The organism is Streptomyces griseoruber, from assembly GCF_001514205.1.
GTDB lineage: Bacteria > Actinomycetota > Actinomycetes > Streptomycetales > Streptomycetaceae > Streptomyces > Streptomyces griseoruber.
Map to the genome: position 1 here is coordinate 349887 of NZ_KQ948763.1, position 56271 is coordinate 406157.

50 protein-coding genes and 3 pseudogenes (1 of these 53 cut by a window edge) are annotated in these 56271 nt (G+C 72.6%); 26 read left to right on the plus strand and 27 right to left on the minus strand.

The features are described from left to right. The 3 genes and pseudogenes from AQJ64_RS01490 to AQJ64_RS50435 form a co-directional block, all read right to left on the minus strand. On the minus strand, nucleotides 1–2648 hold a 2648-nt coding region (locus AQJ64_RS01490), incomplete at its 3' end, for a sensor histidine kinase (RefSeq protein WP_079061450.1). 73 nt (nucleotides 2649–2721) lie between these two features. Then, complete coding sequence (locus AQJ64_RS01495; RefSeq protein WP_059202337.1) at nucleotides 2722–3738, minus strand: substrate-binding domain-containing protein; 1017 nt, start codon at nucleotides 3736–3738, stop codon at nucleotides 2722–2724. 271 nt (nucleotides 3739–4009) lie between these two features. Further along, nucleotides 4010–4090 (minus strand): annotated as a pseudogene (locus AQJ64_RS50435) (SAM-dependent methyltransferase); the annotation flags it as partial. A 127-nt stretch (nucleotides 4091–4217) separates the two neighbouring features. On the opposite strand from AQJ64_RS50435, the gene AQJ64_RS01500 reads away from it, so the two are divergent. Genes AQJ64_RS01500 through tatA form a run of 3 tightly spaced genes read left to right on the plus strand, consistent with a single transcriptional unit; the run spans nucleotide 4218 to nucleotide 7387 of the window. Further along, nucleotides 4218–4595 (plus strand): ArsR/SmtB family transcription factor, encoded by a 378-nt coding sequence (locus tag AQJ64_RS01500; RefSeq protein WP_055632689.1) that lies wholly within the window; start codon nucleotides 4218–4220, stop codon nucleotides 4593–4595. Beyond that, complete coding sequence (gene mgtA, locus AQJ64_RS01505; protein WP_055632690.1) at nucleotides 4585–7137, plus strand: magnesium-translocating P-type ATPase; 2553 nt, start codon at nucleotides 4585–4587, stop codon at nucleotides 7135–7137. Before AQJ64_RS01500 ends, mgtA begins: the two co-directional genes overlap by 11 nt. Before the next feature lie 16 nt (nucleotides 7138–7153). Further along, the gene (gene tatA, locus AQJ64_RS01510) at nucleotides 7154–7387 is read left to right on the plus strand and encodes a Sec-independent protein translocase subunit TatA (protein WP_055632691.1); all 234 of its coding nucleotides are present in this window, start codon (nucleotides 7154–7156) and stop codon (nucleotides 7385–7387) included. Nucleotides 7388–7506: 119 nt separating this feature from the next. Here tatA and AQJ64_RS01515 read toward each other — a convergent pair whose 3' ends face one another. Together AQJ64_RS01515 and AQJ64_RS01520 are read right to left on the minus strand one after the other, a co-directional pair. Beyond that, nucleotides 7507–7956, minus strand: a complete 450-nt coding sequence (locus AQJ64_RS01515; RefSeq protein WP_079061408.1) for a DUF6114 domain-containing protein — start codon at nucleotides 7954–7956, stop codon at nucleotides 7507–7509. Beyond that, complete coding sequence (locus AQJ64_RS01520) at nucleotides 7953–8621, minus strand: DUF6230 family protein (RefSeq protein WP_055632693.1); 669 nt, start codon at nucleotides 8619–8621, stop codon at nucleotides 7953–7955. Before AQJ64_RS01520 ends, AQJ64_RS01515 begins: the two co-directional genes overlap by 4 nt. A 686-nt stretch (nucleotides 8622–9307) precedes the next feature. On the opposite strand from AQJ64_RS01520, the gene AQJ64_RS01525 reads away from it, so the two are divergent. Then, on the plus strand, nucleotides 9308–9943 hold the full coding sequence (locus AQJ64_RS01525; RefSeq protein WP_055632694.1) for a hypothetical protein: 636 nt from the start codon (nucleotides 9308–9310) through the stop codon (nucleotides 9941–9943). 18 nt (nucleotides 9944–9961) lie between these two features. Here the strand turns inward: AQJ64_RS01525 and AQJ64_RS01530 are convergent, their stop codons facing one another. Next, nucleotides 9962–10897: a lytic polysaccharide monooxygenase auxiliary activity family 9 protein gene (locus AQJ64_RS01530; protein ID WP_055632695.1), complete on the minus strand. Its 936-nt coding sequence runs from the start codon at nucleotides 10895–10897 to the stop codon at nucleotides 9962–9964. A 344-nt stretch (nucleotides 10898–11241) separates the two neighbouring features. On the opposite strand from AQJ64_RS01530, the gene AQJ64_RS01535 reads away from it, so the two are divergent. Further along, entirely contained in the window at nucleotides 11242–13053 is a 1812-nt protein-coding gene (locus tag AQJ64_RS01535) for a S8 family peptidase (protein ID WP_055632696.1), read from the plus strand. A gap of 164 nt (nucleotides 13054–13217) precedes the next feature. Here the strand turns inward: AQJ64_RS01535 and AQJ64_RS01540 are convergent, their stop codons facing one another. Next, on the minus strand, nucleotides 13218–13868 hold the full coding sequence (locus AQJ64_RS01540; RefSeq protein WP_055632697.1) for a ScbR family autoregulator-binding transcription factor: 651 nt from the start codon (nucleotides 13866–13868) through the stop codon (nucleotides 13218–13220). Nucleotides 13869–14083: 215 nt separating this feature from the next. Between AQJ64_RS01540 and AQJ64_RS01545 the strand changes: the two genes are divergently transcribed. The 4 genes from AQJ64_RS01545 (at nucleotide 14084) to cyc2 (ending at nucleotide 19255) form a co-directional block, all read left to right on the plus strand. Next, complete coding sequence (locus AQJ64_RS01545; protein ID WP_338059972.1) at nucleotides 14084–14950, plus strand: ScbA/BarX family gamma-butyrolactone biosynthesis protein; 867 nt, start codon at nucleotides 14084–14086, stop codon at nucleotides 14948–14950. A 70-nt stretch (nucleotides 14951–15020) separates the two neighbouring features. Then, entirely contained in the window at nucleotides 15021–15668 is a 648-nt protein-coding gene (locus AQJ64_RS01550) for a ScbR family autoregulator-binding transcription factor (RefSeq protein WP_055632699.1), read from the plus strand. 37 nt (nucleotides 15669–15705) lie between these two features. Then, nucleotides 15706–16929, plus strand: a complete 1224-nt coding sequence (locus AQJ64_RS01555; RefSeq protein ID WP_059202338.1) for a damage-control phosphatase ARMT1 family protein — start codon at nucleotides 15706–15708, stop codon at nucleotides 16927–16929. A gap of 115 nt (nucleotides 16930–17044) precedes the next feature. Beyond that, nucleotides 17045–19255: a germacradienol/geosmin synthase Cyc2 gene (gene cyc2 / locus AQJ64_RS01560; RefSeq protein ID WP_055633948.1), complete on the plus strand. Its 2211-nt coding sequence runs from the start codon at nucleotides 17045–17047 to the stop codon at nucleotides 19253–19255. Here cyc2 and AQJ64_RS01565 read toward each other — a convergent pair. Beyond that, entirely contained in the window at nucleotides 19243–19977 is a 735-nt protein-coding gene (locus tag AQJ64_RS01565) for a CTP synthase C-terminal region-related (seleno)protein (RefSeq protein ID WP_055633949.1), read from the minus strand. The two genes, cyc2 and AQJ64_RS01565, sit on opposite strands and share 13 nt — an antisense overlap. An 88-nt stretch (nucleotides 19978–20065) precedes the next feature. Between AQJ64_RS01565 and AQJ64_RS01570 the strand changes: the two genes are divergently transcribed. The 6 genes from AQJ64_RS01570 (at nucleotide 20066) to AQJ64_RS01590 (ending at nucleotide 24731) form a co-directional block, all read left to right on the plus strand. Next, complete coding sequence (locus AQJ64_RS01570) at nucleotides 20066–20932, plus strand: LysR family transcriptional regulator (protein ID WP_055633950.1); 867 nt, start codon at nucleotides 20066–20068, stop codon at nucleotides 20930–20932. A 112-nt stretch (nucleotides 20933–21044) separates the two neighbouring features. Next, the gene (locus tag AQJ64_RS01575) at nucleotides 21045–21599 is read left to right on the plus strand and encodes a PDZ domain-containing protein (RefSeq protein WP_055633951.1); all 555 of its coding nucleotides are present in this window, start codon (nucleotides 21045–21047) and stop codon (nucleotides 21597–21599) included. Then, on the plus strand, nucleotides 21596–21793 hold the full coding sequence (locus AQJ64_RS48865; RefSeq protein ID WP_157880926.1) for a hypothetical protein: 198 nt from the start codon (nucleotides 21596–21598) through the stop codon (nucleotides 21791–21793). The genes AQJ64_RS01575 and AQJ64_RS48865 overlap by 4 nt, the downstream gene beginning before the upstream one ends. 4 nt (nucleotides 21794–21797) lie before the next feature. After that, the gene (locus AQJ64_RS01580) at nucleotides 21798–22439 is read left to right on the plus strand and encodes a LysE family translocator (protein WP_055633952.1); all 642 of its coding nucleotides are present in this window, start codon (nucleotides 21798–21800) and stop codon (nucleotides 22437–22439) included. Nucleotides 22440–22609: 170 nt separating this feature from the next. Further along, a complete protein-coding gene (locus AQJ64_RS01585; protein WP_059202339.1) occupies nucleotides 22610–23737 on the plus strand; it encodes an aminopeptidase P family protein in 1128 nt (375 codons plus the stop codon). A gap of 61 nt (nucleotides 23738–23798) precedes the next feature. Beyond that, nucleotides 23799–24731: an aminoglycoside phosphotransferase family protein gene (locus AQJ64_RS01590; protein ID WP_055635163.1), complete on the plus strand. Its 933-nt coding sequence runs from the start codon at nucleotides 23799–23801 to the stop codon at nucleotides 24729–24731. A gap of 121 nt (nucleotides 24732–24852) precedes the next feature. On the opposite strand, the gene treZ is transcribed toward AQJ64_RS01590, so the two are convergent. Next, a complete protein-coding gene (gene treZ / locus AQJ64_RS01595; protein WP_055635162.1) occupies nucleotides 24853–26598 on the minus strand; it encodes a malto-oligosyltrehalose trehalohydrolase in 1746 nt (581 codons plus the stop codon). A gap of 173 nt (nucleotides 26599–26771) precedes the next feature. Between treZ and AQJ64_RS01600 the strand changes: the two genes are divergently transcribed. From AQJ64_RS01600 to AQJ64_RS01610, 3 genes are all read left to right on the plus strand, one after another. Beyond that, complete coding sequence (locus AQJ64_RS01600) at nucleotides 26772–27323, plus strand: FHA domain-containing protein (protein WP_055635161.1); 552 nt, start codon at nucleotides 26772–26774, stop codon at nucleotides 27321–27323. 183 nt (nucleotides 27324–27506) lie between these two features. Further along, nucleotides 27507–28826, plus strand: coding sequence for a M14 family zinc carboxypeptidase (locus AQJ64_RS01605; RefSeq protein ID WP_055635160.1), 1320 nt, complete (start codon nucleotides 27507–27509; stop codon nucleotides 28824–28826). Then, a complete protein-coding gene (locus AQJ64_RS01610) occupies nucleotides 28823–29281 on the plus strand; it encodes an SSI family serine proteinase inhibitor (RefSeq protein ID WP_079061410.1) in 459 nt (152 codons plus the stop codon). Before AQJ64_RS01605 ends, AQJ64_RS01610 begins: the two co-directional genes overlap by 4 nt. 53 nt (nucleotides 29282–29334) lie before the next feature. Here the strand turns inward: AQJ64_RS01610 and AQJ64_RS01615 are convergent, their stop codons facing one another. The 3 genes from AQJ64_RS01615 to glgX all read right to left on the minus strand — a co-directional run bounded on the left by AQJ64_RS01615 (nucleotide 29335) and on the right by glgX (nucleotide 35250). Beyond that, nucleotides 29335–30585 carry a M14 family zinc carboxypeptidase gene (locus AQJ64_RS01615; RefSeq protein ID WP_055635165.1) on the minus strand — a complete coding sequence of 417 codons (1251 nt, stop codon included), beginning with the start codon at nucleotides 30583–30585 and terminating at the stop codon, nucleotides 29335–29337. 148 nt (nucleotides 30586–30733) lie between these two features. Continuing rightward, nucleotides 30734–33076 carry a malto-oligosyltrehalose synthase gene (gene treY / locus AQJ64_RS01620; RefSeq protein WP_055635159.1) on the minus strand — a complete coding sequence of 781 codons (2343 nt, stop codon included), beginning with the start codon at nucleotides 33074–33076 and terminating at the stop codon, nucleotides 30734–30736. A gap of 65 nt (nucleotides 33077–33141) precedes the next feature. Then, complete coding sequence (gene glgX, locus AQJ64_RS01625; RefSeq protein ID WP_055635158.1) at nucleotides 33142–35250, minus strand: glycogen debranching protein GlgX; 2109 nt, start codon at nucleotides 35248–35250, stop codon at nucleotides 33142–33144. Nucleotides 35251–35442: 192 nt separating this feature from the next. Between glgX and AQJ64_RS01630 the strand changes: the two genes are divergently transcribed. The 4 genes from AQJ64_RS01630 (at nucleotide 35443) to AQJ64_RS01645 (ending at nucleotide 39808) form a co-directional block, all read left to right on the plus strand. Continuing rightward, nucleotides 35443–36255: a hypothetical protein gene (locus tag AQJ64_RS01630; RefSeq protein WP_055635157.1), complete on the plus strand. Its 813-nt coding sequence runs from the start codon at nucleotides 35443–35445 to the stop codon at nucleotides 36253–36255. A 58-nt stretch (nucleotides 36256–36313) separates the two neighbouring features. Continuing rightward, nucleotides 36314–37633: a copper amine oxidase gene (locus AQJ64_RS01635; RefSeq protein ID WP_055635156.1), complete on the plus strand. Its 1320-nt coding sequence runs from the start codon at nucleotides 36314–36316 to the stop codon at nucleotides 37631–37633. A gap of 102 nt (nucleotides 37634–37735) precedes the next feature. Beyond that, nucleotides 37736–38974, plus strand: a complete 1239-nt coding sequence (locus tag AQJ64_RS01640) for an SAV2148 family HEPN domain-containing protein (protein ID WP_055635155.1) — start codon at nucleotides 37736–37738, stop codon at nucleotides 38972–38974. 108 nt (nucleotides 38975–39082) lie between these two features. After that, nucleotides 39083–39808, plus strand: a complete 726-nt coding sequence (locus AQJ64_RS01645) for a 3'-5' exonuclease (RefSeq protein WP_055635154.1) — start codon at nucleotides 39083–39085, stop codon at nucleotides 39806–39808. A 13-nt stretch (nucleotides 39809–39821) separates the two neighbouring features. Here AQJ64_RS01645 and AQJ64_RS01650 read toward each other — a convergent pair whose 3' ends face one another. After that, nucleotides 39822–40685 (minus strand): phosphotransferase enzyme family protein, encoded by an 864-nt coding sequence (locus tag AQJ64_RS01650; protein WP_055635153.1) that lies wholly within the window; start codon nucleotides 40683–40685, stop codon nucleotides 39822–39824. 167 nt (nucleotides 40686–40852) lie between these two features. Here AQJ64_RS01650 and AQJ64_RS50440 point away from each other — a divergent pair. Together AQJ64_RS50440 and AQJ64_RS01660 are read left to right on the plus strand one after the other, a co-directional pair. Then, a pseudogene (locus tag AQJ64_RS50440) lies at nucleotides 40853–41135 on the plus strand (glycosyl transferase); the annotation flags it as partial. Between the two features lie 46 nt (nucleotides 41136–41181). Next, a pseudogene (locus AQJ64_RS01660) lies at nucleotides 41182–41480 on the plus strand (hypothetical protein); the annotation flags it as partial. 30 nt (nucleotides 41481–41510) lie between these two features. Here AQJ64_RS01660 and AQJ64_RS01665 read toward each other — a convergent pair. Next, entirely contained in the window at nucleotides 41511–43763 is a 2253-nt protein-coding gene (locus AQJ64_RS01665; protein ID WP_055637390.1) for an MMPL family transporter, read from the minus strand. A gap of 246 nt (nucleotides 43764–44009) precedes the next feature. Between AQJ64_RS01665 and AQJ64_RS01670 the strand changes: the two genes are divergently transcribed. Together AQJ64_RS01670 and AQJ64_RS01675 are read left to right on the plus strand one after the other, a co-directional pair. Continuing rightward, on the plus strand, nucleotides 44010–44558 hold the full coding sequence (locus AQJ64_RS01670; RefSeq protein WP_055637391.1) for a DUF1697 domain-containing protein: 549 nt from the start codon (nucleotides 44010–44012) through the stop codon (nucleotides 44556–44558). 63 nt (nucleotides 44559–44621) lie between these two features. Next, entirely contained in the window at nucleotides 44622–45632 is a 1011-nt protein-coding gene (locus AQJ64_RS01675) for a ketopantoate reductase family protein (RefSeq protein WP_055637392.1), read from the plus strand. A gap of 46 nt (nucleotides 45633–45678) precedes the next feature. Here AQJ64_RS01675 and AQJ64_RS01680 read toward each other — a convergent pair whose 3' ends face one another. The 13 genes from AQJ64_RS01680 to AQJ64_RS01735 form a co-directional block, all read right to left on the minus strand. Continuing rightward, a complete protein-coding gene (locus AQJ64_RS01680; protein WP_055637393.1) occupies nucleotides 45679–46419 on the minus strand; it encodes a sirohydrochlorin chelatase in 741 nt (246 codons plus the stop codon). Between the two features lie 8 nt (nucleotides 46420–46427). After that, on the minus strand, nucleotides 46428–47309 hold the full coding sequence (locus AQJ64_RS01685; RefSeq protein ID WP_055637394.1) for an ABC transporter permease: 882 nt from the start codon (nucleotides 47307–47309) through the stop codon (nucleotides 46428–46430). Next, nucleotides 47296–48075 (minus strand): ABC transporter ATP-binding protein, encoded by a 780-nt coding sequence (locus AQJ64_RS01690; RefSeq protein ID WP_055637395.1) that lies wholly within the window; start codon nucleotides 48073–48075, stop codon nucleotides 47296–47298. The genes AQJ64_RS01685 and AQJ64_RS01690 overlap by 14 nt, the downstream gene beginning before the upstream one ends. Nucleotides 48076–48110: 35 nt before the next feature. Further along, the gene (locus AQJ64_RS01695; protein ID WP_055637396.1) at nucleotides 48111–49238 is read right to left on the minus strand and encodes an aliphatic sulfonate ABC transporter substrate-binding protein; all 1128 of its coding nucleotides are present in this window, start codon (nucleotides 49236–49238) and stop codon (nucleotides 48111–48113) included. A 234-nt stretch (nucleotides 49239–49472) separates the two neighbouring features. Next, a complete protein-coding gene (locus AQJ64_RS01700; protein ID WP_055637397.1) occupies nucleotides 49473–50807 on the minus strand; it encodes a sulfate adenylyltransferase subunit 1 in 1335 nt (444 codons plus the stop codon). A 2-nt stretch (nucleotides 50808–50809) separates the two neighbouring features. Next, nucleotides 50810–51745, minus strand: coding sequence for a sulfate adenylyltransferase subunit CysD (gene cysD, locus AQJ64_RS01705; protein ID WP_055637398.1), 936 nt, complete (start codon nucleotides 51743–51745; stop codon nucleotides 50810–50812). After that, nucleotides 51742–52278 (minus strand): adenylyl-sulfate kinase, encoded by a 537-nt coding sequence (gene cysC, locus AQJ64_RS01710; RefSeq protein WP_055637403.1) that lies wholly within the window; start codon nucleotides 52276–52278, stop codon nucleotides 51742–51744. Before cysC ends, cysD begins: the two co-directional genes overlap by 4 nt. Before the next feature lie 45 nt (nucleotides 52279–52323). Next, nucleotides 52324–53034: a phosphoadenylyl-sulfate reductase gene (locus AQJ64_RS01715; protein WP_055637399.1), complete on the minus strand. Its 711-nt coding sequence runs from the start codon at nucleotides 53032–53034 to the stop codon at nucleotides 52324–52326. After that, entirely contained in the window at nucleotides 53031–53210 is a 180-nt protein-coding gene (locus AQJ64_RS01720; protein ID WP_055637400.1) for a hypothetical protein, read from the minus strand. Before AQJ64_RS01720 ends, AQJ64_RS01715 begins: the two co-directional genes overlap by 4 nt. After that, complete coding sequence (locus AQJ64_RS01725; protein WP_055637401.1) at nucleotides 53207–54904, minus strand: nitrite/sulfite reductase; 1698 nt, start codon at nucleotides 54902–54904, stop codon at nucleotides 53207–53209. The genes AQJ64_RS01720 and AQJ64_RS01725 overlap by 4 nt, the downstream gene beginning before the upstream one ends. A gap of 147 nt (nucleotides 54905–55051) precedes the next feature. Continuing rightward, a complete protein-coding gene (locus AQJ64_RS51965) occupies nucleotides 55052–55135 on the minus strand; it encodes a putative leader peptide (RefSeq protein ID WP_309500612.1) in 84 nt (27 codons plus the stop codon). A gap of 151 nt (nucleotides 55136–55286) precedes the next feature. Continuing rightward, nucleotides 55287–55859, minus strand: coding sequence for a GNAT family N-acetyltransferase (locus AQJ64_RS01730; RefSeq protein ID WP_055637402.1), 573 nt, complete (start codon nucleotides 55857–55859; stop codon nucleotides 55287–55289). Between the two features lie 120 nt (nucleotides 55860–55979). After that, nucleotides 55980–56271: the 3' portion of a hypothetical protein gene (locus AQJ64_RS01735; RefSeq protein WP_059202342.1), read on the minus strand. Its footprint extends 1037 nt past the window's final position; 292 of the gene's 1329 nt are visible here — the last part of the coding sequence; its start codon lies off the right edge, out of view; it ends in the stop codon at nucleotides 55980–55982.

The window sequence follows — 56271 nt, forward strand, 5'->3', positions numbered from 1 at the left end:
GAGGTGCTTGCCGGGGACGGTGAGGCGGGCGCCGGGGATGGCGAGGCGCTTGCCGGGGACGGCGAGGTGCTTGCCGGGGACGCTGAGGCGGGCGCCGGGGACGGTGAGGTGCTTGCCGGGGACGCTGAGGCGGGCGCCGGGGATGGCGAGGGGCTTGCCGGGGACGGTGAGGTGCTTGCCGGGGACGCTGAGGCGGGCGCCGGGGATGGCGAGGCGCTTGCCGGGGACGGCGAGGTGCCGGTCGGGGAGGGCGAGGGACGTGCCGGGGAGGGAGAGGAGGCCGCTCGGGATGCCGAGGTGCTCGCGGGGGAGGGCGAGGACGCTGTCGGGGACGACGGCGTGCATGTCGTGTCCCTCGGGCTGCCCGCCGGTGCGGAGGCCTGCTGTATCGCGGCGGCCTTGTCGCGCCTCGGCAGTGGTGCGGCCCGCTCGCCGTCGGGCCTGCTGTGCTCGGGCTCGGGTCCGGCCGAGCACCCCGCGCCACCGGCCGGCTCCATCGCCGTACCGGACCGCTCGTCCCGCGCCTCGGCCGGGTGCGGGGCCGGGCCGGATCGGCCGTTCGTCGCCTCGGCCGCGGGCGACGCCGTACCGGACCCCTCGGGTATCGCGTCGGCCGACGCCCGCTCCTCCTCGTCCGGGAGCCCCCGCAGGGCCTCCGACAGTCTGCGGATCGTGTCGACCGGCTGGGGTGCGGCCGGGGGGAGCGGGGCCATGGTCTCGCGGACCACGATGTCGTGCGGGACCAGGACGATCGCCGTGACGCCGCCGTACGGCGAGGGGCGCAGGGTCACCGCGATGCCGTGCCGGGTGGCCAGCCGGGCGATCACGAACATGCCGAGCCGCAGGTCGTCGGCGAGCGCCACCACGTCGAACTGCGGAGGCACCGCCAACTGCGCGTTGAAGGAGTCGTAGTCCTCCTCGGACAGACCGAGACCGCGGTCCTCGACCTCGATCGCCAGCCCCCTGGCCACCATCGAGGCCCGCACCCCCACCGGACTCGGCGGCGGCGAGTACGAGGTCGCGTTGTCGATCAGCTCGGCCAGCAGATGGATCACGTCGGCCACCGCGGGCGGCGCGAGGTAGAGGTCCTCCTCGGTGTGCACCTCCACCCGCTGGTACTGGGCCACCTCGCCGACCGCGCTGCGCAGGATGTCGATCAGTGCCACCGGCTCCGACCAGCTGCGTCCGGGCCGGCCCCCGCTGATGATGACGAGGTTCTCCTCGTACCGGCGCAACTGGCTCGCCGTGGAGTCGAGTTCGTACAGCCCCTTGAGGACCTCCGGGTCCTGGTGGGCGCGCTCCAGCGCGTCGAGCTTGCTGAGCTGGAGGTTGACCAGGTTCTGGCTCTGCCGGGCGATGCCGAGGATGACCTTCTGGAATCCCCGCCGGGTGTCGGCGAGTTCGACCGCGGTGTGCACGGCGGTGCGCTGCGCCGCGTTGAACGCCGTTGCCACCTGGCCGAGTTCGTCGCCGCCGTAGTCGAGCGGCGGGGTCGCCGAGTCCACGTCGACAGTCTCCCCCCGGTCCAGCCGCGCCACCACGTCCGGGAGCCGTTCCTGCGCCAGACTGAGCGTCGCCATCCGCAGACCGCGCAGCCGCCGGGACAGCGACCGGGTGATCCGCCAGGACATGCCGACGCACAGCAGCAGGGCGACGAGACCGCCGGCGCTCAGCGAGGCGGCCTTGATGAGCAGTCCGCGCGCGTTGTCCGCGCTGTGCTGGAGCAGCGAGGTGGTCTGCTGCTGGATGAGCGCCGCGTACTGGTCGGAGACCTCGATGAGCGCGGTCCGCCACTGCTTCTGCACGTCCGGCAGGACGACCAGGCCCTTCTTGTCCCGGTCGGCCCCGGCCGCGAGCACCTTGTCCTCGATGGACTGGAGGATCTGCCACTGGTAGCTGGTGAGGATCTTCTCGGTCTCGGTCTTCGCGGCCCCGGTGAGGGAGGGGACGATCTGGTCCTCCACCAGCCAGCGGCGGGTGTTCACCAGCTGGGCGAACTGCGACCAGCTCTTCTGGTCCATCCGGCCCGCGGGCCCGGCGAGGGTCAGCCGGAGATCCTCCTCGGAGACCAGTTCCGCCGCGTGCTCCAGGGCGACGAGCGGGCCGGCCTGCGAGGTGAGGTCGCCGTCGTCGACCTGGGACAGCGCCTGGAAGGCGTGGATCTGGACGTCGATGATCGAGGTGTACTGGTCCAGGGCCTGGGCGGCGGTGATGCCGGTGGGACGGTCCACCTGGCCCCGGTAGTACTCCAGGCTGCTCACCGAGGCGACGACCGAGTACAACTGGTCCTTGACCCGGTCGGGCGCCTGCTGGATGTCGTCGGCGCGGGAGACCAGTTTGGCGACCGCCGTGTCCGTCCTCCCGCGCTGGGCGTCCAGCGCGGCGCGGGCGGTGTCGCCCCCCGAGGCCAGCCACACGGCCGACAGACTGCGCTCCTGCTGGAGCGCGAGGGTCGCCTCGGTGCCCATCGCGCCGGTGGAGCGGCTCAGTTCGGTCTGCGTGCGCAGCCGCAGCCCCTCCGAGAACATCTGGATCGTCGTCACACCCCACATCGCGGCGAGGGTGACACTGGGCACCAGCGCCAGGAGGATCAGGGAGAGACGTATGGAGCCGAGACGCCGGCGCCGGGCACCTGTCCGTGGAGACATGGTCGTCCTAGGGTGATCAGCGGGGAGCGGGATGCGGGGAGGGGGGGGCGGGGGACCGGCGTGAACCGCCGGGTCAGCGCGTACCGTCGGCGGCGAACCGTGCCACGTCGGAGACATTGGTCTTCGTGACGAAGGCCGGCCCCGTCAGGACGGGGGACACACCGCCTCCGCTGATGTTGCCGTTCGTCCGGTACAGCCAGAGCGCGTCCACGGCCAGATAGCCCTGGAGGTAGGGCTGTTGGTCCACCGCGAACTGCACACGGCCGTCGCGGACCGCCCCGACCATGTCCTTGTTGAGGTCGAAGGTGGCGACCTTCGCCTTGCTGCCCGCCTTCTTCGCCGCGTCGACCGAGGCGAGCGCGAACTGCGCCCCGTTGGCGATCACTTCGTCGATGCCGGGATCCTGCTGGAGGCGTGCCGTCACGGCGGCGGACATCGCGTCCATGTCGGTCCCGTCGACGTAGAGCATCTCGGTCTCCCCGGCGAACGTCTTCTTCACACCGGCGCAGCGGGCCTCCAGGGAGATGTTGCCGCGCTCGTGGATGACGCACAGCGCGTGCTTCACTCCGAGGCCGTCGAGCTTGTCGCCGACCGCGCGGCCCGCGACGCTCTCGTCCTGGCCGAAGTACTCCAGCAGTCCCGTCGACTGCCAGGCGTCCATGCCGGAGTTGAGACCGACCACGGGTATCCCGGCCGCCTTCGCCGCGGCCACCGGGCTCTTCATCGCCTGCGGCTTGGCCAGCGTCACCGCGATGCCGTCCACCTTGTCGCGGACCGCGTCCCGCACCAGCTCGGCCTGTCCGGCCGCGTCGGCGTCGCTCGTATAGCTCAGATCGACGTTGTCCTTGGCGGCCGCCGCCTCCGCGCCCTTGCGCACCAGCTCCCAGAAGGCGTCGCCCTTGGCGCCGTGGGTGACCAGCGCGACCTTCATCCGGCCGCCGGAGCCGCCGGCCCCGTCCGAGCCGGACGAGCCGTCGTCGGAGCAGCCGGCGAGGAACAGGGCGCAGGTGACCGCGAGGACGGTCAGCCGCACGGATCCGGCGGGGCCGGTGGGTCTGGGAGGTGGTGAGGCGGGGAGAGGACTGTTCATGGGGGGCTGCACCTCGCTGTGCGGCAGAGCATGAGGACGGGGCATGCGCCGCCGGAGCGACGGGGTGGGCGCCGGCGAGACGCTATCGCTGGCTCGGAGCCAACCGTGTGTGACCGCTGGTAGTCAAGTAAACAACCACTTGGGGTGAGCTGCTGCTGCCGCATCGTGATGTGGGACGGGACCGGAGGGGGCGAAAGGGAGCATAGCCGCAGGTGGATTGAATGATCGTCAAAATTGCGGAGCGCGCCGGGTCACGCAGTGCGCCGGACCGCGGGTCGAGCAGCCGGCGCACGAGGCCCACGGCGTCGTGCTCGTCGAGCGGGACGTGCACGATCGCGATCACGGTGGGGGCCGCCCACTCCCGGAGCTCATCCGTCCAGCCTCCCACTGCCGCAGGCCGGTGGAACAGGCGTACGGGGCCGGAACCGGCCGCCCCCTACACTGAACCGGTTCACGCCCAGCCGAGGAGGTCGACCACCGTGGCGTTCGAGGATCCCGCCGCCGAGGTGCTCGGGCACGCGGCCGAGACCTTCGGGCTGCTCGCCTCCCCGGCCCGGCTGCATCTCGTGTGGGCGCTGGCCCACGGCGAGAGCGATGTGACCGGGCTCGCCGAGCGGGTCGGCGGCGCGCTGCCGGCCGTCAGCCAGCACCTGACCAAGCTGAAGCTGGCCGGCCTCGTCCGCTCCCGCCGCGAGGGCCGCCGCCAGGTCTACTTCGTCGACGATCCGGACGTGGTGGACATCGTCCGCCTGGCCATGGACCGCCTCGCCGACCGGACCCGTCAATCCGTCGGATCCGACCGATCCGACCGCGTCGCCGGGGCCGCGCGCCCGGCCGTCCGTCTCCGTGGCCTCTGAGGCACCCGCAGCCGGCGCCGACGGCACCGCCCTTCAGGTGCTGCGCCGTCTGGAGAGCGGGCCGCGCGGGCTGACCGACGCCGAGGCCGCCGCCCGGCTCGCCGCCACCGGCGACAACACACCGCCCGCGGCCCGCCCCGTCTCCTGGCCCCGGCTGCTGCTGCGCGGCACCCGGGACCCCTTCACCGCCGTCCTCCTCGTCCTCGGCCTGGTCTCCGCGCTCGTCGCGTCCTGGGGCACCGCCGCCGTGATCCTCGCGCTCGTCGCGGTCGGCGTCGCGCTCCGCGCGAGCGGCGAGCACCGCGCCGACCGGTCCCTGGCCGGGCTGCGCGAACTGGTCGCCGGCACGGCCACCGTGCTGCGCCGCCCGGCCGACGCGGAGCCGCCCCGCCCCCGTGAGCTGCCGGTCGCCGACCTCGTGCCGGGCGATGTGATCCGGCTCGGCCCCGGCGACCTCGTCCCGGCGGACGTACGACTGCTGCGCGCCCGCGGCCTCACCGTGCACCAGGCCGCGCTGACGGGCGAGTCGGCGCCGGTCGCGAAGTCGGCCACCCAGACGCCGGACCCCGCCGCCGAGTCCCACCTCTGCTTCCAGGGCGCCGACATCGCCTCCGGCAGCGCCACCGCCGTGGTCCTCGCCACCGGGGCGCGCACCCGGATCGCCGCCGCGCCCGACGGGACCGGGCGGCGGGAGGCCAGCGCCTTCGACCGGTCCGTGCACGGCATCTCCTGGGTGCTGATCCGCTTCATGCTGCTCACCCCGCCCCTGGTGCTGATGGCGAACGCCGCCCTGCGCGGCCGGGGCCTGGAGACCCTGCCCTTCGCGGTCGCGGTGGCCGTCGGCCTCACGCCCGAGATGCTCCCGGTGATCGTCACCACCTGTCTGGCCCGGGGCGCGGTCCTGCTCGCCCGTACCCACGGTGTCGTCGTCAAACGGCTGCCCGCCCTGCACGACCTCGGCGCGATCGACGTCCTCTGTGTCGACAAGACGGGCACCCTCACCCAGGACCGCCCCGTCGTCGACCGCTCCCTCGGCCCGGACGGCCACGACGACCCCACCGCCCTGCACTGGGCCGCGGTCAACGCCTGGTGGACCCTCCAGCTCGCCGAACTCCCCCAGCCGGACAGCCTCGACGAGGCGCTCCTGGAGGCGGCCGCGCCTGCCGAGGCGTACGACGCCGTGGACGCCGTCCCCTACGACCCCGTCCGGCGACTGGCCACCGCGGTGCTGCGTGACCCGCGCCCCGGCACCCACACGCTGGTCGTCAAGGGCGCGGTGGAGGACGTCCTGGACCGGTGCTCGCTGGCGGAGGGGGAGCGGGACCGCCTGGCCGCGCTCGCCCGCCGCGAGGCGGACAGCGGTCTGCGCCTGCTCGCCGTCGCCACCGCGCGGCGCCCCGCGCGCACCCGCCCCTACACCCCCGCCGACGAGCGCGGCCTCACCTTCCGGGGCCTGGTCACCTTCCGCGACACCCTCGCCCCGGAGGCCGCCGAGACCCTGCGCGGCCTGCTCGGCCAGGGCGTCGCGGTACGCGTCCTGACCGGAGACCACCCGGGCACGGCGACCCGTGTCTGCCGCGAGCTGGGGTGGGAGCCGGAACGGGTGAACGTCGGTGCGGATGCCGCCTCCGGCCCGGAGCCGGCCGTCCGCGGCCTCACCGTCCACGCCCGGTGCACCCCCGCCGACAAGGCGCGCGTGGTCGAGGAACTGCGGGCGGCCGGGCACACCGTGGGGTTCCTCGGGGACGGGGTCAACGACGCCCCCGCCCTGCGCGCCGCCGACGTCGGCATCGCACCGCGCTCGGCCTGTGCCGTCGCCCGGGAGTGTGCCGACGTCGTCCTCGGCGAGAAGGACCTCGCAGCCGTCGGCCACGCCGTCACCGCGGGCCGGCACAGCGGCGGGAACATCGCCTCGTATCTGCGCGTCACCCTCTCCTCCAATCTCGGCAACGTCCTCGCGATGCTCACGGCGGGTCTGCTGCTGCCGTTCCTGCCGATGCTCCCGGCGCAGGTGCTCGTGCAGAACCTGTGCTTCGACGCCGCCCAGCTCGCCTTCGCGTACGACCGTCCCGGCGCCGCCGCGCTGCGCCGCCCCGCCGAGCTGCGGCCCCGCTCCTTCCTGCGGTTCCTCACCGGGTTCGGCGCGCTCAACGCGGTCGCCGACCTCGCCACCTTCGGGGTGCTCGCCCTCGCCCTGCACGGCCCCGACGCGGTCGACGACGAGGCCGTGTTCCACTCCGCCTGGTTCACCGAGAACCTGCTCACCCAGGCCCTGGTGATGGTGCTGCTGCGCACCGGACGCGGCGCCGCGGGCACGGGCCCCGTGGGCCGGGCGGCCGCCGTCCTCGGCGCCGTCGGACTGCTGCTGCCGCCGAGCCCGCTGGGCGCCCGGCTCGGTATGACCCCGCTGCCGCTGCCGTACTACCTGCTGGTCACCGTCGTCCTCGGTCTGTACGCGCTGGCCCTGCGCCGGGGCGCCCGGGGGGCGCTGTGCACGGACCCCTCGGGTTGTACAGTTGCGCAACATAGCAACCATTGCTGACGGAGAGGTCTCGAGCATGCTGCGCAATGGACTGGAGCCCTGGCACCTGCTGGTCGTGGCGGTCGTCGTCGTCCTGGTGTTCGGCTCGAAGAAGCTGCCGGACACGGCGCGCGCCCTCGGCAAGTCGATGCGCATCCTCAAGAGCGAGGCCAAGGCGATGAAGGAGGACGGCGCCGCGGGCGGCACCGTCTCCGAAGCGCAGACCCCGGTCACGACCGCTCCGGCGGACCCGCCCGCCACCGCGTACTGAGAGAGCCGGCGCGCCGGGAGAACCCCGCGCGCGCCGGGAGAAGCGACAACCGGCGGGGCCGGGGCCGTCCTGCCGTGCGCAGGTGGCCCCGGCCCCGCCGGTGTGGTCGAACGCGTGCCTCAGGCGGGCTCGCCCGGCAGCGGAGACGGCTGGAGCGCCTCGGCGGCCGCCCGGGCCGCCTTGCGCCGCTTGCGGCGGCTCACCCGCGGCTCCTGGTCGGGCAGCCAGCCGAACGTCATGCAACTGCCCACGACGCCCAGCAGCAGGCCGACGAAGAACCCGCCCAGGTTGGACGTGACCCAGGTGGCCAGCGAGAGCAGTACGGCGATCACGGAGTAGAACAGCCGCTGCGCCGGGTTGAAGACGATCAGCAGGCCGCAGACGAGCATCAGGGTCGGCAGGAGGTAACCCGCCAGGCCCTGCATACCGATGTGCAGGATGACCGGAAGCGGCGCCTTCATGGTCACCAGGATCTCGGCGCCGCCGAGCGTGAGCAGCATCCCGCCCGCGAAGGGCCGACGCCCCCGCCAGGCTCGGAAGGTGCTGCGCCACCCGTGCTCCCCGCTCACTTCGGGCAACCCCCGGTCCCGAACCGCATGTGCAGGTCGGGCAGCTTGAAGACGCCGGCGGTGGCCGCGTAGTTGTGCTGGTACAGGTTGTTGATGAGGACGGTGTCGGCCTGCTGGCCGTAGACGCCCTCGGGGCCCTTCACGCCGCCCTTGTTGAAGGTGCTGGCGTCGCCGCCGATCTCGATGCCGTGGAACTCGGCGTCACCCTTGATGACGTCGGAGTCGATGGCCAGGTTCTCCACGTGCACCGGAGTGCCGTCGCCGCCCGCGGTGAGCAGGAGCTGGATGCCGCCGAGGTCGACGCTCTGGCACATGTTGGTGATGCTGCCGTCCTTCACGACCGAGGTGACGACCAGGACCTGGCCGCCGGTGTCACCCTGGTTGGGGCTGTTCTCGATCATGCTGTCCAGTGCGCCGAACTGCTCGAATCCGGTTCCGTCGAGCTTGTCGGCGGTGACCACGAACGGCATCCCGGAGATGGCGAACTGCACTCCGAGGGCGCCCTCGGCAGTCAGGATCGCGAGACCGGCGGCGACCGCGGCGGCCGGCACCGCCATCACTGCGGCCCGGCGCGGCCGGACCCGGCCGCGTCTGCCGGAGGAACCGTTTTCCGGGTTCCCGGGGGTGTTGTCGTCGGACGACGTGACGTCCGGGGACGAGGCCATGTCTGCTCCCATGCGCTTGAAGTGGTGCGGGTTGGGCTTCAGTGGCGCGTTGTCCTGGCGCGGACAGCGGCTGCCGCGTACGCCTCCTCGCAACTCCCGGAAGCCGTAAGGGCTTTCACGTTACGCAGCAGTAGCCAACGAGGAAGTTACCGATGGTTACACCAAAGGGTCAAGGGAGATGTGGAAAAAGAGTGTTCATCATGTGCCGCCTGTGGATCAAGTCCGTCACGTGTCCCCTGCATATATCTGTTGGGTCATCAACTTCCTTACAACGTATTGACGTTGGCGGAATCTCAGGTCTACAACTCTCCCTGGCTCAGCCCGTATCCGCGGCTCGGCCCGGATCCGTGGCGCCGGATCCGCCACGCGGCGACCGCCGCGCTCCCGGACCTTCCGTTCCACCTGGGCGGATCCACCCGAGTCCGATCCCTCACCCGGCACCGGTACGGCCGCTTCCCCCCGCGGGCCGCGTCCGGTCGCCCATCCCGCCCGGCCCGGCCGGAGTCACCGTCCAGTGCCTCCGGTTGGTCACCGGCCGGCTGCCGTTGCCGGTCCGTCACGTACGGAGAAGGCGTCACGGGCCGGCAACGGCGGACGCCGAGTCGCGTCCCCCCACGTTGCGAACGGCACCCACGAACCAACCAACTCCCCCGAAACACCCCCAGTTCAGAAAGAGGCACCCGCCAATGCGTATCCGCTCCCTCCTTGCCGTCGCCGGTACCGCCGTCGCGCTCACCCTCCCGGCCGTCACCCCGGCCTCCGCGGCCGGCGCGGTCCTGACCACCGCCAACGGCGATGTCGCGGTCGGCGACGTCCTCAACGCGTCCCTGGCCAGCGGCACCGCCGCCACGCTGTACAACAGCTCGACCGGCACCAGCGGCATCTCCTGTGCCACGTCCACGTTCACCGCCACGGTCACCGACAACCCGGCCGCCCCGGGCACCGCCACCGAGTCGCTCACCGGGCAGACGTTCGGCAACTGCACCTCGAACGTCCTCGGTGTCACCGGCGTCACCAGCATCACCGTCAACAACCTGCCGTACACCACCACCGTCACCTCGGGCGGCGTCGTCACGGTGACCCCGCCGAGCGGCTCCACCGTCCAGACCACGGTCGTCCTGCGCACCCTGCTGGGCACCGTCTCCTGCGTCTACCAGGCGTCCGGTCTGAGCGGCACGGCGAGCAACACCGACAACAGCATCAACTTCAGCAACCAGGCGTTCACCCGGTCCTCCGGCTCGACGCTGTGCCCCTCCGCCGGCTACTTCACCGCCAAGTACGCCCCGGTGACCGACGGGACCGCCGCGGTCGTCGTCAACTGACCCTCGTCACGGAGGACTTCAGCGCCTGCGCAGACGCAGCGCCAGGGCGGCGCCACCGGTGAGCACCAGCACGACGGTGGCGCCGCCCGCCAGCAGCGGCGCGGACGGACCCGAACCTGCCCCGGTCGCGGACGCCACCGGGGTGCTCCCGGGTGCGTCCGCGCCCGTCTGCGCGGGCGAGGCGGTGGCCGGATCCGACGGGTCCGCGGTCGCCGCGGCCGCGGTGGGCGCGGGGGCCGAGGGGGTCGCCGCAGCCGGAGCAGGCGTCGCCGAAGCCCGTGCCGAAGCCTTCGCCGCGGCGCCCGCCGCCTTCTCTTCCGAGAACACCACGTCGGAGCACGAGTAGTACGTGTCCGGCGTGCTGCTGTTCTGCCAGATCGTGTACAGCACCTGACGTCCCGTCCGGTCGGCGGGCAGCTTCGCGCTGAACCGGTAGGCCCCCTGGCTCAGCGTCGGGTCCTTGACCTCGGCGAACGGGCGCTCCGGGAGATCGTCCCAGGTGAGCGGTTTCGTGGGGTCGTAGCCCTGCTTCGTCAGATACAGCCGGAAGGTCCCGGTGTGCGGGATCGTCGAGGCGTACGTCATCTTCAGCGTCCCGCCCGGCGTCAGCCGGGTCGTCGGCCAGTCGGCGCGCGCGAGGTCCAGCCCCTTGTAGGCGGACAGCCCGCCGCTGCACAGCCTGCCGTCCGGAATCGTCTGCCGGTCCCGGCCGTTCACGTTCGCCACCCGCAGGTTGTCCCAGGCGGCGAACGACGTCCCGTTGGCGGCGATCGCCGCCTTGCAGGCCGCGCTGCCGGTCCGGGTGCCCTCCGGGGAGCAGCCGTAGACCCGGCTGGACGGCTCCGTGGGCGCGCCATGGGCCAGGGCGGGGCCGGCGGCCCACAGGTTCAGCAGCAGGGGACTCACGGCGGCCGCCGTCAGGGCGGCGCTGCGGTGTGCGGTCATCCGGGGCATCGGGGACGTCTCCTCGGCCGGCGCGGGAACGGTCTGTTTCCAGTACGGCGGGCCCGTCCCGCGCGTTCAGCGCGCGCCCGTACGACCCGTATGAATCAGGGCATTCACCGTCCGGACGCCGTCGTCGAGGGTGGGTTTCCGGCCGGATCGAGGGTTTCCCCCGTATCCGGATGACCATTCCTTTGCCTATCGTTCCTGCACAGCTGAACCACAGGTAACCCCTGGCGGAAGCAGCTTCCCGCGCCTGGCCGGCCATCGCGTTCCACCCCCCTCCGCTTCGACGCCGAAGCGATCGACCGTTGCTCCGTGCTGCCTGCCCGGAGCCGGCCACGAAAGGCACGCCCTTGCGCACCTCACCCGCTCTCAGGCGAAAGCTGATATCCGCCGCCGCCCTCTCCGCGGCCCTGCTCACCGCCGCCTCCACCGCCTCCGCGGTCGCCGCCCAGGACTCCTCCTCCACGGCCTCCGCCGTGCCCGCCGCGCAGACCGAGGCCGCCCCCGGCACGGTCGCCGAGCGCCTGATCGTCGGCTACAAGTCCGGTGCCAGCGAAGCCACTTCGAACGCGGCAGCCGAGGCCGACGCCGCCGCCAAGGGCGAGCAGGCAGGCGAGGACGTCGACTTCCGGCGCCGCCTGGGCACCGGCGCGGCCCTGGTCGACCTGGGTGAGGACGTCACCCGGGCGGACGTCGCCGATGTCGTCGCGCGGTACCAGGCCGACCCGCAGGTCGCCTATGTCGTCCCCGACCGTCTCAACACGCCCCAGGCCGACCCGAACGACACCGAGTACGCCAAGCAGTGGGATCTCTACGAGACCACCGCCGGCATGAACGTCCCCGGCGCCTGGGCCACTTCGACCGGCAGCGGGGTCACCGTCGCCGTCATCGACACCGGTTACGTCGCCCACAGCGACCTCGCCGCGAACATCGTCGGCGGCTACGACTTCATCGCCGACACCGCCGTCTCGGTGGACGGCGACGGCCGCGACAGCAACCCGGCCGACCCGGGGGACTGGTACAACGCGAACGAGTGCGGCTCGGGCATCCCGGCCTCCACCTCCTCCTGGCACGGCACCCATGTGGCCGGCACCATCGCCGCCGTCACGAACAACAACAAGGGTGTCGCGGGCATCGCCTACGGCGCGAAGATCTCCCCGGTCCGGGTCCTCGGCAAGTGCGGCGGCTACGACTCCGACATCATCGACGCCATCACCTGGGCGTCCGGCGGCACCGTCTCCGGCGTGCCGGCCAACACCAACGTCGCCAAGGTCATCAACATGAGCCTGGGCGGCGACGGCGCCTGCACCTCGGCCACCCAGAGCGCGATCACCGCGGCCGTGAACCGCGGCACCACCGTCGTCGTGGCGGCCGGCAACGACAACGACAACGTCGCGAACCACTCGCCGGGCAACTGCAACAACGTCATCTCGGTCGCCGCCACCAACCGCACCGGCGCCAAGGCGTCCTACTCCAACTACGGCTCCCTGGTGGACATCTCCGCCCCCGGCGGCCAGACCAGCACCGGCACCGCCAACGGCATCCTGTCCACGCTGAACTCCGGCAGCAAGACGCCGTCGACCGAGTCGTACGCCTACTACCAGGGCACCAGCATGGCCACCCCGCACATCGCGGGCCTGGTCGCGCTGATGAAGTCGGCGAACTCCGCGCTGACCCCGGCGCAGATCGAGACCGCCATCAAGAACAACGCCCGTGCGCTGCCCGGCTCCTGCTCCGGCGGCTGCGGCGCGGGTCTGGCCGACGCGGCGAAGACGGTGGCGGCGGTGAGCGGCACCGGCGGTGGCTCGACCGGCGGCACCACGTTCTCCAGCAGCACCGCGGTCGCCATCCCGGACAACGGTTCGGCGATCACCTCCTCCATCGCCGTCAGCGGACTGAGCGGCAACGCGCCCTCGACCCTGAAGGTCGCCGTCGACATCACCCACACCTACCGCGGTGACCTGGTCGTCGACCTGGTGGCCCCGGACGGTTCGACGTATGGCCTGAAGGCCTCCAGCTCCTCGGACTCCGCGGACGACGTCAACACCACCTACACGGTGGACGCCTCCACCGAGGCCGCGAACGGCACCTGGAAGCTGAAGGTCCAGGACGTGGCCGCGCAGGACACGGGCACCCTCAACGGCTGGAAGCTGACCTTCTGAGACGGCCGCAGGGACACCTCCGCGTGACCTGAGTCGGGCGGGCCGACCGGTGTGGATGGACACCGGCCGGCCCGCCGCACTGTTTTACGCCACTTCGTACGCCACTTCGTACGCCACTTCGTGCGCCTTTCCGTAGGCCTTTCCGTACGCCTTGTCGTACGGCGTCAGGAGGCCGCTCGCTCCTCCAGCGAGGCCAGCACCCGCTCCCCGCGGTCGGCCCGGGTGTCCAGGCGCGGCAGCACCCCCGACACCGCGATGCTCGGCAGTATGTGCGCCCACATCACCGACAGCCGGTCGGCGAGGTCCGCGCGGCCGGTCAGCGCCCGCGACATCAGCTGGATGCCGGTGAAGGAGCCCACCAGCAGCTCCACGGTCTCCCGCGGCTTCACCGTGGGCAGCAACTCGCCCCGTTCGCGGGCCAGTTCGAACAGGTCGGTCAGCCGCTCGGCCCACTGCCGGAACGGCTCGCCGTGATCGATCCCGGACGGCGTCTCCTGGTCCACCGCCAGTCGCACACTGCCCCGCAACAACGCGTTGCTCAGCAGCCGTTGACCCACCACGAAGGTCATGTCGACGATCTCCTGGAGCTTGCAGGCCTGCGGCGGCACCGCGCCGAACGGCACCTGCTCGTTCAGGACCGCGTGGGCGAGCGATTCCTTCGACGGGAAGTGGAAGTACAGGGCACCCTTGGTGACTTCGGCACGCTCCAGGACCATGGAGATGGTGGTGGACATGTAGCCGTGCTCGTCGAAGACCGCGCCGGCCGCCTCCACGATCGCCCTGCGCGTCCGGATGGCGCGCTCCTGTTTCGCCATAAGAGCCCCTTCACGGCAGCGAGTTGGGCAAGAACGCGCGATCGCCCGCGGTCCGCCCCGATCATAGGATGCCGTCGACTGATCTCATTGAAAACAAACCGGTCGCCTCGTACTCTAACGCTTACCGGAGCGGACGGTTCGCCGTCTGCCATGGCCTTCGGGGGACCGTAGGGAGAGACATGACTCGACCACGGCAGCTTGCCGACGCTCCGTCCTTGACCACCACTGTGCCTCGCCAACTCGTGCACCGCGCGGCCCTGTCGGAGACCCTGCTCACCGGCTGGCGGCGCACCGGGGAGGACCGCTTCTCGGTCTCCGCCCAGTGGCCACGGGCTCATGGGTTACACGTGTCGCCCGACTGGTCCGCTTATGACCCCCTGCTCGTCGTCGAAACGGTCCGGCAGGCCGGCACCCTGATCGCGCACACCGAGTACGGCGTTCCCCTGGATCACCAGTTCGTCATGCAGGAGTTCCAGGTCGACGCGGTGACGGAGAGGCTGGCGGTGGACCCGCTGCCGGCCGAGCCGGAACTGGAGCTGCTCTTCGCCGAGGTCCAGTACCGCGGCCGCCGCCTCGCCGGCGCCCGCTACACCGCGCAGGTGCGGCGCGAGGACGAACCGGTGGCCACGGCGGACGTCGCCTTCACCGTCGTCGGCGGGCCCGTCTACCGCCGGCTGCGCGGCGGACGCACCCCCGAGTCGGTGACCGCGACCCCCCTGCCGGCCGGTCTCGCCCCGGCCGACGTGGACCGCGCGCTGCCCACCGACGTGGTCCTCGCCCCGGCCGACGGGCCCGATCGCTGGCAGTTGCGAGTAGATACCGCACACCCCGTTTTCTTCGACCATCCCCTCGACCATGTTCCCGGCATGCTCCTCCTGGAGGCCGCCCGCCAGGTCGCCCGGCTGCTCGGGGCCGACGGACGGTCACCTGTTCTGTATCACGCGCTCTTCCATCGGTACGCCGAACTGGACGAACCCATCTGGATCGAGGCAAAGGGAGGCCATGGGACCGATGTGCAAGTCGTGGGAACGCAAGGGGAGTCGACGGTCTTCACATGCCTGGTGGGTACCGCCGCACGGTGAGCTATTGTGTACTGGGGGTAAGAAACAAACGGCATGACCCGTTCTTTACCGGCCCAGGAGAGTCCAGTCGATGGCGAGGCAGTTACGCGCCGAACAGACCCGCGCGACGATCATCACGGCCGCTGCCGATCTGTTCGACCGGCACGGCTACGAATCGACGAGCCTCAGTGAGATCGTCGAGCACGCCCGTGTCACCAAGGGAGCGCTCTACTTCCATTTCGCGGCCAAGGAGGATCTCGCCCACGCCATCATGGAGTTGCAGTCCCAGGCCTCACGCCGGGTCGCCGTCGAGATCGACGACCGGGGCTATCCGGCACTCGAAGCGCTGATGCGCCTCACGTTCGGCCTCGCGCGGCTTTCGGTCGAGGGCCCGATCGCCCGCGCGGGGCTCCGGCTCGCCACCGGGGGAGTGCCGGTGAAGCCACCGCTGCGACATCCGTTCGTCGAGTGGCTGGAGCTGATGAGCCGTCGGCTCACGGGAGCGGTGAAGGAGTCCGACATCCACCCGGACGTCGACATCGACGCCGTCGCCCACTCCCTGGTCTGCTTCTTCGTGGGCACCCGGGTGGTGGGCCGCTCCCGGGAACCGGCGGCCCGGCTGCCGCGCCGGATGGCCGAGATGTGGTACGTCCTCATCCGCGGCCTGGTGCCGGTCCCCCGCCGCCCGCGCTACCTCAGCCTCGCGGCGCGACTGGAGCGGGAGATCATGGCGGGCTGACGGGCAGGCGGGGCGGGCCGCGGCTACGGTGAGCCGTATGCCCGCCACCCCCACCCCGCCGCCCGCCACCCCGCCGCCCGCCACCCCGGCCCCACCCCCCGTCATCCTCGGCGACGAGCCCGGTTCCTTCCCGCACGGTGTCCTCGCCGAGCGGCACCCGGCGATCATCCGGCAGGTACGGGACGCCTTCCCCTACGACCCCGCCGTGCACCACGCCCTGGACGCACTGCTGCAGAGCTGTCTGAAGGGCGTCATCGAACCGCTCCCCGCCGACGCGCACGACGGCGACCGCTGGCGGGACTGGGGCCTCGACGCGTACACCGGCCGGTCCTGGTTCGAGGTGCCGTGGCTGTGGTCGGAGAGCTACTTCTACCGCCGACTCCTCGAAGCGGTCGGCCACTTCGGCCCCGGCGTCTGGCAGGGCCTCGATCCGTTCCACCCCTTCAAGCGCGCCGAACTCGACGCACCCGAGACGGGCGAGGAACTGGCCGCGCTCGACGCCCTCCGGACCCGCCCGGCCGACGAACGCGCCCGCGCCCTGCTCCACGGCTCGCTCTGGGGCAACCGCGCCGACCTCGGCTTCCGTCTCTCCGACGCCGACGCCGAGACACGGGACGCCGCCCCGGGACTGGTCGCCGACGACAGCGAGGCCCTGTGGGCGCTGCTCCCGGCCGGCGGGAAGACCCCCGGCACGGTCTGCCTGATCGCCGACAACGCCGGCCGCGAACTGATCCCCGACCTCCTCCTCGCCGCCCACCTCCTCGAACAGGGCCGGGCCGGCCGGGTCGTGCTGCACGTCAAGCCGTACCCGTACTACGTCTCCGACGCCACGCCCGCCGACGTCGTCGACGCGCTCCGCGCCCTCACGGCCGCCCCGGGCGAGGCCGCCGCGTACGGCCGCCGGCTGTGGGCGGCGTCGGCGGACGGCACCCTCGCCGTCCGGGCCCACCCCTTCGCCGCCGCCCCGCTGCCGTACGCCGGGATGCCGCCCGGTCTGCGCGCGGAGTTCGCCGCGGCCGACCTGACGATCGTCAAGGGCGACCTCAACTACCGCCGCCTGGTGGGCGACCGGATGTGGCCCCCCACCACCCCCTTCGCCGACACCGTCGCGTACTTCCCCGGCCCGGTCGCCGCCCTGCGCACCCTCAAGTCCGAGGTGATCACCGGCCTGACCGAGGAGACCGAGTCCGCCCTGAACACGGCGGAGGGCCGGCACTGGCGCACCGGCGGCACCCACGCCCTGATCCAGGTCCGGGACTGAGAGGCGGCCGGGACGGAAGTTCCCGAATCGCAAGCCCGGCCGCCCGGTTCACGCGATGGTGTGATCATGTGTCGCCGTACGGATGGGCGTCGGGGGCCCCGGGTAGGGCCCGGCCATGAAGCAGCCGTTCGAACTCCCGCACTTCTACATGCCGCACCCCGCGCGGCTGAACCCGCATCTCGAGGAGGCTCGTGCCCACTCGACGCGCTGGGCGCGCGACATGGGCATGCTGGAGGGGTCCGGGATCTGGGAGCAGGCCGATCTGGAGGCGCACGACTACGGCCTGCTCTGCGCCTACACCCACCCCGACTGCGACGGCCCCGCGCTGTCGCTCATCACGGACTGGTACGTGTGGGTGTTCTTCTTCGACGACCACTTCCTCGACATGTTCAAACGCACTCCGGACCGCGCCGCCGGCAAGGCCCATCTGGACCGGCTCCCGCTGTTCATGCCGCTGGACCCGGCGGCGCCCGTGCCCGAGCCGCGCAACCCGGTCGAGGCGGGTCTGAAGGACCTGTGGGCGCGCACCGTGCCGGCCATGTCGCAGGACTGGCGGCGCCGTTTCGCCGTGGCCACGGAACATCTCCTCAACGAGTCGATGTGGGAGCTGTCCAACATCGACGAGGGGCGGATCGCCAACCCCGTCGAGTACATCGAGATGCGCCGCAAGGTGGGCGGCGCCCCCTGGTCGGCCGGGCTCGTGGAGTACGCCACCGCCGAGGTGCCCGTGTCGGTGGCCGGTTCGAGGCCGCTGCGGGTGCTGATGGAGACCTTCTCCGACGCCGTGCACCTGCGCAACGACCTGTTCTCCTACCAGCGCGAGGTCGAGGACGAGGGGGAGAACAGCAACGGCGTGCTGGTCCTGGAGACCTTCTTCGGCTGCACCACCCAGGAGGCCGCCGACACCGTCAACGACATCCTCACCTCCCGCCTCCACCAGTTCGAGCACACCGCGTTCACCGAAGTGCCCGCGCTCGCCCTGGAGAAGGGCCTGCCACCCGGCGAGGTCGCCGCCGTGACCGCGTACACCAAGGGACTTCAGGACTGGCAGTCCGGCGGCCACGAGTGGCACCTGCGCTCCAGCCGCTACATGAACCGGGGCGCCGTCCCCGTGGCCCCCTGGCAGCGGCCGACCGGCCCGGGCACCGCCGCCGCCGACGTCGTGGCGCTCCTGGCGTCGGCCCCCGCGACGGGGGCACCTCCCACGCCTTTCGGGCAGTGGGGGAGATGGCGGGCGTACACGCACGTGCCGTTCCGCAAGGTCGGCCCGTCGCTGCTGCCCGACTTCCACATGCCCTACCAGGTCGAGCTCAGCCCCCATCTGGCGGCGGCCCGCCCCCGTCTGACGGCGTGGATGCACGGGACGGGCATGCTGGCGGAGGGCGTCTGGGACGAGGACAAGCTCGACGCCTACGACCTCCCGCTGTGCTCGGCCGGCCTCGATCCGGACGCCACCCCCGAGGCCCTCGACCTCAGCGCCCAGTGGCTCGCCTGGGGCACCTACGGCGACGACTACTACCCCCTGGTCTTCGGCCGCCGCCACGACCTGGCCGCCGCCCGCCTCACCACCGCCCGCCTCTCGGCCTGCATGCCCGTCGAGGACGAGCCGGCGCCCCTCGTGCCCGTCAACGGCATGGAGCGCGGCCTGATCGACCTCTGGGCCCGCACCACCGCCGGCCTCACCCCCGACGAGCGGCGCCCGCTGCGCGCCGCCGTCGACCAGATGACCGAGAGCTGGGTGTGGGAGCTGTCCAACCAGCTCCAGAACCGTGTCCCCGACCCGGTCGACTACCTGGAGATGCGCCGCGCCACCTTCGGCTCCGACCTCACCCTGAGCATGTGCCGCATGGGCCGGGGCCCCGCGATCCCGCCCGAGATCTACCGCACCGGCCCCGTCCGGGCCCTGGAGAACGCCGCCATCGACTACGGCTGCCTCACCAACGACGTGTTCTCGTACCAGAAGGAGATCGAGTACGAGGGCGAGATGCACAACGCGATCCTCGTCGTGCAGAACTTCTTCGGCTGCGACTACCCGACCGCGCTCGGCATCGTCCACGACCTGATGACCCAGCGGATGCGGCAGTTCGAGCACATCGTCGCGCACGAACTGCCCGTCCTGTACGACGACTTCCAGCTGTCCGCCGAGGCCCGTGCCGCCCTGGGGGGCTACGTGGCCGACCTCCAGAACTGGATGGCGGGCGTCCTGCACTGGCATCGCGAGGTCGACCGCTACAAGCCGGCCTACCTGGCCCGGCGTGCCCACGGCTTCCTCCCGGACCGCGTCCCCGCGGCGCCCGTTCCCCACCTGACCGGTCAGACGGGCTGACGCTCCGTCCGGGCGGCGTGCTCGACCGCGGCTCGTGCCAGCGCCCGGACGACCGGGTGTGGGCGCGAGCCGTCGCCGGACAGCTCCGGCTGGAAGAGGGAGGCCAGGAAGAAGGGATGGCCCGGGAGTTCGGCGATCCGGACGTGACCGTCCTCGTCATGGCCCGAGAAGCGCAGCCCGTGGGCGCGCAGGGTGTCGAGGTGGCGGGAGGGGCCGTAGGCGCAGAAGTAGCGCTCGACCGTGCGCTCCGAGCCGATCACGGACTGGGCGAGCGAGCCCGGCTCGATCGTGACGACACCCTCGTGGCCGACGAGCGAACAGGCCAGCGGCGCGATGAGGAAGTCGTCGGCGCCGGGGTCGTTCTCGGCATGCGCCACCCGCGTGAGCCCGCACACGTTCCGGGCGAACTCGAGGAGCGCGTGCTGGAACCCCCCGCAGGTGCCCAGGAAGGGGATGCCCGTCTCGCGCGCGGTGCGGATCGCGGCCAGCACGCCCGCCTCGCTCCGGTACGGGCTGCCCGGCAGCACCCACACCGCGTCGAAGCCGCGGACCGCGTCCTCGGCTCCCGCGTCCTCGGACGGGATCCAGTAGGCGTCCAGGACCAGCCGGTCCCGGGCGGCGAGGGCGTCCAGCAGGCGCGGGACGCGCGTGTGCGAGACGACATGGGGGGAGCGGTCGCCGACGAGGGCGACCTTGGCGATCCGAGCTGCGGTTTGGGTCATGTCCCTCATCCTGGGCGCGGCAGCTCGTTCACGTCCAACGATGATTTCTGGACTCTCCATAAGCAGTACTGATGAGACGCTGGTCCGCATGGACCCGCACCTCCTGCGCACCTACGTCACCGTCGCCCGCCTCGCCTCCTTCTCCGAGGCCGCCCGGGAACTCGGCTACACCCAGTCGGCCGTCTCCCAGCACATCGCGGCCCTGGAACAGGACCTCGGCGCGGCACTGCTCACCCGCCGCCCCGTCACGCCCACGGCGGCCGGCGAGCGGCTGCTGGAGCACGCGGGCCCGCTGCTGCTGCGGCTGGAGGCGGCCCGCGCGGACGTCGTACGGATGGCCGCCGCGCCCGCGCACGGGCTGACCCTCGCCACCTCGCCGACCGCCCTCGTCCCGGCCGCCCTCGCCGCGCTCCCGCCCGCCGGGGTGACCCTGCGCGTCCTCGCCCGCGACGAGGTCCCGGCCGCCGTCGCCGCCGGCACCGCCGACCTCGGCCTCGTGGACGGCCTGGCCGCGCCCAGCGACCCGCTCCGGCTGCCCGACGTGGCGCCGCTGACCACGTACGGCGTGGCGGAGGAACCCGTGTGCGTCCTGCTGCCGGCCGCCCATCCCCTGGCCCGCCGCACCGGCCTGCGCCTGGGCGACCTCGCCGACGCCCGCTGGCTGGACGCCCCCGACACGGCCCTCCCGCTGCCCCAGCTGCGCGCCGCGAACGGCGGCCACGGCTTCCGGCCCGCCCTGCGCTACGACGGCACCGACGTCCGTCTGCTGACCGTGCTGGCCGCCGCCGGCCACGGCCTCGCGCTGCTGCCCCGCTCGGCGGCCACCGGGGTGCCCGGCGCGGTCGCCGTGCCGGTCACCGGGCCCCGGGTCGTCCACCGGACCGAACTCGTCCACGCCGGTGCGCCGTCCGGCGCGGCGGGGGCGCTGGTGGAGGCGCTGTCCACGCGCGCGTGAGGTGTCGACGGCGCAGGGGCCGCCGTACCGCTGCCGCCCCTGGGGCAGTCTCACTCGTTCGTGGCACGTCGTCGGCGGGTGCGCCGGGTAGGGCACCAGCCGGAGGCGAACCATGGAACAGACCGCGTTGCGTCCCAAGCCCCTGCCCGGCCGGGAACCCGGCGGCGGTGCCGAGCGGGGCGGCCGGGCCCACCGTCCGCGCGCCGCGCGCCGCGCTGGCGGCCGGCTGACGATCCTGCTGCTCGGCCTGGTCGCCGGTGCGGTGCTGCTGCTCTGTGGTGCCGGGCTGGGCGTGGTCGGGGCGACCGTGCTCGGTAGGAGCAGGCCGGGGGAGTTCCAGGGCCTCACCGGCCGCGGGGGTCCGGGACCCACCGCCCCGGCCGCCCCGTCGCCCCGGCCGGTCCGTGCCACCCTGGGCCTGGAGGCCGTGGACGCCGAGAGGCAGGGCGCCCGGATCGTCGCCGTCCACGTGCCCGGCCCCGGGTACTCCGCGGGGCTGGTGCGCGGTGACGTCCTGCTGGCGTTCGGCGGGACGCGGATCGACTCGGCGACCGATCTGGCGCGCGTGGTCGACGAGGCCCGCCCCGGCCGACGAGTGACCTTGACGCTCCGTCATGAGGACGGCGCCCACCGGCAGGTGAGGGTGACGCCGGGTGTGGTCGTGTGAGGTCACACGGCCCGGAAGCGGCCGGTGAGCCCGCGCTCGTCGTCCAGGACGTGGCAGGCGAGCCCGACGGGAGCCTCGCGGCCGGCCGCCCGCCCTCCCACGGCAGCCGCGAGGCGAGCCGGGCGGGCACCTCCCCGCCCGGTGGATCGTTCGTCGCGCCACTGGTCAAGGCCGCCCCCGCAGGGCCACCATGAGCCCATGCCCGGCACCCTTCTCGCCTTCCTCGGCGCCTGTACGCTCATCGCCGCCTCGCCCGGACCCAGCACCGTGCTGATCATCAAGCAGTCGCTGCGCAGCCGCCGCGCCGGCTTTCTGACCGTCCTCGGCAACGAGACCGGCGTCTTCGTCTGGGGCGTCGTCGCCGCGTTCGGCCTGACCACCCTGCTCGCGGCCTCCGAACTGGCGTACGACGTGATGCGCGTCGTCGGCGCGGTCGTCCTGGTCTGGTTCGGCGTCCAGGCGCTGCGCCAGGCCCGCCGCATGAAGCGGGACGGCGACGGCTCGGCCGACGCCATGGACGGGGACGGGGACACCCGGGAGCTGAGCGGCCGGGCGTCCTACCGGGCCGGGCTGCTGCTGAACCTCGCCAACCCCAAGGCGGCCGTCTTCGCCCTGTCCTTCCTGCCGCAGTTCGTCCCCGAGGGTGCCCCGCACCTGCCCGCCATGGTGGGCCTCGCCGCCCTGTGGGCCGTCTACGAGGTCGGCTACTACGGCCTCTATGTCTGGTTCGTCGGCCGGATGAAGGACGTGCTGTCCCGGGCCGGGGTGCGCCGGCGCCTGGAGCAGGTCTCCGGCGGCGTGCTGGTGCTCCTCGGCGTCCGCATGGCGCTGGAGAGCTGACCGGACCCGGGCACCACCGCCCTGGGGCGTGTGGCGAAAGTCCCGGCTCGCCTCCGGGCGGACGACGCTGCTTTCGACACACGCCCCAGCCGCGCGAACCGGCTCGCGCGGCTCCCGCTGTCCGGGCAGGATGCTGCCCGTAGTCACCGTCACCACCGAGGGAGACCCGGATGACCGGCACCGCGCCCGCGCCCTTCACCGCCGACGACTACCGGGCCCGTATGGCACGGGCCGCGCGCGAGGCCGCCGACGCCGGACTCGCCGGGCTGCTCGTGGCACCCGGACCCGACCTCGTCTGGCTCACCGGCTACGCGCCCCCCGCCGCCACCGAACGGCTCACCCTGCTCGCCCTCGCCCCCGGCCACGACCCCGTCCTCGTCGTCCCCACCCTGGAGGCCCCGGACGCGGCGAAGGCGGCCGGTGCCCCGGCGCTCACCCTGCGGGACTGGACCGACGGCAAGGACCCCTACGCCGTCACCGCCGGCCTCCTCGAGCCACGCGGCCGGTTCGGCGTCAGCGACAACACCTGGGCGATGCACCTGCTGGGCCTGCAACGGGCCCTGCCCGGCACCTCCTACGCCGCGCTCACCGAGGTCCTGCCGATGCTGCGGGCCGTCAAGGACCCGGCCGAACTGGAGCTGATGGCCGCCGCGGGCGCCGCCGCCGACCGGGCGTTCGAGGAGATCCGCACGATGCCCTTCGCCGGACGCCGCGAGTCCGAGGTCGGCGCCGACCTCGCCGGCCTGCTGCGCCGGTTCGGGCACTCCCAGGTCGACTTCACCATCGTCGCCTCCGGCCCCAACGGCGCCAACCCGCACCACGAGGTCGGCGACCGCGTCATCGCACGCGGTGACATGGTCGTCCTCGACTTCGGCGGCCTCAAGGACGGCTACGGCTCCGACACCTCCCGCACCGTCCACGTCGGCGAACCCACCGACGAGGAGCGCCGGGTCCACGACCTCGTCCGCGAGGCCCAGGAGGCCGGCTTCCGCGCCGTACGGCCCGGGGTCGCCTGCCAGGAGGTCGACCGGGCCGCCCGCGCGGTCATCGCCGACGCCGGGTACGGCGCGTACTTCATCCACCGCACCGGCCACGGCATCGGCGTCACCACCCACGAGCCGCCGTACATGATCGAGGGCGAGGAACAGCCCCTCGTGCCCGGCATGTGCTTCTCCGTGGAACCCGGCGTGTACCTGCCCGGCCGGTTCGGGGTACGCATCGAGGACATCGTCACCGTCACCGAGGACGGCGGCCGCCGCCTCAACGACACCACCCGCGAGCTGGTCGTCGTCGGCTGAGCCCGCCCCACCGAGCCACCCCCAGGAGTCCGGCACCCACCCGAACGGCAACGGCGCGATCATGACCCAGGCACCGACACCCACCGCGGACACCGTCCGCCGACTGGTCCGCGCGCTCCTCAAGGAGGGCGACCGCGGCGGACCGGGACCCCAGGTGCGGCCCGTCGCCGAGGAGGGCGGGCACTGGACCTGGTGGGTCGGCACCCGCCATGTGCTGCGGCTCGCCCCCGACCACGACGCCACCGTCCGCCAGCGCCGCGAACTGCGGCTGCGCGACCTCGTCCGCCCCCATGTGCCCGTCGCCGTGCCGACCGGCGTCGCGCACGGCGAGTGGTCGCCCGGACTCACCTACACCCTGGACACCAAGGTGCCCGGCGGCACCGCCGAGGAGCACGACGTGTCCGCCGTCGGCGAGGCCGACCTCGCGGGCCTCCTCGGCGGACTGCGCGAGGTACCGCCCCGGCAGGCCGAGGCGCTCGGTGTGCCGCGCACCGCCCCACGCTCCCTGGAGGCGCTGCGCCGCATGGCCGTGGCCGCCGCCGACACCCTCGCCCGCGCCGACGAGTTCGACCCCGGGCGCCTGCACCAGCTCACCCAGGCCGGCGCGGCCCAGCTCGCCGCGCAGCCCGCCGCCGCCGTGCTCGTCCACCACCGGCTGCGCGGCGAGCACCTCGTGGTCAGCGCCGACGGCCGGGTCCGGGGCGTCCTCGACTGGACGGACGCGGTGATCGGCGACCCCGCCGAGGACATCGCCGGACTCGCCCTCGCCGTGGGCTCCGGCGCCGCCGTCCGCGCCGCCACCCTCGCCGGCTACGGCGCCCGCCCCTGTCTGCGCGGCCTCTGGCTGGCCCGCTGCGACAGCGTCACCCGCCTCGCCGACCGCCTCGGCGGCCGCGGCACGACCCCCCTCGCCCTCCTGCACACCCAGCTCCGCCACGCCTGGGAGGCGATCCTGCTGGAGCGGACGACGGAATTCCGGGAGGACGAGGAATAGAGGAATAGGGGCGCGGGGCTGCGCCGATGCGCGGCTCCGCCGCGTGGGCGCGACCAGCCACGACGATCCCGCACCCGGCGGACGGACAGAACACACCACCCGGGACCCCGCACCGCACCCCTCACTCCTGCAACAGCACCACGCACGACTCCCCGGGCACATGCAGCAGCCCGTCCGCCCCCGGGACGGCCACCGGCTCCCACGCGGCGAGCACCCGGGCCGGGCGGGGGCCCAGCGGGATCGCCGCCGGGTTCCCGCCCAGGTTCACCACCACGCGGACGTCCCCGCGCCTGAAGGCGAGCCAGCGGGCCCCGGCGTCCTGGGCGACCTTGATGTCCGCGAGGTCGGGATCGGTCAGGTCCGGCTGGCCGTGCCGCAGCGCGATCAGCTCGCGGTACCAGGCCAGCACGCGCGCGTGGGGCGCCCGCCCCGGCTCGGACCAGTCCAGGCAGGAGCGGTCCCGGGTCGCCGGGTCCTGCGGATCCGGTACGTCCGCCTCGGCCCAGCCGTGCGCCGCGAACTCCCGCCGCCTGCCCCGCCGTACCGCCTCGGCCAGCTCGGGATCGGTGTGGTCGGTGAAGTACTGCCAGGGCGTGCCCGCCGCCCACTCCTCGCCCATGAACAGCATCGGTGTGAACGGCGCGGTCAGCGTCAGCGCCGCCGCGCACGCGAGGAGCCCGGGGGACAGGGCCGCCGCGAGCCGGTCGCCCTGTGCCCGGTTGCCGACCTGGTCGTGGGTCTGGGAGTAGCCCAGCAGCCGGTGCGCGGGGACGCGGGAGCGGTCCAGCGGGCGCCCGTGGTGCCGGTCCCGGAAGCCGGAGTACCCGCCGTCGTGGAAGTACCCGCCGGTGAGGGTCCTGGTGAGCGCGGCGAACGGATCACGCGCGAAGTCGGCGTAGTAGCCCTGGGACTCCCCGGTGAGCGCGGTGTGCAGGGCGTGGTGGAAGTCGTCGTTCCACTGGGCGTGCAGCCCGAGTCCGCCCTCGCGGCGCGGTGTGATCAGCCGCGGGTCGTTCAGGTCGGACTCGGCGATCAGGAACAGCGGCCGGCCCGTGTCGGCGGCGAGCGCGTCCACGGCCGTCGACAGTTCCTCCAGGAAGGGGTACGCGCGCGTGTCGGCGAGCGCGTGCACCGCGTCCAGCCGCAGCCCGTCGAGCCGGTAGTCCCGCAGCCAGGCCAGCGCACTGCCCAGCAGATACGCCCGCACCTCGTCCGAGCCGGGCGCGTCCAGGTTGACGGCCGCGCCCCAGGGCGTGTGATGGCGCTCGGTGAAGTACGGGCCGAACTCGGGCAGGTAATTGCCGGACGGTCCCAGGTGGTTGTGCACGACGTCCAGGACCACGCCCAGGCCCAGACCGTGCGCCCGGTCGACGAACCGCTTCAGCCCCTCGGGGCCGCCGTACGGCTCGTGCACCGCCCAGGGCGAGACCCCGTCGTACCCCCAGCCGTGCCGGCCCGGGAACGGACACAGGGGCATCAACTCCACGTGGGTGACGCCGAGTTCGGCCAGATGTCCCAGGCGCCCGGCGGCCGCGTCCAGGGTGCCCTCGGCGGTGAACGTGCCCACGTGCAGCTCGTAGAGGACCGCGCCCGGCAGCGGACGCCCCGGCCACGGGACACGCCAGTCGTACCGGTCCTGGTCGACGACCGCGCTCAGGCCGTCCGGCCCGTCCGGCTGACGGCGCGAGCGCGGGTCCGGGCGGACCGGGCCGTCGTCCACCGCGAAGCCGTACCGCGTGCCGTCCGCGGCCTCCGCCTCACCCGTCCACCAGCCGGCCCGCTCCGGATCCGGCCGGAGCGCGCGGGTGACGCCGTCGCACTCCAGCGTCACCCGGCCGGCCTGTGGTGCCCACACCTCGAACTGCACGGACGGTTCCCCTTACGTCTGCTCACCGTGATGTAGCCGGGTCCATCGTGCTGCAAACGGCATCCGTCCAGCGGGCAACACCCCCGTCGAAGGGGGTGTCTTCGGCCACGCGCGCGTGCGAGCGTTTACCCGTTTTCTGGACACCCGGGGTTCACTGACCGACAATCACCAGCGTGACGTCGTCTTTCGAGGTGAACCCGTACCCCGCGCGGTTGTCCGACGCGGAGCGCGACAGGGCGCTGAAGGTGCTCCGTGACGGCGTCGCCATGGGCCGGCTGTCGCACGACACCTTCATCCGCCGCATGGAACTCGCGCTCGCCGCCCGCCGCTCCGACGAACTGGTCGCGCTCACCGCCGACCTGCCCAAGGAGAACCGCCTCTCCCGCGTGGTCTTCGGCTCCGTCGAGGCCGTCTCCGGGTTCACCGTGCGGCTGCGCCGGGCCTGGCAGGCCGAGCGGCTGCCCAAGCTGCTGCTGCCGCACCCCGGCACCGAACAGGCGCTGCGCATCGGCCGCGACCCCGTCAACGGGCTGCGGCTGACCCATGAGAGCGTCTCGCGGGTGCACGCCGAACTCACCCGCCAGGGCGGCATGTGGGTGCTGCGCGACCTCGGCTCCACCAACGGCACCACCGTCAACGGCCGCCGGGTCATCGGCGCGGCCGTCGTCCGCGAGGGCGACCAGGTCTCCTTCGGGAAGATCGTGTTCCGCCTCTCCGTGAACTGAACCGGGCAACCGCCGCCCCGCCCACCCGGACCCGGCTCGGCCGGCTTGCCCGGGTAACGGCGGATACGGCGGTGTTGACGTACCCCCGCGCCATGACTCAGGGTGCGTAGACCGGATACGCCCGGTGAAGCGACGGCGCCGTCATGGAGGTCTGCCCTGCCGCCACTCCTCCGCTACCCGACCGTGGACGAACTCGCGGCCCACGCCGCCGCGCTCGCCGCCCGCCACCCCCGGGACGCCAGGCTGCGCCGGGTCGGCGTCTCCCGGGCCGGCACCCCGCTGTGGCTGCTCTCCGTCGGCCGGGGCACCCGCCAGGTCCTCGTCGTCGCCGGACCGCACGCCAACGAGCCCGTGGGCGGCGCCACCGCCCTCAGACTGGCCGAACGGGCCCTCGCCGACCCCCGGCTCACCGAGGGCGCCGACGCCACCTGGAACCTGCTGCTCTGCCTCGACCCCGACGGCCTGCGCCGCAACGAGGGCTGGCTGACCGGTCCCTACAGCCTCGGCCGCCACTTCCGGCACTTCTTCCGGCCCGGCTTCCTGGAACAGCCCGAATGGCTGCCCGACGGGGCGGCCGCCGCCGCGCTTCCGGAGACCCGGGCGCTGCTCCGCCTCCAGGACGAACTGAAACCTTTCTTCCAGTGCTCGCTGCACGGCGTCGACGTCGGCGGCGGCTTCGTCGAACTCACCCGTGACCTGCCCGGCCTCGACCGCCGCATGGCGTACGCGGCCGCCCGGCTCGGCATCCCGCGCGAACTCGGCGCGTACGACACGCTCTACTGGCCGGTGCTGGGCCCCGCCGTCTACCGGATCCCGCCCCCGCGCCGGCGCGACCTGGCCGCCGCCATCACCGAGGCCGCCGTCGAGTCGACCTGGTACCACCCGCACCGGCACGGCACGGTCACCGCGGTCGTCGAGGCGCCCATGTGGGGCGTGGCCGCCGTCGAGGACGGCTCCCCGCCCGCCGACCGGGACGCGGCGCTGCGGGCCGTGAGCGGCGCCCTGCGCCACGACACCCGGGTGCTGGAGGACCTCCTCGCCCGGGTGCGGCCCCGGCTGCCCGCCACCCCCGAGGCCGACCGGCTGCTGGCGCCCGTCGACGACTACCTCCTGGTCTGCCCCGGGCTCGCCGACGCCTGGGACCCCGGCACCGCCGACCCCGGGCGCCCCCTTCCGCCGCTCAGCACCGCCCATCTGACCGCCCTGCGCATCGCCGGCCGGCGCATCGCCGTCCGCACCGCGGGCCTGCTGCACCAGCTCGTCACCGGCGCCGAGCACGACCCGGCGGGAGCCCTGCCGGAGCTGGACGCGCTCATCGACCGCTGGTGCGCCGCCTTCCGGGACGACTGCCAGGCCCGCTGGATCCCGGTCGCCCGCCAGGTGGAGTACCAGGCGCGGGTGGTGCTCGCGGCGTTCGAGCTGGCCGGGCGGCCCCCTCGGCCCACGCGTTCGGGTGAGCCGGACTGGGGAACCCAGGCCGCCGTGCCGATGCACCGGGAATGAGACACTCGCACTCCCTTCCCCCGGTACCCCTGCGGCGCGTCCTGCTGCCGGCCACGGCCGCCCTCCTCCTCGCCGCCGGTGCGGCTCCGGTACGGGCGGCCTCCCAGGACCCCCAGCCCGGCAACTGGCTCCAGCTCTCCGTCACCCGGGACACCGCCCCGTCCGACGACACCCGCGGCACCCTGCTGCTGTGCGGCCCGCCCCAGGGCCACCGGCGCGCCGCCGAGGCCTGCGACCAGCTCACCGCGGTGAACGGCGACCTGCACGCCCTCCCGGCCGCCCAGGACACCGTCTGCACCCTCGTCTACGCCCCGGTGACGGCCCACGCCAGCGGACAGTGGAACGGACGGGCCGTCGCGTACACCGAGACCTTCGCGAACGCCTGTGAGATGGGGGCCCGCACCGGCGCGGTGTTCGCCCTGGACGACGCCGGGGCCGCCGCACCCGGAGCCTGACCGCGGCAATGAAAAGGCCGTGAAAAAAGGGGGCGGCGCGGGAGGTGAGTGCCCTACGCCGCCCCCTCGCGCGCGTGCAGGGCCGCCGCGACCACCGTACGGCTCTGGTGCTCCACCTGGTGCTCGAGCGGCACCCAGCGGGCGCCGAAGCGCACGGCGAACGCGTCGCTCCACATCCCGACGAGCTGTTCCAGCCGCGGGGCGGCGTGGTCGTCGCTCTCCTGGAGCACCCGCCAGAGCATCGCCGCCGCCCTGAGCGGCAGCCGCCGGGCGAAGGCGTCCACACTGCCGACGTACGCCATCGTCGTGTCCGCGGGCGGGGTGTGGGTCCAGTCCGAGGCCAGGCCCGGCACCAGCTCCAGCCCCCACCGCGCCGCCCGCAGCAGCGGCCCGTCCACGCCCTCCAGACGCGGCAGCGCCTCGGTGAGCACCCGCTCCACCTCCCGCGCGTCCCGCAGCAGCCGCTCCGCGAGGCGCCGGATCGCCGCGGCCGGCGCGGGATGCGGCGCGGAGTCGTCCACCAGGTCGCTCGCCCACATCGGCACCTCCACCACCGCCGTCAGACCGCCGTAGCGATGGGCGTGGTACCACGTGCTGTGCCGGGCGTCGTCCGGCATGCTCGGGTACGCCGCGCCCGCGTCGGCGTCCGGCATCACCCGCACCCCCGGCCCGGAGACCGGCCAGCCCGCCGCGTCCGAGGCGCCCGTCTCGACGGGGATGTGCAACCGCGCCGCGGACTTCCCGAACGGCTCGGCGAGCCCCGGGATGTCCTTCGTCAGCTGCACCCAGCTGCCGCCCAGCTCGGTGCCGTGCAGGGTCACCTGGAGGTAGGGCCGCAGCTCGTCGATGACCCGGGTCAGCGCACGTGTCTCGGGCGGCAGCCGGTCGGGCGGCAGCACGGCGGGCGACCACTCCGGCTGCTCGGGCCCCGCCGGCCGGAAGAACCCCAGGTGGTACTCCAGCAGGCTGCGCGGCGCGGGTGTGACATGCAGACTCGCCCCGTCCGGGTCCGCGCAGAGCAGGAAGTGCCAGGACGTGCCGTTGCGCAACTCCCGTTCGTGCAGCACCCGTTCGGCCAGGGACAGCAGGGTGGAGCCACCGGTGGGCTCATTGGCATGGGCACCCGCGACGACCAGCACCGCCCGCCGGGCGCGCCCGACCGACAGCAGATGCAGCGGACGGCCCGCGCGGGAGAGCCCCACCTGGCGCAGGGCGCACAGTCCGGGATGCCGCGCGGTCAGGGCCCGGGCATGGGTCGTCAGTTCGGTCACCGTGGGGTAGCGCAGCACCGGCAGGAGACTCACCCCCGTCATGTCCGACCGGCTTCGCTCTCCGCAGTACCCCACGGACTCGGTGAACTGTCAAGAATGCCCAGGGGAGGCCCCGGGAGGCTCCGGGGGGCGCCCGGAGGCACGCGCCGCCGTGCACGGCGAACAGCCGCGGCCGCCCGGCTCAGTCCGCGCGCTCCAGCAGCGCCACCGGCAGCTCGGCGAAGAGTTCCGCCACGCGCGCGTGCCCCTCGAACTCCCGCCCCGGCGCCAGGACGTCGGCCCACCGCCCCGGCGGCAGCGGCAGCCGCGTCTCCCGCCAGCCGCCCTCCTCCGCCAGCCGCAGCGACAGCCGGGTCACGGCCGTGACCGTCTCACCCGAGCGCGCGAACGCCAGACAGTGCTCCCCGGCCGGCCCCTCGGCGGTCAACGGCTCGTACGCCGCCGCGGTCCCGAAGGCACCGGGCCGGCGCCTGCGCAGCCGCAGCGCGGCCCGGGTCACCATCGCCTTGGGACCGCCTTCCTCGGGCGGGAACCGCACGGGGCGCCGGTTGTCCGGATCCACCAGGGCGCGGCAGTCGTTCTCGGCGCCCTGGTAGACGTCCGGCACCCCCGGCATCGTCAGATGCACCAGGGCCGTGCCGAGCACATTGGCCCCGATGTGCGGCTGAAGCGCGCGGCGCAGCGCCGCCACCCGCTCCCCGGGCGCCCCGCACGGGCCCGCCGCGACGAACGCGGCCACCGCCTCCTCGTACGGCGGCTCCTGCTCGGTCCAGCTCGTGTACAGGCCCGCCTCGCGCACATGCTTCAGCAGCGCCTCCTGGACGCGCTCCGGGGCCGCCGGGCCGAGCCCGAACACCGTCTGCCAGGCCGCCCAGGCGAGCTGACCGTCCGGCACCTCCGCCTCCGCGCGCGTGACCTGCTCCAGGACCTCCGCCCAACGCTGCGGGCACTCGGTGAGCACGGCCAGCGCGGCCCGTACGTCGGCGCTGCGCTTGGTGTCGTGCGTGGACACGACCGTCCCGGTCGCCGGCCAGTCGCGCTGCACGCGCGCGCAGTACGCGTGGAACTCCGCCGGGGACACCCCGGGGCGGCCCGGCTCGCCGCCCACCTCGTTCGCCGCGAGCAGCGGGACGTACCGGTAGAACGCCGTGTCCTCCACGGACTTGGCGCGCAGCGCGGACGCCGTCTGCGCGAACCGGGCCCGGAACTCCGCGCGCAGCGGCCCCCGGCCGCCGAGCACCAGCGCCCGCACCGCGTCGACGGCGCCCGCCTCCTCCGCCACCGTGAACGCCCCCCGGGCCTCCTCGGCCGCCTGCTCGGTGACCACGGCGGCCGCGTCGCCCGAGACGTACGGCCGGTAGACCTCCATCCGGACCAGCAGCTCCTCCAGCGCCGTGCGCAGCGCCCAGGGCGCCCGGTCGCGCAGTACGGGATCCGGGGCGTCCGCGCAGATCCGGGAGGCGAGCCGGGTCAGCCGGTCCCGTTCGGCCGCCAGCTCGTGCGCCAGCACCCCGTACGCCGCCCGTCGCGCGGTCGCCGCCCAGTCGCCGCCCCGGTCCGTCTGCGGGGCCGCGAAGCGCCGGTACAGGCCCAGCAGCTCCCGGGCCCCCACGGGGTCCGTGAAGAGCCCGTCGACGCGGCGCAGGGCGTCGTAGCCGGTGGTGCCGGCGACCGGCCAGGACCGCGGCAGCCGCTCCCCGTCCGCGAGGATCTTCTCCACGACCGTCCAGCGGCCGCCGGTGGCCTCGTGCAGCCGCTCCAGATAGCCGTCGGGGTCGGCGAGCCCGTCCGGGTGGTCGATCCGCAGCCCGTCGAGGACGCCCTCGTGCAGCAGCCGCAGGACCGTGCCGTGGGTGGCCTCGAAGACCTCCGGATCCTCCACCCGCACCCCGATCAGCTCCGAGATGCTGAAGAACCGCCGGTAGTTCAGCTCGGTGCGGGCCAGCCGCCACCACACCGGCCGGTACCACTGGGCGTCCAGCAGCTGCGGCAGCGGCAGCTCCGCGGTGCCCTCGCGGAGCGGCAGGACGTGGTCGTAGTAGCGCAGCACCCCGCCGTCGACCCGCAGCCGCTCCAGCTCCGCGCCGACCGGGTGCCCGAGGACCGGGAGCAGCATCCGGCCGCCGCCCGCCTCCCAGTCGATGTCGAACCAGCGCGCGTACGGCGACCCGGGGCCCTCCCGCAGCACCTCCCACAGGGCGCGGTTGTGGCGCGGGACCATCGCCATGTGGTTCGGCACGATGTCCGCGACCAGCCCGAGCCCGTGCTCGCGCGCGGTGGCCGCCAGCGCCCGCAGCCCCTCCTCGCCGCCCAGCTCCTCGCGCACGCGCGCGTGGTCCACCACGTCATAGCCGTGCGGGGATCCCGGTACGGCCTCCAGGACCGGCGAGAGGTGCAGATGCGACACACCGAGCGAGGCCAGGTACGGCACGGCGGCCGCCGCGGCGGCGAACGGGAACGCGGGCTGGAGCTGGAGCCGGTAGGTGGCCGTGGGCGTGACGGGAGCGGGGCGCGCAGGGGTCATGGAGACCTACGTACCCGCCCCGCCCGCTTTCCTGTCACCGGGGTCGCCGGGGTCACCGGCCGGGCTCAGGCCGGCCGCTGCAGGACCGTCATGCTCCGGTCCGCCAGGGTCAGCCGCTCCCCGGCCTGCACCTTGCGGCCCGCGCCCGGCGCGACCGGCTCCGCCTCGGCGGTGTCCACGACCACCTGCCACTGCCGCCCGTGGTCGACCGGCACCACGAACTCCAGCTCCTTGGGCGAGGCGTTGAACAGCAGCAGGAACGAGTCGTCGGTGATCCGCTCCCCGCGCGGGCCCGGTTCCGAGATCGCGTTGCCGTTGAGGAACACCGACAGCGCCGAGGCCTGCGCCCGTTCCCAGTCCCGCTGGGTCATCTCCTCGCCCTCCGGGGTGAACCAGGCGATGTCCGACAGCTCGTCGTGGGTGCCCTCCACGGGCCGCCCGTGGAAGAAGCGCCGCCGCCGGAAGACGGGGTGCTCGCGGCGCAGCCGGGTGAGCGCGCGGGTGAAGTCCAGCAGCCCGCTGCCGTCCTCGGGCCAGTGCACCCACGCCAGCTCGCTGTCCTGGCAGTAGGCGTTGTTGTTGCCCCGCTGGGTCCGGCCGAACTCGTCCCCGTGGCTGATCATCGGCACGCCCTGGGAGAGCAGCAGCGTCGCGACGAAGTTGCGCATCTGCCGGGCCCGCAGCCCCCGCACGCGCGGGTCGTCGGTCTCGCCCTCCGCCCCGCAGTTCCAGGACCGGTTGTGGCTCTCGCCGTCCCGGTTGTCCTCTCCGTTGGCCTGGTTGTGCTTGTCGTTGTACGCCACCAGGTCGTGCAGGGTGAACCCGTCGTGGCAGGTCACGAAGTTGATCGAGGCCAGCGGACGGCGGCCGTCGTCCTGGTAGAGGTCGGAGGAGCCGGTCAGCCGGGAGGCGAACTCCGCGAGGGTGCGCTGCTCGCCCCGCCACAGATCGCGCACGGTGTCCCGGTACTTGCCGTTCCACTCCGTCCACAGCGGCGGGAAGTTTCCCACCTGGTAGCCGCCCTCGCCCACGTCCCAGGGCTCGGCGATCAGCTTCACCTGGGAGACGACCGGGTCCTGCTGCACCAGGTCGAAGAACGACGACAGCCGGTCCACCTCGTGGAACTGCCGGGCGAGCGTCGCCGCGAGGTCGAAGCGGAAGCCGTCCACATGCATCTCGGTCACCCAGTACCGCAGCGAGTCCATGATCATCTGGAGGACGTGCGGCGACCGCATGAGCAGCGAGTTCCCCGTGCCCGTCGTGTCCGTGTAGTAGCGGGCGTCCTCGGCCAGCCGGTAGTAGTTCTGGTTGTCGATGCCCCGGAAGGACAGCGTCGGGCCCAGGTGGTTGCCCTCGGCGGTGTGGTTGTAGACCACGTCGAGGATCACCTCGATCCCCGCCTCGTGCAGCGCCCGCACCGCCGACTTGAACTCCAGCACCTGCTGGCCCCGGTCGCCCCAGGAGGCGTAGGCGTTGTGCGGGGAGAAGAAACCGATCGTGTTGTAGCCCCAGTAGTTGTTCAGGCCCATGTCGACCAGCCGGTGGTCGTTGACGAACTGGTGCACCGGCATCAGCTCCAGCGCCGTCACCCCGAGCCCTGTCAGATGCTCGATCACCGCCGGGTGCGCGAGGCCCGCGTAGGTGCCGCGCAGCTCCTCCGGCAGCCCCGGATGGAGCATCGTCAGACCCTTCACATGGGCCTCGTAGATCAGTGTGCGGTGGTACTCGGTGCGCGGCGGCCGGTCGTCTCCCCAGTCGAAGTACGGGTTGACCACCACCGAGCTCATGGTGTGCGGCGCGGAGTCGAGGTCGTTGCGCTTCTCGGGGGAACCGAAGGGATACCCGTACACCTCCTCGCCCCAGCGGACCGCGCCGGCGACCGCCTTCGCGTACGGGTCGAGCAGCAGCTTCGCCGAGTTGCAGCGCAGGCCGCGCGCGGGGTCGTACGGACCGTGCACCCGGAAGCCGTACCGCTGGCCGGGCATCACGCCCGGCAGATACGCGTGCCGGACGAACGCGTCGCTCTCCCGCAGTTCCACCGCCGTCTCCGAGCCGTCGTCGTGCAGCAGACACAGCTCTACTCGGTCCGCGGCCTCGGTGAAGACCGCGAAATTCGTGCCGGCGCCGTCGTACGTGGCACCGAGGGGGTACGCCTCTCCAGGCCAGACCTGCATGAACCGACTCTTTCAGGTGTGCCGCCGAGCCGGGGGCGCCTTGGCGCCCGAGTCTCGCGGAAACTGATGGAACCGCCTTCGACTTACTGCCCTCTTACCTGTCGACCGGTGCATACGCCGGCATACGGCGTATGCCGCATTCAGTGGGGCAGACAGACGTACTCCCGGCAGCAGGGGGAGTAGGGGGCAATTGTGCGCACGACAGTGCGCCGCCACCTGGGCAAGGTGGTGGCGGGTACGGCCATCGCAGTGGCTTCGACAGCCGTGATGGTCGCGATCACCCTGCCGGGCACGGCGGGGGCGGACGACAAGACAGGCGGCGGGACCGGGCAGGGCACCGGGCAGGCGGCGGCCGCGGGCGACAGCGGCGCGGTGCCGCCGGGCGTCGTCCAGGCCGCGCCGGACGAGGGCGAGAAGGGCAAGGGCAGCGACCCGCTCACGGACGACGAGATGAAGCGGGCCGAGCAGGTCGCGCTCAGCCGGCAGGCGTTCAACGCCGCACAGAACGTCGAGGGCGGGCGCGGCCCGCAGCGCCTCGGCGTGGAGCTCGCCGAGCCCGACGCCGACGAACTCGACGACCCGGACGCGCCCCGGCGCGCCGACGTCACGTTCTACGACTACAAGACCGACACGGTCGTCACCAGGACCGTCAACCTCGACACCGGCAAGGTGGAGAACACCGGCACCCAGCGCGGCGTCCAGCCGCCGCTGAGCGCCGACGAGCAGAACGAGGCGGCGCGGGTGCTCATCGCCGACCCGCTCGGCGCCGGCCTGAAGGCCGACTACAAGGACGCCACCGGCAAGGAGCTCACCTCCCCGGACCAGCTGGAGCTCTCCAGCATGATCTACCACTCGGTGCCGGGCGCCCAGCCGGCCGCACTCGACACATGCGGCGAGCACCGCTGCGTACGGCTGCTGCCGAAGGTGAAGAACGGTCCCTGGATCGACGCCCGGTCCCTGGTGATCGACCTCAGCGCCGGCAAGGTCACCAAGCTCAACGGCTGACACGGCCCGCATCTCCACCTTTCCCACCCGTCACCTCCTGTCAGGGAGTCATGTCCTCATGCGCGTCACCAGAATGAGCCGTACCCAGAAGGGGGCGGCCTTCGGCCTGTCCCTGGCCGCGCTGGCCGCCGGCGCGACCGCCGGGGCCGGTCCCGCCGTCGCCCAGCCGAAGGCCGCCCCCGCGGCGGCGGCAGCCGCCGACTGCAGCGCCGCCTACCGCATCGAACAGAAGCTCTCCACCGGCACCACCTGGCGCATGTGCTGGCGCTACGAGGCCAAGTCCGGGCTCGTCCTGGAGAAGGTCTCCTACCAGCCGCCCGGCGAGCCCAAGCCGATCCGGGTCCTCAACAGCGCCAAGATCGCCCAGATCCATGTGCCCTACGACGACGGCAAGAACGAGTACAACGACGTCACCGACTACAACTTCGGCTCCGGGCTGGTCAATCTGAAGCCCGCCGAGTGCCCCGGCGGCACCATCAAGACCATCAAGGTCCCGGAGACCGCCCCGGCCGACTCGAACGTCAAGGGCATGTGCACCACGACCCGTTCGCGCGGCCACGCCTACCGCATGCAGGCCGACAACAACAAGGTCTACCAGGCCCAGGGCAAGGACCTGCTGATCTACACGGTCAACAAGGTCGGCTGGTACGAGTACATGACCGAGTGGCGCTTCTCCGACGACGGCACCGTCAACATGAACGTCGGCGCCACCGGCAGCCTCTCGCCCTTCGACTACGACGCCGGTGACGGCCGCGGCTGGCCGATAGGCAAGGGCGCCCAGGCCAAGGCCACCAGCCACAGCCACAACGTCTTCTGGCGGCTGGACTTCGGCCTCGACGGCTCCTCCGCCAACAAGATCGAGCAGTACGACTCGAAGGTCAGCGCACCCGCGAGCGGCCAGCAGGGCCCGACCAACAAGACCACCCGCACGGCCGTCACCAAGGAACTCGCGGGCGACGCCAAGAACATGCGCTGGTGGCGCGTGGTCAGCGCCACCGGCAAGAACAAGGACGGGCACGCGCGCAGCTACGAACTCGTCCCCGGCGCCACCACCAAGTACTCGGGACGCGGCTTCACCCAGCACGACGTCTACTTCACCGAGTACAACAAGTGCGAGAAGTATGCCAGCAACAACCCCCTCAACTGCGGTACGGGACACCCGAAGACCGTCGACAAGTGGGTGAACGGGCAGACCCTCAAGCACCCCGTGGTCTGGGTGAACGTGGGCTTCCACCACATCGCCCGCGACGAGGACCAGCAGCCCATGCCGGTCCACTGGCAGGGCTTCTCCATCGCCCCCCGGGACGTCACGGCCATGAATCCGCTCACACCGTCCGCGCTCAAGGACGAGAACGGCATCCCCCGTAACGGCGGTTGAGAAACGACCTGCCCATCCGGCTGCACCGCCGACCGGTCCCGGAGTACCCTTCCTTGATCGTTGAGACGGGGAGAGCTCGGGGGAGCGGAAGGCGGTGCTTGGGTGGGCTCGGGAGGGCTGGAGCTGCCCCCTGGTGACGAGGGTCACGAGGGGAACTCCACAGACGTCCCGCCCGGAACGGTGTCCCTGGCCCGGCCGATGGAGACCAACGCCATCGGCCCGGAGCTGGACTGGGACGCCGACGCCTGGCGCGAGGTGCGCACCCGCGCCCAGCGGGCCGGCCGGGCCTACATATGGCTGAACCTCGTCGAACAGCGGCTGCGCGCCGTGGTGGCCGCCGTGCTGCGGCCCATCTACGAACCCGTCCACGGCGACGAGTGGGTGGTCGCCGCGGCGGGCCCCGCCGGCCAGGAATGGGTGCAGCGGGCCGTCGCGGTCCGTGAAGTCAGCCGGCGCAAGGGCTACTTGCTCGACCCGGCCGACGACAATGTCATCTCCTTCCTGACGTTGCCGCAGCTGCGCGAGCTGATGGTCCAGCACTGGCCGTGCTTCGAGCCCTACCTCGACGACCGGCGGGACGTCGAACTCGCCCTGGACGAGCTGGAGGTGACCCGCAATGTCGTCTCCCGCAACCGGGCGCTCTCCGAGGCGGTCCTGGGCCAGGCCGAGCGGGCCTCGGCGCGGCTCCTGGAGATGCTCGGCACCGGCGGCGACGTGCCGTCCGCACGCCGGCTGCCCGTGGACGCGGTCGAGGACCTCGTCGGCGACCGGTACGCGGACGTGGTGGCCGTCCACCCCGACCGGGTCCGGCTGCTGCGGCAGTTCCCCGCCGAGGACATCTTCGACGGCTCACGCCGTATCGACGGCATCGGTATCGGCCTCAACCTGCTGGTGCAGAACTTCTCCGGCCGCCGTCTGGTCCGGCTCGCCGAGGAGGGGGCCCGCATCCGGCTGCTCTTCCTCAACCCGGCCTCCAGCGCGGTCAAGCGCCGCGAACGCGAACTCGGGATGAAACGGGGCGAACTCAGCCGCTCGGTGGAGATGAACATCCTCCATATGCGGCGCGTCCGCTCCCGGCTGCGCGACCCGGGCGCCTTCCAGATCCAGGTGTACGACGAGACGCCCCGCTTCACCGCCTACCTCGTGGACGGCGACGGCACCGACGGCGTCGCGGTCGTCCAGTCCTATCTGCGGCGCATGCGCGGCATGGAGGCACCGGTGCTGGTGCTGCGCGGCGGCAACCGGGTGGTCAAGCCGGGCGAGAGGGACGAAGGGGGCCTTTTCGCGGCATACCGCGAGGAGTTCGAACTGGCCTGGGCGGATTCACGGCCTGTGTCCTGAATCGTCCGACGGTCCGGGGCGGAAAGCGGAACGCGGTCCTCTGATTGTCAGTGCCCCGTGCGAAGGTGGAGACCACTGGGGGAAGCACCACCAAGAAGGGGGGCCACCATGGCCTGGTACCGGGAGCTGCTCGTCGGCTTCGACCTGGAGACGACCGGGACGGATCCGCGCGAGGCGCGCATCGTCACGGGCGCCGTGATCGAGGTCAGGGACGGACTGGTCCTCGGGCGCCGGGAATGGCTGGCGGACCCGGGAGTGGAGATCCCGGCGGACGCCGTCGCGGTGCACGGGATCAGCAATGAGCGGGCCGCCGCCGAGGGCAGCCCCGCCGACCGCGTCGCGGACGCCCTCGCCGAGGTGTTGACGGGATACTGGCGCACCGGCGTCCCGGTCGTCGCCTACAACGCCGCCTTCGACCTGACCCTGCTCTCCGCCGAACTGCGCCGCCATCACCTGCCCTCGCTCCAGGACCGCCTGGGCGGCCGGGAGCCGGCGCCGGTCGTCGACCCGTACACCATCGACCGCTGGGCCGACCGCTACCGCCGTGGCAAGCGCAACCTCGAAGCGGTCTGCGCGGAGTACGGCGTCACGCTCGACTCCGCCCACGACGCCTCCGCGGACGCCCTCGCCGCCGCCCGGCTGGCCTGCGCGATAGCCGTCCGCCACCCCAAGGTCGGCGCCCTCGGCCCGGCGGAGCTGCATCGCCGCCAGATCGAGTGGTATGCCGAATGGGCGGCGGACTTCCAGAACTTCCTGCGCCGCAAGGGCGAGACGGACGCGGTGGTGGACGGGGCCTGGCCGCTGCGGGAGCCGGCGGACAGCCCCGCCGGCTAGGCCCTGTCGCCGCTCAGAAGGCGTACCAGCGCACCGCCGCGTCCCCGTCCCGCAGTGACGCCACCCTGCGCTCGAACTCCGTCAGCGCCTTGGGGTTGGCGGGCGCGTGCTGGGCGACCCAGGCGCAGCTCGCCGTCTCCCGGGCGCCGCGCAGCACCGCACAGCCCTCCCACTCCCGTACGTCCCAGCCGTAGGCCCCGGTGAAGGCGTCGTAGGCGTCGGCGGGCAGGCCGTAGCGGTCGCGGGAGAGGGCCATCACCACGAGATCGTGCTCCCGCAGATCCGCCGAGACGGTCTCCAGGTCGACCAGGACCGGGCCGTCGGGGCCGATGTGCACATTGCGCGGCAGCGCGTCGCCGTGGATCGGGCCCGGCGGCAGGTGGGGGACCAGTGCGGCGGCGGCCGCCGCGAAGCCGTCACGGCGCTCGCGCAGATACGCCGCGTCCGCCGGGTCGATCGCGTCACCGGCGAGCCGCAGCCAGCGCTCCACCCCCGACAGCAGATCCCGGGCCGGCAGACCGAAGGAGGGGGTGGGCAGGGCGTGCACCAAACACAACAGTTCGGCCAGATCCCGTGGCTCGGCGGGGCGTACGGCATCGGGCAGCCGGTGCCACACCGTCACCGGATGCCCCTCCACCAGCAGTGGCTCCGCCCCGGCCGCCCGTACGGCGGGGACGCCGGCCTCCGCCAGCCAGGCGGCGATGTCCAGCTCGCGCCGCGCCCGGTCCAGGAGTTCGGCGTCCCGGCCCACCTTCACCACCAGGTCACCGGCGGCGAACACCGCGTTCTCCCCCAGGGCGAGGAGCCGCGCGTTCCGCGCCGGACCGGGCAGCACCCCCGCCCCGGCCAGTACGTCCCGCGCCCTTGCCTCGTCCATCGTCCGCCTCCGTGTCCTCGGTCGATCCCGGCCAGTCTCGCATTCCCACAGGTGAGGCCCTTGAGGAGATGCCGGACCTCGTCATGGTCGTCGGGCAGGGGTGGGTGACCGGAACGAACAGCGAGCGTGAGGGGGGGGTGGGGGCGGCAGCGGTGAAGAGGGCCGGCGGAGTGGGACCGAGCCAGGAGGGGCCGGCCACGGCGACGCCGGTGATCGCCGTACCGCAGGCCGTGGACCGGTTCGGCAAGCGGACATGCTGACCGGGCTCGGGGCGCACGGCGGCTGGACACGGAGGCGGCGACCGCCGAGGCGCTGCGGGAGGCCGCCCTCGCGCTCGTCGACGACCCCGAGGTCGCCCGCCGCCTCACGAGGGTTCGGGCGGAGACGGCCGGGGAGGGCGGCACCCGGCGGGCGGCCGACCTCATCGAGGCCGAACTGCCCGCCCGGCGCCGGTGGTCCGCACGGACACGCGAGGAGGGCCCGTCGGTTCCCCTGGGCGACGCCGGTGATCGCCGTACCGCAGGCCGTGGACCGGTTCGGCAAGCGGACATGCTGACCGGGCTCGGGGGCGCACGGCGGCTGGACACGGAGGCGGCGACCGCCGAGGCGCTGCGGGAGGCCGCCCTCGCGCTCGTCGACGACCCCGAGGTCGCCCGCCGCCTCACGAGGGTTCGGGCGGAGACGGCCGGGGAGGGCGGCACCCGGCGGGCGGCCGACCTCATCGAGGCCGAACTGCCCGCCCGGCGCCGGTGGTCCGCACGGACACGCGAGGAGGGCCCGTCGGTTCCCCTGTGACCGACGGGCCCCCGGTTCGTGAAGCCGGGATCAGACGGGCAGCCGCTCGCCCTCGTCGTCGCGTGCGGCCCCGCCCACGACGGCCTCCGGCGACTCGTCGTGCGTCATGTCCGGCAGCCAGCCCAGCCAGCCGGGCAGGTACCAGTTGCGCTCACCGAGCAGCGCCATCACCGCCGGGAGCAGCACACCCCGGATGATCGTCGCGTCGATCAGCACGGCCGCCGCGAGGCCCACACCCATCTGCTTCATGGACTGCATGGACAGCGTCCCGAAGATCGCGAACACGGCGACCATGATGACGGCGGCGCTGGTGACGACACCCGCCGTGGTGACGACACCGTGCTGGATGGCCTCGTTGGTGCTCCGGCCCCGCATCCGCGCCTCACGGATCCGCGACACCACGAAGACGTGGTAGTCCATCGACAGACCGAACAGGATCACGAAGAGGAACAGCGGCAGCCAGGTGATGATCGCGCCGACGCCCTCCGCGCCCACCAGCGAGGCACCCCAGCCGTGCTGGAAGACGGCGACCAGGATGCCGTATGCGGCCCCCACCGACAGCAGGTTGAGCACGATCGAGGTGATCGCGACCGTCAGCGAGCGGAACGACAGCAGCATCAGCAGGAAGGCGAAGACCACCACGAAGGCGAAGACCGGGACGACCGAGCCGACCAACTGGTCGTTGAAGTCCTGGTTGCCCGCGACCTGACCGGTGATCGGCGCCTGCACCCCGTCGACCTTGCCCAGCGTGGCCGGCCGCACCTCGTCGCGCAGGGTGTCCAGGCTCGCGCCCGCCTTGTCCTGGTCGGAGCCGCCGACCAGCGGGACGTAGACGAAGGCGACGTTCTGCGCGTCGTGCAGCTTGATCTCGACCGGGCCGCGCGAGGCACCCGAGGAGACCGCCTGCTCCTTGAACCGCGCGAGCGCGTCCTTCACCTGGGAGGAGTTGATGTCGTCCGCCTTGACGACGACCGTGGCCGGCTCGGAACCGCCCGGGAAGGCCTCGTTGACCCGGTTGTACGTCTGCACGATCGGCAGCGAGTCGCCGAACTCCTGGTCCAGGGTGAGGTTCTGCGTCTTCATGCCGAGCGCCGGAGCGGTGACGGCCAGCAGCGCGCCGGCCGCGACCACCACGGCGACGACGGGCTTGGCGAGCACCCCCTTGAGGACGGCCGACCAGAACCGGCTGCCCTCGTTGACCGTGGTCGCGCGGCGCCGCTTCAGGAACGGCAGACGGCCCTTCTCCACCCGCTCGCCGAGCAGCGACAGCAGCGCGGGCAGCACGGTCACCGAACCGACCATCGCGACCGCCACCACCATCAGCGAGGCCAGGCCCATCGCCTCGAACCCGGCGAGCCCGGTGAACAGCATGCCCGCCATCGCCACGCACACGGTGACCCCGGAGACGATCACGGCCCGGCCGCTGGTCGCCGCCGCGATCCTGAGCGCGGTCCCCGCGTCCCGCCCCGCGGCCCGCTCCTCGCGCTCCCGGCGCAGATAGAACAGGCAGTAGTCGACCCCCACGGCCAGACCCACCAGCAGCATCACCGAGCTGGCGGTGTCGTCCATCGGCTGGACGTGGCTGACGATCGCCATCAGACCGGTCGTCGCCATGATCGCGGTGAGCGCCAGCGCCACCGGCAGCAGCGCGGCCACCAGTGCGCCGAACGCGATCAGCAGAATGCCCAGCGCCACCGGCACCGCCGAGTACTCGGCCTGCTGGAAGTCGTCGCCGAACGCGTCGTCGAACGTCTTCATCATGCTGGCGCCGCCGATCTCCTCGATCCGCAGCGAGGAGTGCTCCTTCTGCACCCCGGCGACCGCCTTCAGCACCGGCTCGACCCGCTCGCCGGCGGTGTCGGAGTCACCGCGCATGTCGAACTGCACGAGCGCGCTGCGCCCGTCCTTCGAGATCGTGTCCGTGTCGTACGGCGAGGTCACGTCGGTGACCCTGCCGGTCCCCTCGACGGCCGTGACGACCGCGGCGACCGCGGAGCGGAACTCGGCGTCGGTGGCCTTGAGCGACCCGTCCTTCGCCTGGACGAGCACGGTCTCGCCGGCCGGCTCCTCGATGCCCGCGTCCTCGATGATCCGGGCCGCGGTGTGGGTCTCGCCCTTCAGCTGGTCGCTGTCCTTGACCTCGACCGTGCCCATCGCGGACCCGATGCCCATGGCCAGGACGACGAAGAGCACCCAGATGCCGACGGCGGCCCATCGGTGGCGTGCGCTCCAGCCGCCGGCCCGGGCCGCCAGGCCCCGTACCCGCGTATCTCCATGTGCCATGACGGGCCTGCCCCCTCGTGAGCGGTGGCAGCCCCCTGCCGCCACCTTTCGATTCGAAGGTATGGGCCGGATAAAGCCTTCTCGTCGTGCTGTCCGGTGAAGTGCGGGCCACCGGGGTCCTCCCCTCGGAGCGGGGCGGCTCACCGCAGGGGAGGAGGTGGCCCCCTACATCTATCTTGTGATCTAGGGGACGGGAACCAGGGTTCGGCTCCGCCGCCACCGCCCCCGGACCCTAGGGTGAGGGGCATGACGACGACGTACGCGGCCCTGTTGCGCGGGATCAACGTGGGCGGAGCCAGAAAGCTCCCGATGGCCGACCTCCGCGCCCTCATGCAAGGGCTCGCATACGGCGACGTCCGCACCTATCTCCAGAGCGGCCAGGCGGTCTTCTCCTCGGCCCACGGCGACGAGGAGAGCCTCGCCGCCGAACTGGCCGCGGCGATCGCGGAGGAGTTCGGCTTCGACGTCGACGTGCTCGTCCGCGACCACGCGTACCTGAAGACGATCGCCGAGGCCTGCCCGTTCCCGGCCGCCGGCCTTCAGCCCAAGCAGCTCCACGTCACCTACTTCTCCGCACCCGTCGGCGCCGAGCGCTTCGCGGAGATCGACCGGGCCGCCCACCTCCCGGAGGAGTTCCGCCTCGGCGACCGCGCGCTGTACCTGTACGCCCCCGACGGCCTCGGCCGATCCAAGCTCGGGGAGATGCTGTCCAGGCCCCGCTTCACCAAGGGGCTGGTGGCGACGACCCGGAACTGGAACACGGTGGTGAAGCTGGTGGAGCTGACGGAATCGTGACCCGACCGGTCAGGTGATCGTACGGACGTACGACCGCGCCACCGTCTGTGCGAGGCTCGTCCCATGCGCTACATCATCATCGGGGCAGGGGCGGTCGGCGGCACCGTCGGCGGACGGCTGGCGGAGGCCGGACAGGAGGTCGTCCTGGTCGCCCGGGGCGCCCACGCGGCGGCGCTGAAGGAGGGCGGGCTGCGGCTGAGGGTGCCGCAGGGCGAGCTGACGCAGCGGCTGCCCGTCGTCGGCGGACCGCGGGAACTGGGCGTGCTGCGCGCCGACGACGTCCTCGTCCTCGCCGTGAAGACCCAGGACAGCGAGGCGGCCCTCGGTACCTGGGGCCCGGCCCCGGTCGAGGGCGGCGGCACGGCCGCCGAGCGGCTGCCGCTGGTCTGCGCGCAGAACGGGGTCGAGAGCCAGCGCCTGGCCCTGCGCCGCTTCCGGCAGGTGTACGGCGTCTGCGTCTGGCTGCCCTCCACCCATGTCGAGCCCGGCGTCGTCTCCGCCGCCGGCAGCCCGCTCACCGGCATCCTCCACCTCGGCCGCCACCCGCACGGCACCGACGACACGGCCCGCCGGATCGCCGCCGACCTGGAGAAGGCGCACTTCGAGGCACCGGTCGTCGAGGACGTGGCCCGCTGGCAGTACGCCAAGCTGCTGTCCAACCTGGGCAACGCGCTGGAGGCGGTGACCGGCGGCCTGGTCGGCGACCCGCGGGCCGAGGCGTTGTTCGCCCGGGTCCGGGCGGAGGGCGCGGCCGTGCTCGACGCGGCGGGCATCGCGCATGCGAGCCCCGGGGAACAGCGGGCCGTGCGCGGCGACAAGGTCACCCTCGTCCCCCTCGACGGAGTCCCGCGCGGCGGCGGCTCCTCCTGGCAGTCCCTGAGCCGGGGCGCCGGCACCATCGAGGCCGACTACCTCAACGGCGAGATCGTCCTCCTCGGCCGGCTGCACGGCGTACCGACCCCGCTGAACGAACTCCTCCAGCGGCTGGCGAACGAATTCGCGCGGGAGCGGAAGGCACCGGGGGCGCTGCCGGTGGAGGAGCTGGTACGCCTGGCCGACACCGTCAGCGGCTGAGCGGCGCCGCGCGCCGGTTCCCCCTACGCCCCGTGGCGGCGACCGCTCAGGCCCCGACCGCCGTGAGCGCCGGCATCCGTGCCGCGTCGTACCGCTCCAGCAGCAGCCGCGCCACCTCGGGCGCCGGGCCCAGGACCTCGGCCAGGACGTCCGCGCCGGCCGCGCCGCGGGCGATGCGGTCGGGGAGGAAGCCGGGCGCCAGGACGTACGGCGCGACGGCGACGCGTGCGCAGCCCAGCTCGCGCAGGGCGCGCACCGCGTCCTCGGTGCGCGGCAGGGATGCGGAGGCGAACGCAGGCCGCACGGCGCACCAACCGGTGTGCCGCCACTCCCGCGCGATTGCTGCGATCACTGCGATCGCCTCCGGGTCCGTGGACCCCGCCGAGGCCAGCACGACCCCGGTCGAGGACCGGTCGGCGGGCGTCAGGCCCGCCTCGTACAGCCGTCGGTCCAGCGCCCGCAGCAGCAGCGGCGACGGGCCGAGCACCTCGGCCTGCCGGATCCGCAGCTGCGGCGGCGCGTTCCTGAGGACCGCGGGGATGTCGGCCTTCGCGTGGAACGCGCGGGTGAGCAGCAGCGGGAGGGCGACGACGTCCCGTACGCCCTCGGCCGCCAGGGACTCCAGCACCCCGTGCACGGAAGGGAGGGTGAAGTCCAGGAAGCCGGTCTCCACGCGCAGCCCCGGCCGCAGCGACCGTACCCGCCGCACGAGGGCGTGCACGGTCGCGGCGTGCCGCGGATCGCGGCTGCCGTGGGCGATGACGAGGAGGACCGGCCCGGTGCCCATCCCGCGGATCAGCCCTTCACCAGCAGACCGCGGCTGCGCAGCACCCACCGCTCCAGCGGACTGAAGATCAGCAGGTCGATGGCGATGCCGACGAACAGGATCAGCAGGATCGCCTCGAACACCATTCCCATGTCACTGGCGTTGCGGCCGTTCTCCAGGAGCTGGCCGAGGCCCACGCCGAGGTCGGGGAAGGAGGCGATGATCTCCGCCGCCATCAGCGACCGCCACGAGAACGCCCAGCCCTGCTTCAGACCGGCCACATAGCCCGGCAGCGCGGCCGGCAGCGTGATGTACACCGTGCCCTTGACGCCCGTCGCGCCCATGGTGCGGCCGGCCCGCAGGAACAGCGGCGGCACCTGGTCGACGCCGGACACCAGCCCGTTGGCGATCGAGGGGACCGCGCCGAGCAGGATCACCGCGTACATCATCGAGTTGTTCAGACCCAGCCACAGCACGGCCGGCGGCACCCACGCCACCGACGGCAGGGACTGGAGCCCGGACAGGATCGGGCCGATCGCCGCCCGGACGAACCTCACCCGCGCCACCAGCAGCCCCAGCGGGGTGCCGATGGCGAGCGCGAAGAGGAAGCCGAGCAGGCCGCGCGAGACGCTGGTCCAGATGTAGCCGAGCAGCTTGCCCTCGAGCCAGGCCGTCTTGAGCGTCTGCCAGACGTCCCCGGGGGCCACCAGCTTGGCCGGGTCGTCGACCACCTTGAACGCGATCTGCCAGACGACCAGCAGCAGCACGGTCGCCAGGACCGGCGGCAGGATCTTGTCCACGAAGGTGCGCGCGAAGGGCGTGCGGCCGGCGGCGGTGACGCCGTCGAGCGCGTCGAGACCGGCCTCGACGCTGCCGCTGTCCGCGGCGGACTTGGTCTCAGTGCTGGCCATGACGGCGGATCTCCCCACGCAGGACATCGGTGATTTCCAGGGACAGTTCCGCCACGGGGGCGTCCTCGATACGGCGCGGCTGCGGGATGTCGACCACCCACTCGCGCGCGATCCGGCCGGGCCGGGACGACAGCAGGATCACCCGCTGCGCGAGCCGCACCGCCTCGCGCACGTTGTGGGTGACGAACAGGACCGACAGGCCGGTCTCGGTCCAGATCCGGGTCAGCTCGTCGTGCAGCACGTCCCGGGTGATGGCGTCGAGGGCCGCGAACGGCTCGTCCATCAGCAGCAGCTGGCTCTCCTGGGCGAGCGCGCGGGCCAGCGCGACCCGCTGGCGCATCCCGCCGGACAGCTCGTGCACCCGCTTGCCGTACGCGCCCTTCAGCCGGACGAGCTCGAGCAGCTCCTCGGCGCGGGCGCGCCGGTCGTTCTTGGGAACTCCCCTGAGCTTCAGGGCGAGTTCGATGTTCTTGCCGGCGGTGAGCCAGGGGAACAGGGCGTGCTCCTGGAACATCAGCGCCGGACGGCCGTCGGTCGTGATGGACCCGGCGGAGGGCTGGTCCAGCCCCGCCACCAGGTTCAGCAGGGTGGACTTGCCACAGCCCGAGGCCCCCAGGAGGGTGACGAACTCGCCCGGTGCGACATCGAGGGTGATGTCGTCCAGGACGAGCTGCTGTCCGCCCGGTCCTGCGAAGGACTTCGACACGTGATCGAGGCGTGCCGCGTACTCCACCGTTTCTGCGGCCTTGGCGAGGGTCGTGCTCATGGTCGTCACCTCCTGGGAACTCATCGGGACTTCGGTCAGCTGCCGCTCACGCCGAGACCGGCGTCGTCGACCGCGGTCTCACCCTCGGCCTTGAGGACCTTGTTCAGGATCGACAGGTCGTAGATGCCCTTGAGGTCGGGCTTCTCCAGCAGACCCGCCTTGACGGCGTGCTCCGCCTCGGTGTTGAGGGTGGAGGCCAGCGGGTCGTTGATGAACTGGATCGACTTCCACGCCGGGTCCAGGACGTCCGCCGGCAGTGCCTTGCCGGAGTCCGCCTCCAGCTGCTTGTTCGCCGCCGCCTTCGCCGCGTCCGGGTTGGCGTTGATCCACTTGTTGGTCTCGACCGAGCCCTTCAGCACGGCCTCGACGACCTTCGGGTGCTCGGTGAGGAACTTCTGCGACACGATGATGTTCGTGATCACGAACTTCTGGTCGGGCCACAGCGTCGACTCGTCGAGGAGCACCTTGCCGCCCTCGGCGACCAGCTTCGACGCGGTCGGCTCCGGCACCCACGCCCCGTCGATCGAGCCCGCCTTGAAGGCGTCCGGGGTCACCTTGTTGTCGCTGCGCACGACGGTGACGTCGCCCTTGCCGCTCTGCGCGTCGACCTTCCAGCCCTGGTCCGCGATCCAGTTGAGGAACGCCACGTCCTGCGTGTTGCCGAGCTGAGGCGTGGCGATCTTCTTGCCCTTGACGTCCTTGAGGGACTTGATCTTGTCCGGGTTGACGACGAGCTTCACGCCGCCGGAGGCCGAACCGCCGATGATCCGCAGGGACTTGCCGTCGGACTTGGTGTAGCCGTTGATCGAGGGGGAGGGGCCGATCCAGCCGATGTCGATGGACCCGGCGTTCAGCGCCTCGATCTCCGAAGGGCCGGCGTTGAAGGTGGCGTAGGAGGCCTTCGTGGCGCCGAGCTCCTTCTGGAAGATGCCCTGCTCACGGCCGACCAGCGCGGTCCCGTGGGTCAGGTTGCCGAAGTAACCGATCTTGACGGTGTCGAGCCCGTCGATCTTCTCCGCCCCGGCGGCGACCTTCTCGTTCTTGTTGGTGTCCTTGGCCTCGGACCCGTAGCCGCAGGCGGCGAGCGTGAGGAGGGGGAGAGCGGCTACGGCGGCGAGGCCGCGGCGAAGGATCGTCGAGCGGGCTGCGCGGTTGGCAGGCACGGGAGGTTTTCCTCTCGTTGGCCCGGCGGTCACGGTCTTTCAGGTCGTGGCCGGGTGGTCGGCAAGGGGTCTTCGTCGCTTCCGGGACGTCGGGTGGGGGGACGGGGCGCGCAGGCAGTGCGCGTACGTCAGCGCACACATCGCGCCACTCCGCCCTGTCCGCTGCCGAGGGAGCCGCTGCCGACCCGGCCGCCCTCCTTCGCGAACGACCCGTAGAAATCCCTGGGGTTCATGTCAGAAGTCCCAACCGTCGTCGTCGGACTCGTCCTTGACGGGCTCGGGGGAGGCGAACGACTCGCCGACCATGCCGGCGGTCAGCGTCGTGCCGTCGGCCGGGTCGATCAGGATGAACGATCCCGTACGGCGCGAATCCGCGTAGGAGTCCACGGGCAGCGGCTCCGCGGTGCGGATCTTCACCCGGCCGATGTCGTTGGCGGCGAGCTGTCCCGGGTGCGGGTGCAGGGACAGGTCGTCGAGCGTGAGCCGGGACGGGATGTCCTTGACGATCGCCTTGACCGTGCGGGTGCCGTGCTTGATCAGCACCCGGTGACCGACGGTCAGCGGCTGGTCGGCCACATGGCAGACGGTCGCCTCCACGTCCTGCGTGGTCGCGGGCGCGTCCTTGCTGGGCACGATCAGGTCACCGCGCGAGACGTCGATGTCGTCCGCGAGCAGCACGGTCACCGACTGCGTCGTCCACGCCACGTCCACCGGCGCGCCCAGCAGGTCGATCCCGGAGATCGTCGAGGTGCGGCCGGACGGCAGGACCGTGACCGGGTCGCCCACCCGGAAGGTGCCGGCGGCGATCTGGCCCGCGTAGCCCCGGTAGTCGGGGTGCTCGGCGGTCTGCGGCCGGATCACGTACTGCACGGGCAGCCGGGCGTGGCAGTGCGCCAGGTCGTGGCTGACCGGGACGGTCTCCAGGTGCTCCAGGACCGTCGGGCCGCCGTACCAGTCCATGGTGGCGGAGGGCTCCACCACGTTGTCGCCGGCGAGCGCGGAGATCGGGATCGCGGTGATCTCCGGGACGCCCAGTTCGGACGCGTACGCCGTGAACTCCTCGGCGATCGCGGCGAACACGGACTCCCGGTAGTCGACCAGGTCCATCTTGTTGACGGCGAGGACGACGTGCGGGACGCGCAGCAGGGCGGCGATCGCCGCGTGCCGGCGGGTCTGCTCGACGACGCCGTTGCGGGCGTCGACCAGGATCACCGTCAGCTCGGCCGTGGAGGCACCCGTCACCATGTTGCGGGTGTACTGCACATGGCCGGGGGTGTCGGCGAGGATGAACCGGCGCTTCGTCGTGGCGAAGTAGCGGTAGGCCACGTCGATGGTGATGCCCTGCTCGCGCTCGGCGCGCAGCCCGTCGGTGAGGAGGGCGAGGTCCGGGCCCTCCTGGCCGCGGCCGGCCGAGGCGCGCTCCACGGCCTCCAGCTGGTCGGTGAGGACGGACTTGGAGTCGTGCAGCAGCCGGCCGACGAGGGTGGACTTGCCGTCGTCGACGGACCCGGCGGTGGCGAACCGCAGCAGGGTGGTGGCCGAGAGCTCCTCGGCGGTGATCGTGCTCATGGCTAGAAGTACCCCTCGCGCTTGCGGTCTTCCATCGCGGCCTCGGAGAGCTTGTCGTCGGCGCGGGTGGCGCCGCGCTCGGTGAGCCGGGAGGCGGCGATCTCGGTGATGACCTGGTCCAGGGTCACCGCGTCGGAGTCGACGGCACCGGTGCAGGACATGTCACCGACGGTCCGGTAGCGCACGAGGCGCTTCTCGACGGTCTCGCCGTCCTTGGGCCCGCCCCACTCACCGGCGGTCAGCCACATACCGGACCGCTGGAACACCTCCCGCTCGTGCGCGAAGTAGATGTCGGGCAGCTCGATGTCCTCGCGGGCGATGTACTGCCAGACGTCCAGCTCGGTCCAGTTGGAGAGCGGGAAGACGCGGACGTGCTCGCCGGGCGCGTGGCGGCCGTTGTACAGGTTCCACAGCTCGGGCCGCTGCCGGCGCGGGTCCCACTGCGAGAACTCGTCGCGCAGCGAGAACACCCGTTCCTTGGCGCGGGCCTTCTCCTCGTCGCGCCGTCCGCCGCCGAAGACGGCGTCGAACTTCTCCGCCTGGATCTTCTCGGTGAGCGGGAGGGTCTGGAGCGGGTTGCGGGTCCCGTCGGGCCGCTCGCGCAGCACTCCGCGGTCGATGTAGTCCTGCACCGGGGCGACATGCAGCCGCAGCCCGTGCCGGGCGACGACGCGGTCGCGGTACTCGAGGACCTCGGGGAAGTTGTGGCCGGTGTCGACGTGCAGCAGCGAGAAGGGGATCGCGGCCGGGGCGAACGCCTTCAGCGCGAGGTGCAGCATGAGGATGGAGTCCTTGCCGCCGGAGAACAGGATCACCGGGTTCTCGAACTCGCCCGCCACCTCGCGGAAGATGTGCACCGCCTCGGACTCCAGCGCGTCCAGGTGGCTGAGGGCGTACGGACGGGCGGTGCCCTCCTCGGCCGTGGCGACGGTCGTCACACCAAACCCCTCTCGCTGAGCAGCGCGTACACCGACGCCGCGGACTCCTGCACGGTCTGGTTCTCGGACTCGATCCGCAGATCGGGCGACTCGGGCGACTCGTACGGGTCGTCGACACCGGTCAGCCCGGTCAGCTCACCCGCCGCCTGCTTGGCGTACAGGCCCTTCACATCGCGTACGGAGCACACCTCGACCGGAGTCGCCACATGCACCTCCAGGTACGCGGCCCCGCCCTCCTGGTGGCGCTTGCGCACCGCCTCCCGGCTGTCCGCGTACGGGGCGATCACCGGCACGAGCGCCTTCACGCCGTTGCGGGCGAGCAGTTCGGCGAGGAAGCCGATGCGCTGCACATTGGTGTGCCGGTCCTCACGGCTGAAACCGAGGCCCGCGGAGATGAACTCGCGGATCTCGTCGCCGTCGAGCACCTCGACGCGGTGGCCCTCCTCGCGCAGCCGGCCGGCCAGCTCGTACGCGATGGTGGTCTTGCCGGCGCTCGGCAGACCCGTGAGCCAGACGGTGGCTCCGGTCGTCACGTGGTTCTCCAATGTCGTAGGCACAGTAGGCACAGTCATGGGGGGTCAGCCGTGCAGTCCGCACTCGGTCTTGGCGCGCCCCGCCCAGCGGCCGGCGCGTGCGTCCTCGCCTTCGAGGACCCGGCGGGTGCAGGGGGCGCAGCCGACGGAGGCGTAGCCGTCCATCAGCAGGGGGTTGGACAGTACGCCGTGCTCGGTGATGTACGCATCGACGTCGTCCTGGGTCCAGCGGGCGATCGGCGAGATCTTGACCTTCTGCCGCTTCTCGTCCCAGCCGACGACCGGGGTGTTCGCCCGGGTCGGGGACTCGTCGCGGCGCAGGCCGGTGGCCCAGGCCCGGTATCCCGCGAGCCCCTCCTCGAGCGGCCGCACCTTGCGCAGCTTGCAGCACAGGTCGGGGTCGCGGTCGTGCAACTTCGGCCCGAACTCGGCGTCCTGCTCGGCGACCGTCTGGCGCGGGGTGAGGGTGATGACGTTGACGTCCATCACGGCCTCGACCGCGTCGCGGGTGCCGATGGTCTCCGGGAAGTGGTAGCCGGTGTCGAGGAACACCACGTCCACGCCCTTGAGGACCCGGGACGCCAGATGGGCGACCACCGCGTCCTCCATGGAGGAGGTCACACAGAAGCCCTTGCCGAAGGTGTCCACCGCCCACTGGAGGATCTCCAGCGCGGAGGCGTCCTCCAGCTCGCGGCCCGCCCGCTCGGCGAGCGCCTTCAACTCCTCGGTCGTACGGCCTTCCTGAACCGTCGTCATATCCGGTCCCCTCCCGTGTCGGTGCGCTGAACGCCCCGGGCCAGCAGCCCGAGGAACTTCAGCTGGAATGCGCGGTTGCATGCCGCGCATTCCCACGCGCCGTGGCCCTGTTCGTTCGGTCGCAGGTCCTCGTCGCCGCAGTAGGGGCAGTGGAAGGGGGCGGCCCGCTCGCTCATGAGAGGGCCTCCTCACCGGCGCGGGCGGCCCAGACGGCGAAACGCTCGCCGTCCTCGCGCTCCGCCTGGAAGCGCCTCAGCACCCGCTCGACGTAGTCGGGCAGTTCCTCCGAGGTCACCTTGAGACCGCGGACCTTGCGGCCGAAGCCGGCCTCCAGGCCCAGGGCGCCGCCCAGGTGCACCTGGTAGCCCTCGACCTGCTCGCCGTCTCCGTTGAGGACCAGCTGGCCCTTGAGACCGATGTCCGCGACCTGGATACGGGCGCAGGCGTTCGGGCAGCCGTTGAGGTTGATGGTCAGCGGCTCGTCGAAGTCCGGCAGTCGTCGCTCCAGCTCGTCGATCAGGGAGGAGCCGCGCTGCTTGGTCTCGACGATCGCGAGCTTGCAGTACTCGATGCCGGTGCAGGCCATGGTGCCGCGCCGGAACGGGGACGGCTTCGCGGTCAGGTCCAGCGCCTGGAGGGCCTCGACCAGCGACTCGACCTGGTCCTCCACCACATCGAGGATGATCATCTTCTGCTCGACGGTGGTCCGCACGCGGCCCGAGCCATGGGCCTCGGCCAGGTCGGCGATCTTCGCCAGGGTGGCGCCGTCCACCCGGCCGACGCGCGGGGCGAACCCGACGTAGAAGTTGCCGTCCTGCTGACGGTGCACCCCGACGTGGTCGCGCCAGCGCGAGGTGGGCTCGGCGGGCGCGGGGCCGTCGACGAGCGTGCGCTTGAGGTACTCGTCCTGGAGCACCTGGCGGAACTTCTCCGCGCCCCAGTCGGCGACCAGGAACTTCAGACGGGCGCGGGTGCGCAGCCGGCGGTAGCCGTAGTCCCGGAAGATGCCGATCACCCCGGCCCAGACCTCGGGGACCTCGGCCAGTGGCACCCAGGCGCCGAGCCGGACGCCGATCTTGGGGTTGGTGGACAGGCCGCCGCCGACCCACAGGTCGAAGCCCGGGCCGTGTTCGGGGTGCTCCACACCGACGAACGCGATGTCGTTGATCTCGTGCACCACGTCCAGCAGCGGGGAGCCGGAGATCGCGGACTTGAACTTGCGCGGCAGGTTGGAGAACTCCTTGCTGCCGATGTACCGCCGCTGGATCTCGTCGATCGCCCAGGTGCCGTCGATGATCTCGTCCTCGGCGATGCCCGCGACCGGCGAGCCGATCACGACACGCGGGCAGTCACCACAGGCCTCGGTGGTGGACAGGCCGACGGCCTCGAGCCGGTTCCAGATCTCCGGGACGTCCTCGATGCGGATCCAGTGCAGCTGGATGTTCTGCCGGTCCGTGATGTCCGCGCTGCCCCGGGCGAACTCCTGCGAGATCTCCCCGATCACCCGCAGCTGCTGTGTGGTGAGCCGGCCGCCGTCGATGCGCACCCGCAGCATGAAGTACTTGTCGTCCAGCTCCTCCGGCTCCAGGATCGCGGTCTTGCCGCCGTCGATCCCGGGCTTGCGCTGGGTGTACAGCCCCCACCAGCGCATCCGGCCGCGCAGGTCGTTGGGGTCGATCGAGTCGAAGCCGCGCTTGGAGTAGATCGTCTCAATGCGTGTCCGCACATTGAGACCGTCGTCGTCCTTCTTGAACTGCTCGTTGCCGTTGAGCGGGGTGTGGTGCCCCATGGCCCACTGCCCCTCGCCGCGGTGACGGCTCACCTTGCGGCGGGGCGCGGAGGCGGCAGGGTTCTGTGGGGTGGCGGCCATCGTGAATACGTCCTTCGGGACAGGCGGAAAGCGGCTCTGACCTGCGCGTACGGGCGCATGGGGGGATATGTGCGCGTCGTTGCGCAGGGGGAAAGCAGGGAAAGGCGGAGGGAAGGCTGGATCAGGAGACTCGGCGGCGCTGTGCTGTCAGCCCGCCGGACAGATGGCGCTGGACATGCGGCCGAGGTCGACGTGCCGCCGACTCACCAAGGCAATCCCAGTTCCAGACATGACGGAAGCGTGGCACGGCGATCTGGACACAGTCCAGCTTTATCCGCCATGTGGACACCCTTGTCCCGAGATGTGAGACACGGGTGTCCTCGATCACATGGCGCGCACGGCCCCTTGTCCCCGCAGGTCAGAACCGGTATGCGCGGCCCGGTCAGCCGGCCTGCGCACCAGGCCAGGGGCCCGGCGCGGACACTTCGGGCTGCTCCTCCACCTTGGTGTCGAACAGCTTGAAACCCCGTCGCTGGTAGTTGGCCATGGCGTGCTCGCCGTCCAGGCTGCAGGTGTGCAGCCACACCCGCTTGGTCTGCGACAGGCCCGGCCAGCGGTCCCCGAGGTCCCAGGCGCGGGCGGCCCCGTACGACAGCAGATGCCCGCCGATCCGCCGTCCCCGGAAGGCGGGGATCAGCCCGAAGTACACGATCTCCACGACCCCGTCGTCCTGCGGCTCCAGCTCCACGTACCCGGCGGGCGTGCCGTGGTCGTGGGCGACCCAGGTCTCGACCCCCGGGCGCGCCAGATGCTCGGCCCAGCGCCCGTACGACCAGCCCAGCCGGTCGATCCAGCGGATGTCGCCGCCGACGGAGGCGTAGAGGAAGCGGCTGAACTCGGGTGAGGGCACCTCGGCGCGGACGATCCGGACGTCGCCCTCCGGCGCGGCGGCCGGGAGGAGATCGGTCGGGGAGGTCTGCTCCAGGGACCAGGTGGTCACGGGGATGTTGGTCATGCGGTCAGGGAATCATCGCGGCCAAGGGTCTGTCGATCGCGGTCCACCGGCCGAACCGCCGCACCGCCGGTCCGCAGCGGTCCGCCCCGGCCGTGCGCCCGGGCCGGCCGCTCCCGCTTCCTACTGGGCCGGCATGCCCGCCGGATGGTCCGAGGCCGTGCTCGCGAGCGTGGACAGGGGTGTGGCGAACAGCACGCGGCCCGACTGGGTCCAGACCTCGCCGGTCTCCGCCCAGTAGGAGAGGGACTCCGTGCGGGTGCTCCAGCAGGTGTGCGACCCGGCGGTGCCGCACTCCGCGGCCCGTGCCCCGTCCTTCTCGGCGGTGGTCTGCCGCCACAGCACACCGTGCCGCTCCCCGGCCCCGGCCGCCCGGCTCACGTACCAGGCGCCGCCGTACGACAGCACGCCCCGC

What these genes read in the sequence shown, in the direction of transcription:
- AQJ64_RS01715 (WP_055637399.1), bottom strand. Translation starts at nt 53,034, where the DNA reads ATGACGACGGTTCAGGAAGGCCGTACGACCGAGGAGTTGAAGGCGCTC.
- AQJ64_RS01645 (WP_055635154.1), top strand. Translation starts at nt 39,083, where the DNA reads ATGGCCTGGTACCGGGAGCTGCTCGTCGGCTTCGACCTGGAGACGACC.
- AQJ64_RS01590 (WP_055635163.1), top strand. Translation starts at nt 23,799, where the DNA reads ATGACCCAGGCACCGACACCCACCGCGGACACCGTCCGCCGACTGGTC.
- AQJ64_RS01565 (WP_055633949.1), bottom strand. Translation starts at nt 19,977, where the DNA reads ATGACCCAAACCGCAGCTCGGATCGCCAAGGTCGCCCTCGTCGGCGAC.
- AQJ64_RS01530 (WP_055632695.1), bottom strand. Translation starts at nt 10,897, where the DNA reads ATGCCCCGGATGACCGCACACCGCAGCGCCGCCCTGACGGCGGCCGCC.
- AQJ64_RS01670 (WP_055637391.1), top strand. Translation starts at nt 44,010, where the DNA reads ATGACGACGACGTACGCGGCCCTGTTGCGCGGGATCAACGTGGGCGGA.
- AQJ64_RS01650 (WP_055635153.1), bottom strand. Translation starts at nt 40,685, where the DNA reads ATGGACGAGGCAAGGGCGCGGGACGTACTGGCCGGGGCGGGGGTGCTG.
- AQJ64_RS01525 (WP_055632694.1), top strand. Translation starts at nt 9,308, where the DNA reads ATGCGTATCCGCTCCCTCCTTGCCGTCGCCGGTACCGCCGTCGCGCTC.
- glgX (WP_055635158.1), bottom strand. Translation starts at nt 35,250, where the DNA reads ATGCAGGTCTGGCCTGGAGAGGCGTACCCCCTCGGTGCCACGTACGAC.
- AQJ64_RS51965 (WP_309500612.1), bottom strand. Translation starts at nt 55,135, where the DNA reads ATGTCTGGAACTGGGATTGCCTTGGTGAGTCGGCGGCACGTCGACCTC.
- AQJ64_RS01665 (WP_055637390.1), bottom strand. Translation starts at nt 43,763, where the DNA reads ATGGCACATGGAGATACGCGGGTACGGGGCCTGGCGGCCCGGGCCGGC.
- AQJ64_RS01550 (WP_055632699.1), top strand. Translation starts at nt 15,021, where the DNA reads ATGGCGAGGCAGTTACGCGCCGAACAGACCCGCGCGACGATCATCACG.
- AQJ64_RS01520 (WP_055632693.1), bottom strand. Translation starts at nt 8,621, where the DNA reads ATGGCCTCGTCCCCGGACGTCACGTCGTCCGACGACAACACCCCCGGG.
- AQJ64_RS01685 (WP_055637394.1), bottom strand. Translation starts at nt 47,309, where the DNA reads ATGGCCAGCACTGAGACCAAGTCCGCCGCGGACAGCGGCAGCGTCGAG.
- tatA (WP_055632691.1), top strand. Translation starts at nt 7,154, where the DNA reads ATGCTGCGCAATGGACTGGAGCCCTGGCACCTGCTGGTCGTGGCGGTC.
- AQJ64_RS01690 (WP_055637395.1), bottom strand. Translation starts at nt 48,075, where the DNA reads ATGAGCACGACCCTCGCCAAGGCCGCAGAAACGGTGGAGTACGCGGCA.
- AQJ64_RS01725 (WP_055637401.1), bottom strand. Translation starts at nt 54,904, where the DNA reads ATGGCCGCCACCCCACAGAACCCTGCCGCCTCCGCGCCCCGCCGCAAG.
- AQJ64_RS01610 (WP_079061410.1), top strand. Translation starts at nt 28,823, where the DNA reads ATGAGACACTCGCACTCCCTTCCCCCGGTACCCCTGCGGCGCGTCCTG.
- AQJ64_RS01730 (WP_055637402.1), bottom strand. Translation starts at nt 55,859, where the DNA reads ATGACCAACATCCCCGTGACCACCTGGTCCCTGGAGCAGACCTCCCCG.
- AQJ64_RS01720 (WP_055637400.1), bottom strand. Translation starts at nt 53,210, where the DNA reads ATGAGCGAGCGGGCCGCCCCCTTCCACTGCCCCTACTGCGGCGACGAG.
- cyc2 (WP_055633948.1), top strand. Translation starts at nt 17,045, where the DNA reads ATGAAGCAGCCGTTCGAACTCCCGCACTTCTACATGCCGCACCCCGCG.
- AQJ64_RS01495 (WP_059202337.1), bottom strand. Translation starts at nt 3,738, where the DNA reads ATGAACAGTCCTCTCCCCGCCTCACCACCTCCCAGACCCACCGGCCCC.
- treY (WP_055635159.1), bottom strand. Translation starts at nt 33,076, where the DNA reads ATGACCCCTGCGCGCCCCGCTCCCGTCACGCCCACGGCCACCTACCGG.
- AQJ64_RS01635 (WP_055635156.1), top strand. Translation starts at nt 36,314, where the DNA reads ATGCGCGTCACCAGAATGAGCCGTACCCAGAAGGGGGCGGCCTTCGGC.
- AQJ64_RS01580 (WP_055633952.1), top strand. Translation starts at nt 21,798, where the DNA reads ATGCCCGGCACCCTTCTCGCCTTCCTCGGCGCCTGTACGCTCATCGCC.
- AQJ64_RS01555 (WP_059202338.1), top strand. Translation starts at nt 15,706, where the DNA reads ATGCCCGCCACCCCCACCCCGCCGCCCGCCACCCCGCCGCCCGCCACC.
- AQJ64_RS01585 (WP_059202339.1), top strand. Translation starts at nt 22,610, where the DNA reads ATGACCGGCACCGCGCCCGCGCCCTTCACCGCCGACGACTACCGGGCC.
- AQJ64_RS01540 (WP_055632697.1), bottom strand. Translation starts at nt 13,868, where the DNA reads ATGGCGAAACAGGAGCGCGCCATCCGGACGCGCAGGGCGATCGTGGAG.
- AQJ64_RS01570 (WP_055633950.1), top strand. Translation starts at nt 20,066, where the DNA reads ATGGACCCGCACCTCCTGCGCACCTACGTCACCGTCGCCCGCCTCGCC.
- AQJ64_RS01675 (WP_055637392.1), top strand. Translation starts at nt 44,622, where the DNA reads ATGCGCTACATCATCATCGGGGCAGGGGCGGTCGGCGGCACCGTCGGC.
- AQJ64_RS01680 (WP_055637393.1), bottom strand. Translation starts at nt 46,419, where the DNA reads ATGGGCACCGGGCCGGTCCTCCTCGTCATCGCCCACGGCAGCCGCGAT.
- AQJ64_RS01700 (WP_055637397.1), bottom strand. Translation starts at nt 50,807, where the DNA reads ATGAGCACGATCACCGCCGAGGAGCTCTCGGCCACCACCCTGCTGCGG.
- AQJ64_RS01575 (WP_055633951.1), top strand. Translation starts at nt 21,045, where the DNA reads ATGGAACAGACCGCGTTGCGTCCCAAGCCCCTGCCCGGCCGGGAACCC.